Genomic DNA, 57,671 nt, shown 5'->3' on the forward strand with positions numbered 1-57,671 from the left:
GCCTGGGCCTGACCGACACCGCGGCCGTGCTGCGCTCCATCGACAAGCTGGAGAAGATTGGTCCCGAGCGCGTGGCTGAGGAGCTTCAGTCCGAGGCCGGTGCGAGCGCGGAGGCTGCCGCGGCCGCCCTGGAGCTGGCGCAGATTCGTACCGAGGATGCATCCTTCGTGGAGCAGGTACGTGCGCTTGCCGCTAAGTACTCGGTGGAGCACGAGCTGCTTGATCAGGGTCTTGCTGAGCTGGCTGAGGTCATTGAGGAGGCGTCCCGCCGCGCACCGGGTAAGGTGCTGGCCGACCTGTCGATTGCCCGCGGCCTGGACTACTACACCGGCACCGTGTACGAGACCGTGCTGGTTGGTCACGAGTCGCTGGGTTCGATCTGCTCGGGTGGCCGTTACGAGTCGCTGGCGTCGAACGGTAAGAAGACTTACCCGGGTGTTGGCCTGTCGATTGGCGTGACCCGCGTGGTGGCTCGCATCCTGTCGCAGGGCTTTGCGCAGGCAAGCCGTAAGGTGCCTTCGGCCGTGTTCGTGGCCCTGACTAATGATGAGGGCTGGTCCGCCGCGAATGATGTTGCGGATGCACTGCGCGCCCGCGGTATCGCCTGCGAGGTGTCTGCGAACGCGGCGAAGTTCGGCAAGCAGATTAAGTACGCTGAGAAGCGCGGCATTCCGTTCGTCTGGTTCATTTCTTCGGATGAGTCGGGTGCCCCGGTTCACGAGGTGAAGGATATCCGTTCGGGTGAGCAGGTTGCTGCCGATCCGAATTCGTGGATGCCGCCGGCTGAGGACCTGCACGTTCAGATTGTGCGTGCCGAGGGTCTGTAAATACCTGTCATACCGTAATATCTGGCTGCTGTAGTATTTGGCTACTGCAAGCCTGCATATGGATGTGTACCCGCCTGGTGGGGAGGATGTTGACCTCCCCGCCGGGCGGGTCTTTTTGTCGCACTTTCTGCCCTGTGAATTTGTGCCATGGTTTAGCGGCTTCTGTCGTAGTTAAAAACCATGGCAGAAAACGCTAAACTATGGCACAAAAATCTGGGGATACAACCTAAACCTGTGGATAACGGATATTTCCATAAAAACAGCGAAGTTATCCACAGATTTCACGAATAGGCCCCACAACTTCGCAGAGACTGCCAGGATAAAGCCTATGAACACCGCAAATATCCTGAACCCCCAAACCCAAGCCGCACAACCCCAAACCACACGCGCCGCCGAGCTGTATCCTCTCGTGCTCACCCCTCGCATCCTCAACTCACGAGGTATTGGAACCCGGCATATCCGCGCAATGGTAGCGGAAGGAACCCTACAACGTATCCAGCGAGGAGCCTATATTTATTCCCGCGATGCCCAGTCGCTCACTCCGGATGAGCGGCTTGCGGTACGGTGCATTGCTGCTCACCTCATGGGTCTTCAGGGGGTCTTTTCACACTCATCAGCCGCTGCACTTTGGGGGCTAGATGTACTCAATGCGCCCTCAATCGTGCACGTGTACAGTACTGCCACTAGTCCATCTGATAGGGGGCGCATCTGCAGGCACAGGCGAGGTTTTGACCCTAATGCGGTGACCGCAATACCCGGTACCCCCGTCATGGCGACAACGGTGACTCGCACGCTACAGGATTGTGCGCGCACTATGCCCTTTCGGGAGGCGGTAGTCCTCGCTGACTCCATCATGCGGCGGGGACTCTTGGAACCCCACGAGGTGACTGAGATTCTGCTGAACCTCACCGGGTACGGCGGTTCCTCCGGGCGTGCTCTGGCGCAGGCGGTGGATGCATCCAGCGAGTCGGCGGGTGAAAGCCTCACCCGGTGCCTACTCATGGAACACAGGCTACCCCTGCCCGTTACACAATACCCGATTTCGTGCGAGGGCCGTAACTACCGGGTGGACTTCGCCTGGCCCGAGGCGCGTGTGATTCTTGAGTTCGACGGTGAACAGAAGTACCTGGACCACCCAGGCAGGGACCGCTACGAGGCAGCTCGCGACCGTGCCCTAGCCCGCGCCGGGTGGACGGTCGTGCATCTAACCTGGGCTGATATTTTTCAGAAAGAGCGGGAAGTTATTGCCCATCTTCGGGGGCTGCTCATGCGGTAAAGCCAACGTTACAAATTTCGACCATAGGTTAGCGTCTTCTGCCATGGTTTTTAACTACGACAGAAGACGCTAAACCATGGCACAAATCCACACCCCGCCTCCTCAACTCATTTTCTGACCCTCGACCTGCCCGGAGGGGATACAATATATGAGGCGCACGCAGTGTGCGCATATCATCAACCGCGAGTACCCGGCTACTGTCTATAGTCGTGAGGTGCCCGCTATGAAAGGAATGTCTGTGCTTCGCACTCACACCAACGGCGAGCTGACCGCCGCAAATATTGGAGAGACTGTTACCCTGACCGGTTGGGTGGCTCGTCGCCGCGACCACGGTGGTGTCGCCTTCGTTGACCTGCGTGACCGTGAGGGTGTCACCCAGTGTGTTTTCCACAACGAGGCTGACTTCGAGCACCTGCGCAACGAGTACGTTCTGCGCGTGACCGGTCTGGTGACTAAGCGCCCGGAGGGTAACGAGAACCCGAACCTGGCGACCGGTGAGATTGAGGTTGAGGTGTCTGCCGTTGAGGTGCTGAACACCGCGGCTCCGCTGCCTTTCCAGATTGACGAGCACGTTGAGGTGGGTGAGGAGGCGCGCCTGCGCTACCGCTACCTGGATCTTCGCCGCCCGGAGCCGGCCCGCATCATGCGCCTGCGTTCGGAAGCGAACCGTGCGGCACGCAACCTGCTGGCCGAGGACGGCTACATTGAGGTTGAGACCCCGACCCTGACCCGTTCCACCCCTGAGGGTGCGCGTGACTTCCTGGTGCCGGCTCGTCTGGCTCCGGGTTCGTGGTACGCTCTGCCGCAGTCCCCGCAGCTGTTCAAGCAGCTGCTGCAGGTGGGCGGTATTGAGAAGTACTACCAGATTGCTCGCTGCTACCGTGACGAGGACTTCCGCGCCGACCGTCAGCCCGAGTTCACTCAGCTGGACATTGAGGCTTCGTTCGTTGACCAGGAAGACATTATCGACCTGGGCGAGCGCATCGTTGAGGCTGTGTGGAACCTGATTGACGTGAAGGTTCCCCGCCCGATTCAGCGCATGACCTACAAGGATGCGATGGAGAAGTACGGTTCGGACAAGCCTGACCTGCGCTTCGGCCTGGAGCTGACTGAGCTGACTGAGTACTTCAAGGACACCACTTTCCGCGTGTTCAAGGCTCCTTACGTGGGCGCCGTTGTGATGCCCGGTGGCGCATCCCAGCCCCGCCGTACCCTGGACGCTTGGCAGGAGTGGGCTAAGCAGCGCGGCGCTAAGGGCCTGGCTTACGTTCTCATTCAGGAGGATGGTGAGCTGACCGGCCCCGTGGCTAAGAACATTACTGACGCTGAGCGTGCTGGCCTGGCTGAGGCTACCGGCGCGAAGCCCGGCGACTGCATCTTCTTCGCTGCTGGTGAGGCTAAGGCTTCCCGTGCGCTGCTGGGTGCTGCTCGTGTTGAGATTGGTCACCGTACCGGCCTGATTAAGGACGGCGAGTGGTCCTTCGTGTGGGTTGTTGACGCTCCCATGTTCGAGTCTTCTGCTGAGGCTACTGAGTCCGGTGACGTGGCTCTGGGGCACTCCGCGTGGACCGCCGTGCACCACGCGTTCACCTCCCCGAAGCCCGAGTTCCTGGACACCTTCGACACCGACCCGGGTTCGGCTCTGGCGTACGCTTACGACATTGTCTGCAACGGCAACGAGATTGGTGGCGGCTCGATCCGTATTCACCGCCGTGACGTGCAGGAACGTGTGTTCGCTGTGATGGGCATTGGTGAGGAAGAGGCTCAGGAGAAGTTCGGCTTCCTGCTGGATGCGTTCAAGTACGGCGCACCGCCCATGGGTGGTATTGCGTTCGGTTGGGACCGTATTGTGTCCCTGCTGGCTGGTGTTGATTCGATTCGCGAGGTTATCGCGTTCCCGAAGACCGGTAACGGCTACGATCCGCTGACTGCCGCACCTGCACCGATTACTCCGGAGCAGCGTAAGGAAGCTGGCGTTGATTTCAAGCCGAAGAAGAAGGACGAGGAGTAATCTTCTCTCGTCTTTGGTCGTGCGCCCCGTGTGGGGTGTGAGGCTGTGCGGCGTGAACCCGGCGGGCGTTGAGTTGTGCCGGGGTCGCCGTTGAGGGTGGGCTGTGTATGCTGCTGGTGCAGGGTCGCAGCCCACCTTTTGTATTAACTGGCGTGCGTGCCGATTTGTGCACTAATCAAGGGGGAGGGGAGCATGCGCATCCTGATTGCGGGTCCGAGCGGTAGCGGCAAGACGACGTTTGCGGCGCGGTTGGGGCGCCTCCTGGGCATTCCGCATACGGAAATGGATTCGTTGCATTGGGGTCCGGACTGGACTCCGCGCCCTAGTTTTGAGGCGGATGTTCAGGCGCTCATTGAGCAGCCCGCGTGGATTACGGAGTGGCAGTATCCGCAGGTGCGTGGCCGCCTGCTGGAGCGCGCGGACGTGGTGATTTACCTGCGCTATAGTCGCGCGGTGGTCATGTGGCGTGTGGTTCGCCGGACGGTGCGCCGCGCGGTGACGGGGCAGAAGCTGTGGGCTGATAACGTGGAGCCGCCGCTGTGGAATATTCTGCGCGACCCGGACAACATGATTCGGTACACGTGGAGGAGCTACCCACACGTCGGTGAGCTACTGGCGGAGGCTCGCGGGCAGCATCTGCAGAAGCGTTTTATTGAGTTCCGCACCCCGCGGGCGGCGAACCAGTTTTTGCGTGCCGTGCAGCTACGCGGCGTACTCTGAGGCGGCTGCCTCTAGACCGGCCGCCGCGAATGGTGTCGAAAGAGATGTATGAGCCCGGTGAAATTCGGCTCCATGATGAAAGGTGAACGATGCGAGTAGTTATTCAGCGAGTGACCCACGCGGCAGTGCGCGTGAACGGTGAGACGGTCGGCGCGATTGACCGGCCCGGCTACCTGGTGCTGGTCGGCATCACCCACGGTGACGGTGCGGCGCAGATTGCGAAGCTTGCCGATAAGACCGCGAACCTGCGCCTGCTGGAGGGGGAGAAGTCCCTCCTCGATGAGGGTGCGCCCGTGCTGGCGGTCAGCCAGTTCACCTTGTACGGGGATGCGAAGAAGGGACGCCGCCCCTCCTGGTCTGCTGCGGCGCCGGGCCCGGTGAGTGAGCCGCTGTTTAATGATTACGTTCAGGCGCTGCGTGAGCGTGGCCTGCATGTGGAGACCGGCGTGTTCGGCGCGGATATGCAGGTGGAGCTCGTCAATGACGGCCCGGTGACCCTGATTCTCGACAGCGAGACCCTCTAGGACCGGCGCTTTCGATAGGTTAGTGGATTGCTCCTGGGTTTATAGCCTTGCCCAGGGGTTTAAAACCCACGGCGAAGACACTAACCTATCGAAACCCCATCGAAAACCCGTGTGGCTTCACGCCGCGAGCTAAATCCACACCCCGCGCCCACCTCAAGCCTGTGAAACGATAGAGTAAGACTATGGCTGATTCCCTCTTTGATCTTGAGCTGCCCGATGACGGGGACCGCGTGAGCCTGATTGGTGCGCCCGCCGAGGAGCCCACCTCCTCACGCCCCTCTGTGTCGCGTGCGCGCTCTGCACGTTCGGCATCCCGCGCACCCCTGGCGGTGCGCATGCGTCCGCGCACCATCGACGAGGTTCTCGGCCAGGAACACCTGCTGACCCCCGGCTCGCCCCTGCGCGTGCTGGCGGGGGAGAACGCCGGCCCGGCAGGCCCGTCCTCGGTGATTCTGTACGGCCCGCCGGGTACGGGTAAGACCACCCTGGCGCACGTGATTGCGCGCGCGCCGGGCCGCAAGTTCGTGGAGCTTTCGGCGATTACCGCGGGCGTGAAGGATGTTCGCGCGGTCATGGACCAGGCACTGCTCGACCGCGACATGTACGGCACGACCACCGTGCTCTTCCTCGATGAGATTCACCGTTTCACGAAGGCCCAGCAGGATGCGCTCCTGCCCGGCGTGGAGAACCGCTGGGTGATTCTGGTGGCGGCCACGACCGAGAACCCGTCGTTCAGCATTATTTCGCCGCTGCTTTCGCGCTCGCTGTTGTTGCGGGTTCATTCGCTGGAGCAGTCCGATATTGAGCGGCTGATTGACCGCGCCTTGGCCGACCCGCGCGGTTTTGGTGGCGCTGCCGTGATTGATGCGGATGCGCGCGCCCACCTCGCGGCGGTTTCTGGAGGCGACGCTCGCCGCTCCCTGACCTCGCTGGAGGCGGCGGCTGCGATTGCGTTTAGTGAGGCTGAAGCTGCGGGAAATACCACAGCAGAAACCAGCCCCGCAGAAACTGATGTAGCAGAACCCACCTCTGAAGAGGCTGACCTCGCTGACCCCGATACCGCCAACTCGTCCGAGGATTCAGTGCGCTCAGCAGACCCGGCGGGGGAGAAGGACCCCGAATCTGCCGCGCCCGTCCGCATCACTCTGGCGCACGCCACGGAGGCGGTGGACCGCGCCGCAATTCGTTACGACCGTTCGGGCGATCAGCATTATGACGTGGTGAGTGCGTTCATTAAGTCCATGCGCGGCTCCGATGCGGATGCCGCGGTGCACTACCTGGCGCGCATGCTGGAGGGTGGCGAGGATCCGCGTTTCGTGGCGCGTCGCATCATGATTCTGGCGAGCGAAGACATCGGTTTGGCTGATCCGCAGGCGTTGCAGATGGCGACGGCTGCGGCGCAGTCGGTGGCGCTGGTGGGCATGCCGGAGGCTCGTATTATCCTGTCGCAGGCGGTGATTTATTGTGCGCTCGCGCCGAAGTCGAATGCCGCGTATAACGCTATTAACCGCGCGATTGCGGATGTCCGTGCGGGCGCCTCGGGTCAGGTTCCGGTGCATCTGCGTGACGCCCATTATGCGGGGGCTAAGCAGTTTGGTCACGGTGACGGCTACATTTATGCGCATGATGCGCCGGGCCACGTGGCGGCGCAACAGTACCTGCCGGATACTCTGCGTGGCACGGTTTACTACGAGCCGACGCAGCACGGTTTTGAGCGTACGTTGACGGAGCGTCGTGAGCGTATCCGCAGGATTCTTGACGGCGGTAACTAGCCGCGCCGATTCACTGCACACAGTTGCGGTGAGAATTATCCTGATGAATTTGCTGTGTGGTTTGAATCGAACGCGCACAGACGCCTACGACACTTGTGGAATGAACGGATGAAGCTCTCTCTTTCCTCACCTCCCATGACTGCTGCCGAGCTGGTGCATGACTTCAGTGGGCTTAGTTCTCGAGGTGAACTTTATGCTGGGCGGAAGGCCTATTGTTTGGCGCGCCGGTCGGCACTTTACGTGAAGGGTGAGCCGGAGCTTCTGTCAGAGTCGGGTCTTCGCTTTACGGTAGGTGACGGTATCTATGAGGCGACCGTGTGCCTCGTGCATCAGGAGTATGTGGGTTGGCAAATTGTGAGTAATCCTTTGCGCCGTGGAGCTACCGGTCAGGGGTCTGCTGTAGAGGTAACTTTTGGCCCGCACACCCACGTTTTCACCCCGTATTCTCTACTCCATGCTGTGGCTCCGGAGGGGTGGACTACGTGGCGTGAGATGGTTGACGGGGAACTGCTCACTTATACGCTACTTTTCACAGAGGTGACAGATAATCTCGCGGGGGATATGCGTAGCCTACCGTCTGTTGTCGAGCTTTTTGACGTCCCTGCTGAGGAAGTTGTTCTTTTTGTGTTCGATATTGACTGGGATGATTCTGCTGTGCCGAACCCAGATTTACCAAACCCAGACGAGGTCATTGCTGAGCTTATTGCTCCCAATGAAGCTACGGCTGCTGCACTGTGTGGGTACAGTTTTACGGCGTAGATTTGTTTGAGCAATGAGAGCCCCGCATCAACTAGCCACCAAACTAGCCGCGCGGGAGGGTTCGCCGGGCAGCTTGCCGCGCCTCCTAAAAGACCCCACCACCTAAAAGAGGGCAAACAGAAAGCGGTGCGTAGTACCTCGGTAGTACTGCGCACCGCATCAGAGTTTTGAGTTGTGATAGACGTCTTGACTGTCGGCCAATCCCGGAAGGGCGGAGGTCAAGCTTGTTATGGTCTCTAGTCTAGGCGATATGGGAGTCTGATTCAAGCTATTCCCATAGATTCACAGGTTAAAAATAACGAAATGATTACAATCCAACATCTCGGCACCGCAATTTTTCGGGGAAGGTGCACCTAAATAGCGCTGACGGGTGCAAATATTTTCTGTTGGGGTCGTGTGGGTAACCATCAAAAACCCACATGCACCGTGATTTGAACCAAAGAATCCCCAAAAGGCTGGTAAAGCCGGGGCGCATCCGGTAAGCTTGACGGGTCTGGCAATTACTGTGCCCGCATCCGTGCGTGCGTCAGTAATGTAGCTGCGGGGTACTCTGCCCCGAGCTCTCCGCCCCACCGCCGTACAGCAACGACCGAACCGGTCGCGTACGGATCCCGGCGGGGTCAACCGAGGAGGCCAGTATTCAACAGACCGAGGCCCCACCCGTGAGGGTGCAGGAGCCTCACATAGAAAGGTAGATTGTGGCTAAGCACAACCGCACCCGCCGTACCGTGCGTCAGTCCCGTGCCCTGGGCATTGCACTGACCCCGAAGGCAGAAAAGTACCTCGAGCGTCGTCCTTACGGCCCCGGCCAGCACGGCCGTGCCCGCAAGAAGGCTGACTCTAACTACGCTACCCAGCTGAAGGAAAAGCAGCGTCTGCGCGCTCAGTACAACATCCGCGAGGCACAGATGCGCCGCGCATACCTCGAGGCAAAGCGTACCGAGGGCCAGACCGGTAAGAACATGGTCGAGCTGCTCGAGACCCGCCTCGATGCCCTGGTTCTGCGTGCAGGTTTCGCCCGCACCATTGCACAGGCACGTCAGATGGTTGTTCACCGTCACATCATGGTTGACGGTGTTCGCGTGGACCGCCCCTCGTTCCTCGTCAAGCCCGGCCAGCTGATCCACGTTCACCCCAAGGCTGAGAAGACTGCCCCCTTCCAGGCTGCGGCTGCTGGCGAGCACCAGGCAGTTCTGCCCGAGGTTCCCGCATACCTGAACGTTGAGATTGAGAAGCTGCACGCAAAGCTTGAGCGTAAGCCCAAGCGTGAAGAGATCCCCGTGATCTGCGACGAGCAGCAGGTCGTTGAGTACTACTCGCGTCTGGCATAATCTCGATTTTTCGAGAAGCAACCCGTCCTGCACCGTTTGGTGGGGGCGGGTTGTTCCCGTTTAACGCGCGGGTTTTGGGGCTTATACACCAGAGTGCAGTGGCGCTGTGGAACCTGTGAATCTTCCGTCGCTGGGAGTTTCATGAGAGTTTAAGGGGCGCTTGAAGGATTTATCGACTAAAATAAGGGATTGAGCTGTGTATACAGTCCTGAACTGTGTATGCAGTCCGGCTGCGCGCCACGGTGGCACGCGGTCCTGTACGACTATTGATAAGCATCATGCATTGAGCGGAATGGGGTTATAGATGACCGGCGGAGATATTGCGGGCCTGATTGCAGCGGGAGTTTTTGCGATTCTGGTGGCTCTGCTTGCGCTACCCATTATTCGCTTGACTAAGGTGTTTGATGAGCTGATCGTGACGATTCGTTCGCTGAACCAGAGCACCGGCCCCCTCATTGAAGAGGTGACCCGCACTGTGGTGACTACTAATGAGCAGCTGGAGAAGGTTGACGACATCACCTCGAACGTTTCGGATGCGTCCGCTAACGTTTCTGCACTGTCCTCGCTGGTGACCTCGACTGTGGGTCAGCCGCTGATTAAGGTTGCGTCCTTCTCGTACGGTGTGCGTCAGGCATTCCGTGGCGGTAAGTCCGGCGATGCGCACGGCGCCGGCAACACTGGCGGCCAGTACGGCTCGGCACAGGGCGGCTCTTACTCTGCAGGCGGTGAGAACTAATGGGTCTGCTTCGTTCAGCTCTTCTGCTCGGCGCCGGCGCGGCGGTTGGTTACTTCGCTTCCAGGCGTGCCGCCTCCGAACCTGCTCAGCGTACCCCCGGCAGCGCCCTGCTCATGCGTGAGCACGGTGAGCTCGCCCTCAACCCGGAGTCTCAGATGGGAAAGTTCTTCGATTCGCCGATTGGCAAGCCCCTGCAGCCGTATGCGTTGCGTGCTGTTGAGTTCGCCGCCCGCGTGCGTGAAGGCATGCAGGAGAAGGAGATGGAGCTCAACGCTAAGGTGGAGCGCCAGAAGCAGGATTTGCGTCCTGGCTCCCTGGACACCTGGGATTGTCAGATGAGCTCGGCTGAGATTGAGTCCACGAACCGTCGCCTGGCGGAGCGTGAGCTCATTGAGGTGGAGGCTGAGATTGCCTCCTTGGAAGAGGCTCAGAAGCGAGCGCGTGAGCAGCGTATTGCGCGTGACCGTCAGCTCGGCGACGGCTTCTTCAACTAGGTTTTAAAAAGTGGTGCCTTTGTCCATTAACCACGGTACGAGGGTGGCTCGATTAGCCATTTTGCTCTCGGACAGGCACCATAGGTCAGTAGACTAATTTAGAATTTCGCACAGATTACTCTAAGGAACGAGATGCTCTCACAGGAGATTTCCAAGCGCTGGATCGATTTCTTCGCTTCCCGCGGCCATACTGTGGTGCCTTCGGCATCGCTGATTTCGAACGAGCCCGGCGCTATGTTCACCATCGCCGGTATGGTGCCGTTCATTCCCTACTTCCTGGGCCGTGAGACCCCTCCGTTCTCCCGCGCGACCAGCGTGCAGAAGTGCATCCGCACCCTGGATATTGAAGAGGTCGGTAAGACTGCGCGTCACGGTACCTTCTTCCAGATGGCTGGTAACTTCTCCTTCGGTGATTACTTCAAGGAGCAGGCGATTCCTTTCGCTTACGAGCTGCTGACCACCCCTCAGGATAAGGGTGGTTTCGGTCTGGATCCGGAGCGCCTGTGGGTCACCATTTACGAGGGTGACGACGAGGCTTTCGATATTTGGCACAACAAGGTGGGTTTCCCTGCTGAGCGTATTCAGCGCATGGGCATGAAGGAAAACTACTGGTCGACCGGCCAGCCCGGCCCTGCAGGCCCCGACTCGGAGATCTTCTACGACCGTGGCCCCGCGTACGGTAAGGAAGGCGGCCCGGCGGCTGACGACGACCGTTACATTGAGATTTGGAACCTCGTGTTCATGCAGTACCAGCGTGGCGAGGGCATCGGCAAGGATGACTTCGAGATTCTGGGTGACCTGCCGAAGAAGAACATCGATACCGGCCTGGGCGTTGAGCGTCTGGCTATGCTGCTGCAGGGTGTTGAGAACTTCTACGAGACCGACCAGGTCCGCCCTGTTCTGGATGCTGCTTCTAAGCTGTCCGGTAAGAAGTACCACGGCTCTGAGTCCGCTGAGGATGAGGGCTACGAGGACGACGTGCGTATGCGCGTGGTGGCTGACCACATCCGCTCCTCGCTGATGCTGATTGCTGATGGCGTGACCCCTTCGAACGAGGGTCGCGGCTACATTCTGCGCCGCCTGATGCGCCGTGCGATTCGCGCTATGCGTCTGCTGGGCGTGACTGAGCCCTGCCTGCCCGTGCTGTTCCCGGCTTCGCGTGACGCGATGAAGGGTGCTTTCCCGTACGTTGCTGACGACTTCGAGCGTATTTCGCGTATTGCGTACGCTGAGGAGAAGGCGTTCCTGCACACCATTGAGACCGGTACTGAGCGTCTGGAAGAGGCTGTTGCAGCCGCTAAGAAGGATGGCTCGAACTCTGTTTCTGGTGCTGAGGCGTTTGCTCTGCACGACACCTACGGCTTCCCGATTGACCTGACCCTGGAGATGGCTGCTGAGGCTGGCGTGAAGGTGGATGAGAAGTCCTTCCGTGAGCTGATGGCTGAGCAGCGTCACCGTGCGCAGGCTGACGCTAAGGCGAAGAAGGGTGCGTTTGCCGACCTCTCCGAGCTGCGTAAGCTCGTGGACGAGCGCGGCTCCATCTTCACCGGCTACACCGAGCTGCGTACTGAGACTAAGCTGCGCGCAATTCTGGTGGACGGCGTGTCTGTTCCCGTTGCTAAGGCTGGCAACAAGATTGAGGTTGTCCTGGACGAGACCCCGTTCTACGCGGAGGCTGGTGGCCAGGCAGCTGATACCGGTGTGATTACCGGTAACGGCTTCATCATTGACGTTCAGGACGTTCAGCAGCCCGTGAAGGGTCTGAGCGTTCACCGCGCCGTTGTGCGTGAGGGCGAGGTTCACACCGGTGCCGATGTTGTGGCACAGGTTGACGTTCAGCGCCGCCGCGACGGCGAGAAGGCGCACTCGGGTACCCACATCATTCACGCTGCCCTGCACCAGGTGCTCGGCAACGAGGCTACCCAGCGTGGCTCCTTCAACAAGGAAGGCTACCTGCGCTTCGACTTCGCGTGGAACGAGGGTCTGTCCGAGTCCGCTAAGCGTGAGGTTGAAGAGGTCGCTAACCTCGCTATCCGCGACAACCACGAGGTGATTACCCGTGAGATGCCGCTGGCTGAGGCTAAGGCTCTGGGCGCTATGAGCCTCTTCGGTGAGAAGTACGGCGACGTGGTGCGTGTTGTTGAAATCGGCGGCGAGTTCTCCCGCGAGCTCTGCGGTGGTACCCACGTTGGTTCGTCCGCTGAGATTGGTTCGCTGACCCTGCTGACCGAGGGCTCTGTTGGCTCCGGTAACCGCCGTGTTGAGGCTCTGGTGGGTCTGGATTCCTTCAACCACCTGGCTGCTGAGCGTACCCTGGTGAACCAGCTGACCGGCCTGATGAAGGTTCAGTCCTCCGCTGATCTGCCGGAGAAGATTAACCAGACTCTGGCTAAGCTGAAGGCTGCTGAGAAGGAACTGGCTCAGCTGCGCCGCGAGAAGCTGCAGGCTGAGGCTGGCAAGCTGCTGGAAAACGCACAGACCATTGGTGCTGTTCGCGTTCTGGCACATGACGCTGGCGAACTGGACGCTAACGGCGTTCGTGAGCTGGCTCTGGATCTGCGTTCGCGCTTCGGCTCCGAGGCCGCTGTTGTCGCCGTGGTGGGTGTGGCTAATGGCCGCCCCGTCGTCCTGGTGGCAACCAATGAGGGCGCTCGTGAGGCTGGCGTGAAGGCTGGCGCTCTGGTCCGCGTTGCTGCCGGTGTTCTCGGCGGCGGTGGCGGCGGTAAGGACGACGTCGCTCAGGGTGGTGGCCAGGACGCATCCAAGATTGGTGCTGCACTGGACGCTGTCCGCGACGCTATCGCACAGGCTCAGGCCTAAACATGGCAGAATTCCAGCGCGGAGTGCGGATGGGTGTCGATGTGGGTAATGCCCGCGTCGGCACCGCCCTCAGCGACCCCGACGGCATTCTTGCCACCCCGCTCAAGACATTGCGCCGCGACGCGAAGAAGAACTCTGACCGCCGCGTCCTGCGTAAGCTGATTGAGGTGAACGAGGTGGTGGAGGTGTTCGTCGGCCTTCCGAAGACCATGCGTGGTGGGGATTCTCCCTCCACTGAGATGGCTCGGGAGTACGCTCAGGCTCTGCGCTCCGAGCTGGATTCCGAAGAGAAAACACACATTAACATTTGGCTGGTGGATGAGCGACTCACCACCGTGAGCGCTCACCGTGCACTGCACGAGGCTGGGGTTTCCAGCCGAGATTTCAAGACTATGGTTGACCAGGTGGCGGCTGTGAACATTCTGCAGTACAGCCTGGATGCCCTCAAGGCGGGGCAGTCCGTAGCCGGGTACAAGGTGAGCGATCCGGCCCACGAAGAAAACCGACCGTGCGAGTCAGAAGGGACCATGGCCGGTGCCGTCAACGAAACGGAGAACCTTCAGTGACCGAACAGAATAAACAGCCCGAAGAAAGCGGGCTCGACCTCTTTAGGCCGACGGCTGAGGATGAACGTAAGGGCATTACCGGCATCACGATGGAACAGGAAATCGTGTCGGTGGCTACGTTGCGTGCGCGTAAGCGCCGCCGCCGCGCCATCATGCTGAGCGCAATTTCCCTGTTTGTCGTGGCTCTGGTCATCATTTCTGGTGCCCTGATTACCCGCTACGACCCGTTCAAGAATCGTGACTACTCGGGTAACGGCAACGGCACGACCGTGACGTTCACGATTCGTTCTGGCCAGTCCACCGCGCAGGTGGCGCAGGAGCTTGAGGCGGCGGGCGTCATTGCTGATGCTGATAAGTTCGTTGAGGTGTACACCAAGGAGAGCAAGGGCAAGTACCTGCAGCCTGGCACCTACGAACTGCAGCAGCACATGAGCAGCTCGAGCGCTATTAGCACCATTATTGAGGCGAACAGCAACGTTCTGTACCTGGCAATTCCGCAGGGTAAGCGCGTGAGCGAGACCGTTGACCTGATTGTTTCTGGTTCGGACGGTGCGTTCACCCGCAAGCAGGTTGAGGACGCGATCAGCAACTACACCCAGTACGGTGTGCCGAGCAACTTCCCCTCGATTGAGGGTTGGCTGCACCCGGGTGAGTACCGCTTCCCGAAGGATACCGACATCAAGAAGGTCATTCAGACCATGGTTGATAAGACCAAGGCTGACCTGAAGGAAGCCGGCGTAAGCGGCGACCAGAAGATCTTCGAGGTTCTGACCATCGCATCCATCGTGGAGCTTGAGGCTCAGCCGAAGGACTACGTGGCGGTTGCAGGCATCATTGAGAACCGTCTGAACAACCCCGATGGTGAGACCTCGGGTCTGATTCAGTCGGATGCGACCGTGACCTACGGTCTGGGTGTCCGTTCGTACCACTTGACTGAAGAGCAGAAGGCCGATAAGAGCAATAAGTACAACACTTATGCGAATAAGGGTCTTCCGAAGGGTCCGATTGGTTCCCCGCAGCTGGCTTCGATTAAGGCAGCAGCGGCTCCTGAGAAGAACCCGTACTACTACTGGGTGACTGTGGACCTGGACTCCGGTGAGACTAAGTACTCCCGCACTTACGCTGAGCACCAGCGTTATGTTGAAGAGTACAACCAGTGGTGTTCTAAGCACCCGAACCGCTGTAGCTAAGCTGCAGCTGATTGGTTCAGCCGGTAGCTACGATTTGGTGGCTTCGGCGTGAAGGTTCCTTGCTGAGGCGGGTGCCGCCTCCACGAGAGTGGGGGAGGTGCCCGCCTTTGCTGTACCCGCTAAAATGGGAGGTGGCCCCCGCGGCCGTCCCTGTACCCAGCGTTGAGAACGATCCCCAGCGTGAGAGCGAAAGAGAGCCGATGAAGACTGAACCGTATCGCGAGGCCCCGTATCTTCGCCGTGCCTACGTGCTGGGGCACCCTATTGCGCATTCGCTGTCGCCTGCGCTGCATCGGGCGGCGTATGACTTTTTGGGTGAGGCGAATCTTGAGTATGATCGCCGCGATACTCTGCCCGATGATTTGCCGGAGATTATGCACGGCGTGCGTCACCCGAAGGGTACGGAGGACGCCCCGTATATTGCGGGTCTGTCGGTGACGATGCCGCTGAAGACCGCAGTTATCGAGTATTGCGATGAGCTGAGCGAGACTGCCCGCGTGACCGGTGCGGTTAATACGGTGTATCCGCGTGGTGAGAAGGTTCTGGGCGATAACACGGACGTGGTCGGCATTGTGAACGCGCTGCGTCATGCCGGCTTGGAACCGGAGCCACTCAAGGATTCTGCCGCGATTGTGGGTGGGGGAGCGACCGCTATTTCTGCCCTGACCGCCTTGCACGCGCTGGGTTACCGCTGCGTGAGCGTGTACGCCCGTTCCCTGCATAAGCTCGGTAGCGTGCAGGAGGCGGCGGACCGCCTGGGTGTTCAGCTGGAGCAGGTTTCCCTGGCTGAGCTGCCGCAGAATCTTGCGGAGCGCGGTCATCACCCGGTGGTGTCTACTCTTCCTGCCCATGCGGCGGATGAGTGGGCGAGCCAGCTGAGCGGGCTGAAGGGCGCCTCCGCAACGCACCGGCCGGTACTGCTCGATGTTGCGTATAACCCGTGGCCTTCGGTGCTAGCGAGCGCCTGGGAGGCGAACGGCGGCACGGTGGTGTCCGGCTTGGAGATGCTGCTGTACCAGGCGGTGGAGCAGGTGCTGCTCTTTACCGGCCGTGAACTGCAACCCGCCGAACTGCTGGGTCTAATCAACGCGATGTGCGCGGCGGTTGATCTTGCGCCTCGCGCTTCCGTTTCGTGAAAAAAGCGTGCTTCCACTCGCTCAGTAAACAGGCATTTTATACACTATTTATACACGTGAAGAATTATTATTCCTTCCTCCTGCGCTTCGGTGCGGGTGCGATGAAAAGAGGTTAACCTATGGCTCTGCGTTGGCTCACTGCCGGAGAATCCCACGGCGAGGCGCTCGTCGGCATTATTGAGGGCGTGCCCGCTGGTGTGGAACTCACCAGCGACATGGTGCGTGACGCCCTGGCTCGCCGCCGACTCGGCTACGGCCGCGGTGCCCGCATGAAGTTTGAGGAGGACCGCGTACGCATCCTGGGCGGTGTGCGCCACGGCCTGACTCAGGGCGGCCCGGTCGCGATTGAGATTGCGAACACCGAGTGGCCCAAGTGGACTGACGTGATGAGCTCTGACCCGGTGGATCCGAAGCTGATTGAGAACCGTGCGCGTAATGCGGCGCTGACTCGTCCGCGCCCCGGTCACGCTGACTTTACCGGCATGCAGAAGTACAACTTCTCTGAGGCTCGCCCGGTGCTGGAGCGCGCCTCCGCTCGTGAGACTGCGACCCGCGTGGCTCTTGGCGTGGTTGCCGCCCAGATTTTGAAGGCTCTGGGTGTTGAGCTGGTTTCTCACACTGTTGCTGTGGGTGGCGTGCACGCTCCCGAGGGCGCCCCGGTGCCTTCGCCTCGCAATGTTGATCAGCTGGACGCTGACCCGCTGCGATGCTTCGACAAGGCAACCTCCGACGCGATGGTTCAGCGCGTGGATGAGGCGCACAAGGACGGCGAGACTCTCGGCGGCGTGGTTGAGGTGCTCGCGTACGGTATGCCTCCCGGACTGGGTTCGTATGTGCACTGGGACCGCCGCCTGGACGCACGCCTTGCCGCAGCTCTGATGGGTATTCAGGCGATTAAGGGCGTTGAGGTTGGCGACGGTTTCGCGACCGCTGACCGCCCGGGCACTGCCGCTCACGATGAGATTTCCATTGGCGAGCACGGCGTTACCCGCGATACCAACCGCGCAGGCGGTATTGAGGGCGGCATGAGCATTGGCGACCTGCTGCGTGTGCGCGCGGCAATGAAGCCCATTGCGACCGTGCCGAAGGCTCTGAAGACCATTGACACTTCCACCGGTGAAGAGGCTCGCGCCCACCACCAGCGTTCGGACGTGTGTGCTGTTCCCGCCGCCGGCGTGGTGGCGGAGGCTATGGTCGCCCTGGTGCTCGCTGAGGCGGCACTGGAGAAGTTTGGCGGCGACTCGATTGGTGAGACTCGCCGCAACATGGATTCCTACCTGGACGCTATTCCGGCGTCTCTGGCGTGGGAGTCTAACGTTGCCGGTTGGGACGAGTAGTGCCTCTTCCGGTTGAGCCTGCGGGCGTTCACCCCGTCGCGTCGAGCCCCCTTGCACGTATTGCTGCGGCTGCGCAGCGTGCGCGAGGGGGCGCTTCGCCGCGCCCGGATTCTGGTCTATCGGAGTCCGGTGCCGCGGTGGAGGCCGAGCAGGCTGCATCCGCTGAGGTTACCGCGCGTGAGGCAGGCGCTTCTGGCTCTTCTGCAGCTTCTGAGGCAGGCTCCAAGGCTACTGCTTCGGTTTCTGCTGCCCGCGCGGCGTCTCGCGTGCCGACCCCGGCTGACCTGATGCGTTCGGGTGTTCGCCCCCTGCCCGCCGCTGCCGCGAGCACGCAGGGTGTGCGCCTGTACGCCTCCTCGGTGTCTGAGGACGCTGACCCGGCGCTGGGCCTGGACGAGGACCTGCGCCTGAAGTTGCTCAGCGCCCTGCAGGGCATGGGCACCGCTCAGGACGATCATCAGGAGGAACCCCGCGAGGAACCCGCGAAGGCGGAGGCTCCCAAGCCTGCCGCACCCAAACCAGCACCCCCGAAGCCCGCGGCACCCAATCTCACTGCCCCCAAGCCGGCACCCCCGAAGCCTTCTGTGCCTCAGCAGGATCAGCCTGTTGAGGTATCGGGGGAGAGCGCAACCTCTGCCCCCGCGCCTAAGCCGTTGCGCCCGACCCCGGCGCTGTTCGGCAAGGTGCAGGTTTCTGAGGCCGAGTCTGTGGCCGAGGAAATCGCGGCGGTGGACTCCGCCGAGGCCGCGGCCGAGATTGAGGCGCGCGCCGCATCCGAGGCGGAGCTGAACGCCGAGCTCGAGCCCGTTGAACTCGAGGCCGGCGAGCTTGAGGAGTCCGCCTGCGGCGCCCGCATCCACCCGCAGCAGGTGCGTGAAATGCACGAAAACTTCGCGGAACGCTCCCGCCCCATCGTGCTCATTGGCCCCATGGCGGCAGGTAAGACCTACATTGGTACGCACCTGGCGCGTTTCTACGGCTACGAGTTCCTCGACGCCGACCAGCTCATCGTGGAACGCTACGGCGAAGTCTCAGAAATCTTCGAGATTTTCGGTGAGGCGCACTTCCGCGAGCTCGAACGCAAGACTATCGAAGAGGTCCTCACCTCGCCCGTGTACCGCAACACGGTGTTCTCCCTCGGTGGCGGCGCACCCATGACCGACTCGGTCGCGGAGCTACTCAAGGACGAATGCGTGGTGTACATCCTCGTTGATGCTGAGACCGTCACCCCGCGTATTACCGGCAACAAGACCCGCCCGCTGTTGCAGCCGAACCCGGTTGAGCGGTGGACCGACATTTTTGAGCGCCGCCGCAGCCGCTACGAGGAGCTGGCGCACTTCACCCTGGACGCACGAGGCGGCCGCCCCATCACCGAGATGACCGCCGAAATCCAGGCGTACGTGACCGCAACCCGCGCCTCCCGCGCGCAGCGCCCCCAAGCATAACCCCTCACCTGTGAAAGGACACATGATGAGCACTCAGCCCACCCCCACTTTCGGTGCCTCCGGCGCGGAAGATATTACCCGCATTCCGGTGACCGGCAGCTCCCCGCGTGAGAACTATGAGGTTCTCATCGGCCACAACCTGCTCGGTAAAATTCCCGAAATTCTGGGCAACCGCACCAAGAAGGTGCTCGTGATTCACCCGCGTGCTCTGCGTTCCACCGGTGAGCTGGTCATGGAAGACCTGCGTGCCATGGGCTACGAATCGTTCAGCGCCGAAATTCCGGACGCTGAGGAGGCAAAGCACTACCAGGTGGCTGCGTTCTGCTGGCAGGTGCTCGGTCAGAACGACTTCACCCGCACCGACGCTATTATTTCCGTGGGTGGCGGCGCTATTACCGACGTTGCCGGCTTCGTGGCGGCAACCTGGCTGCGCGGCGTGCGCGTCATCCACATTCCGACCACCCTGCTCGGCATGGTGGACGCTGCTGTGGGCGGTAAGACCGGCATCAACACCGCCGAGGGTAAAAACCTGGTCGGCGCGTTCTGGCCGCCCGCCGCGGTGCTCTGCGAGATTGGCACCCTGCGCACTCTGCCCGAGCACGAGCTGCTGACCGGCATGGGTGAGGTCGTCAAGTGCGGCTTCATCGCAGACCCCGAAATTCTTGACCTGATCGAGGCAAACCCGGACGCCGTGCGCGACTCGCAGTCCGCCGTCATGCGCGAACTCATTGAGCGTAGCGTGCGCGTGAAGGCTGAGGTTGTCTCCGAGGATCTGCGCGAGTCCGGCCGCCGCGAAATTCTGAACTACGGCCACACCCTCGCCCACGCGATTGAGCGCAACGAGCGTTACCAGTGGCGTCACGGCGCGGCAGTGTCCGTCGGTATGGTCTACGCCGCCGAACTGGCGCTGGCAACCGGCCACGCCGACGAAGAACTCGTGGCACGCACCCGCCGCATCCTCGAATCTCTGGGACTGCCCACCTCCTACAAGGCGGACGCATGGCCCCAGCTGCTCGAAGCAATGCGCCGCGACAAGAAGGCGCGCGGTAACCTGCTGCGCTTCATCATCCTGGATGGTTTGGCTCGCCCGCGCGTGTACGAGGTGCCGGACGATTCGATTCTGTACATGACCTACCAGGAGATTACCGAGTAGGTGATGAGTCCCGTACATTCACCGGAAGCACACGCCACGCGACCGCCAGCATACGGCAGCCAGCATGCGCCAGCCGGGTGGGGTGCCACAGAAACTGTGGCACCCCTGCTAGGCAAATTCGTGCGCATCCTGTAGAATGTACGGGACATATTTTTGCTCATTGAAAACTTAGCGCCGCGCCGGGTACCACTACGGCGTGGGCGTCGATGACACGAAGGAGAGCCCCATGGCATCCACTACCGATATTAAGAACGGCGCCGTCCTGAAGATTGACGGCAACCTCTGGTCCGTCGTAGAGTTCCAGCACGTTAAGCCCGGTAAGGGTGGCGCGTTCGTCCGCACCAAGCTGCGCAACGTTACCTCCGGCAAGGTCGTCGACCGCACCTTCAACGCTGGCGCTAAGATCGAAACCGCAACCGTTGACCGCTCCGACTACCAGTACCTGTACCAGGACGGCGACGACTACGTCTTCATGGACATGAAGACCTACGACCAGATCAACGTTCCCGCAACCGTTGTCGGCGACGCAGCAAACTACATGCTCGAGTCCCAGACCGCAACCATCGCAATGCACGAGGGTAGCCCCCTGTACATCGAGCTGCCCGCATCCGTGGTCCTCGAAATCACCTACACCGAGCCCGGCCTGCAGGGTGACCGCTCCACCGGCGGCACCAAGCCCGCAACCGTTGAGACCGGCTACGAGATTCAGGTTCCCCTGTTCCTGGAGACCGGCACCAAGGTCAAGGTTGACACCCGCACCGGTGAGTACCTCGGTCGCGTGAACGACTAATGAATTCGCGTACGAAAGCCCGATTGCGCGCCCTCGAAGTGCTCTTCGAGGCGGATCAGCGCAACGAAGATTATATTGAGGTACTCCGCCGCCGCCGACTGTACACGGTAGCGCAGATTTCTGCTTACTCTGAAGAAATCATTCGTGGCGTCCGCGACCACGACGAAGAGATCCGCGAGTTTGTTGAGACTTACGCCCGTGACTGGTCCTTCGAGCGTATGCCCGCCGTGGACCGTGCCGTGCTGCGTATCGGCACTTGGGAACTTCTGTACAACGACGAAGTTCCGGATGCTGTCGCAATTTCTGAGGCTGTCGGTCTGGCGCGTGTGCTGTCCACGAATGAATCTCCGAAGTTCGTGAACGGTCTGCTGGATAAGCTCCGTCAGGTGAAGCCGACCCTGCTCGCGTAACACGTCCCGCCGCGGCATGACTGCTAGCTTTTATGGCTGGTTGGTTTGCTGCCGTTGAGGATGCGCCCGCAGGGGAGCGTACGTGAAACCCCCGCCGTACTGTAGTTCGCTACAGGACGGCGGGGGTTTTCTGTGCCTAGGCTTTGTCACCGAATGCGGAGGTGTAACGGATGTGCCGGGAGGCTTCACCGGACAACGCAGGCGGGGGAGTGCCCCCTCTGCGGCGCTGAGCGCCTTGAGGACGGAGCCCCCGCCCCGCGTGCCCGGTATGCGCCTCCTTCGGTATTAGCTACTCGCTTTGGGCGGCTGCGGATGCTTCGCGTGCCCGGTATGCGCCTCGTTCAGTATCAGCTACTCGCTTTGAGCGGATGCGGTCGCCTCGCTCGTAGCGTCTGCTTCGTCTCCGCAACCGTTATGAAGGGTTTCAGATTTGATAACAACAAACGCGTTATCTTCGGAACGGCGAACAACAAAGACCCGTCGCGTTAGCTGAGGGTCCTTAAATTTCTTGCCCTCAGCAGTGCGAACGTTGCTCCAGTCTTCACAGAATGTGATGGTTGCGCCAGTGTTGTATGAGAGAGAACCATCGTCGTTCATGGTTCCATAGGTGACTGGATCGATGTTAGAGAAGGTAATTTCGCCCTTGAGAGGACCACGGCCTTCTTCTTCTAAGAACTTTCGAATATTCTCCACCTCCTCCTTTGTTTCTTCAAGGAAGTGTTTACTCACGTGCCGGAGCAGCTCTTCATCACTCGTGTGCTCCAGGTTCCCATGCATCCATGCATTCCAAACGCGTCGGTACTGTTCCAACGCATCGTATGCAGCCTTGAGGGTCGCATCTGCTGCTTCCTTCGACGGGTTATCCAGATCAACGTTCGCACGAATCAGCACGGGCTCATAACCCGTCGGGGTAGGCGAAGGAGTGGGAGTTGCGGAAGCCTCAGCGCTCGCCGACTCAGTACTTGCGGAAGTAGAAGCACTAGATTCTGCGCTGACCTGCGCGCCGCCGGAACATGCGGACAGGGTGAGCATCATTGCCGCAGAGAGCACGGCAATAGAACTACGGTTAAACATCATTGTTGATTCTTTTCTGGTGTGTGGTTGTGTAAACCGCAGAATTATCCACGCAACAACGTGTGGAATTCAGCGGAATGTTATCGGTTGATGCCATTACCCTAACATACATCCGCAGAGCACACACCCCGGATTATTGTTTGTCCATTTAGAGACTTGGTGTGCGCTTCATTTCCGCAGCCACCTCACCGTGAGGGGTCTCTCGCCGAACCTGAACGTAGCCTGTGAACTGTGGTACCCTACTAGAAGCACAAAACCTTTAAATCCGTCCCGTGAGGCGGGGAAGGAGACGGCTATGCCTGGGTCAACTGTACCCACATCCGGCGCGAATCAGGGGCGAAATGTAACCGCAGCCCCCCATTCGGCAACCCCTCAAAACGCCTCCGAGGACGCGACCACCGTCGGCCGCACCATCCTCAGCGAGGACGAAATCCGCCGCGCCCTCACCCGCATCGCCTACGAAATCATCGAAACCAACAAAGGCGTAGAAAATCTCGTACTCATCGGCATCCGCTCCCGCGGCGTGCCCCTCGCCGTACGACTCGCCGCCCGCATCCAAGCCATCGAGCCGAACTTCAACGCAGAAACACGACTCGGCGCCCTGGACATCACCGCCTACCGCGACGACCAGCCCACCGGCGGCACCACCTCCCCAGAAAACGCGGGGGAGAGCATCATGCCCACCATCGGCATTGAAGGCAAAACCGTAGTCCTCGTTGACGACGTCCTCTACTCCGGCCGCACCGTACGCGCCGCCCTCGACGCGCTCAACGCCCACGGACGACCCGCCCTCGTACGCCTGGCAGTCCTCGTAGACCGCGGACACCGGCAACTACCCATCCGCGCCGACCACGTGGGCAAAAACCTGCCCACCAGCGCCAGCGAAACCGTGCGCGTCGTACTCACCGAAACCGACAACGCAACAGACCGAGTTGACATTATCCAGCTGGGAGGGCTCTCATGAAGCATCTGCTCGACACCCGCGAACTAACCCGCGAAGAAGCCATCGAAATCCTCGACGTCGCCGACTACATGGCGCAGGTCAAAGCCGAAAACCGCACCCTGAACGTGCTCAACGGCAAGACCGTCGTCAACCTCTTCTTCGAGGACTCCACCCGCACCCGCCTCTCCTTCGAAGCCGCTGAAAAGCGCCTGGGTGCAGCGGTCACCAACTTCTCCGCTTCCGGCTCCTCCGTGTCTAAGGGCGAGTCGCTCAAGGACACCGCGCAGACCCTCAAGGCAATTGCCGCGGATGCGTTCGTGATCCGCCACTCCGCATCCGGCGCGCCGCAGCGCCTCGCTGAGGCAGGCTGGACCGACATCCCCGTACTTAACGCGGGCGACGGCACCCACGCGCACCCCACCCAGGCCCTGCTCGACGCTGTCTCCCTGCGCCAGTACAAGGCAGAACGCGACGGCCTCGACAGCCCCCGCGGCACCGACCTGTCCGGCATGCGCGTGCTCATCGTCGGCGACATCCTGCACTCGCGCGTGGCACGCTCCAACCTCTGGCTGTTGCACACCCTCGGCGCGCAGGTCGTCTTCGTGGCACCGCCGACCCTGCTGCCGCTGAACACCGCCTCCTGGGTTGAAGAAGCCGGCGTAGAAATCTTCCACGACTTCGACGAAGCTATCGCCACCAACCCCGACGCCGTCATGCTGCTGCGCATCCAGAAGGAACGCATGAACGCCGCGTACTTCCCCTCCGCAGAGGAGTACACCGAGTTGTGGGGCCTGACCGCCGAGCGTTTCGCAACCCTGCAGGCGCAAACGCAGCCGGTCGCAATCCTGCACCCGGGCCCCATGAACCGCGGCCTGGAAATCTGCACCGAAGCCGCCGACGCCACCAACTCCTGGGTCCTGCGCCAGGTCAGCAACGGCGTGGCGCTGCGCATGGCGGTGCTCTACCTGCTTCTGACCGACGGCTCCAGCGCCAAGCTCTACGCCGGCGACGAATCCTAAACGACCTTCCTAACGAGAGGAACCAACACCATGAGCAAGTACCTGATCAAGGGCGCAAGCCTCTACGGCGAAAAGGTCGCCGACATCCTCATCGAGGACGGCGTGATTAGCCGCATCGCAGAGAACATTGACGCCGCAGACGCACAGGTCGTCGAGGCGGCAGGCCAGGTGGCGCTGCCCGGCCTGGTCGACATCCACACCCACCTGCGTCAGCCCGGCTACGAGGCATCCGAAACCGTTGAGACCGGCACCCGCGCCGCAGCCCTGGGCGGCTACACCGCAGTGTTCGCCATGGCAAACTCCATGCCCGTTGCCGACACCGCCGCAGTCGTTGAGCAGGTTGACCGCCTCGGCAAGGAATCCGCATGGTGCCGCGTGCAGCCCATCGGCGCCGTGACCGTGGGTCTGAAGGGCGAGCGCCTCTCCGACATCGGCGGCATGGCGAATTCCACCGCGAACGTGCGCGTGTTCTCTGACGACGGCATGTGCGTGTACGACCCCGCAGTGATGCGCCGCGCCCTCGAATACGTCAAGACCTTCGACGGTGTGATTGCGCAGCACGCGCAGGAGCCGCGCCTGACCGAGGGCGCCCAGATGAACGAGGGTAAGGTGTCCGCTGACCTGGGTCTGGCTGGTTGGCCCGCCGTCGCAGAGGAGGCAATTATTGCCCGCGACGTGCTGCTGGCTGAGCACCTGGACTCCAAGCTGCATATCTGCCACCTGTCCACCAAGGGCTCCATTGAGGTTGTGCGCTGGGCTAAGTCCCGCGGCGTGAAGGTGACCGCGGAGGCAACCCCGCACCACCTGCTGCTCACCGACGAGACCGCACGCACCTACGACCCGGTGTTCAAGGTGAACCCGCCGCTGCGCACCGAAGAGGACGTCATGGCGCTGCGCCAGGCAGTCGCCGACGGCATCATCGACGTGATTGGTACCGACCACGCACCGCACCCGGCAGAGACCAAGGAATGCGAGTGGGCGTGCGCCGCGAACGGTATGACCGGTCTGGAGCAGGCGCTGTCCATCATTCAGATGACCTTGGTTGACACCGGCATGATTACCTGGCGCGATGTGGCTCGTATCCTCTCCGAGGAGCCCGCGAAGATTGGTCGCCTGGACCACGAGCAGGGCCGCCCGCTTGCCGAAGGCGAACCGGCAAACATTGTGCTGGTCGACCCCAAGGCAACCCGCGTGATCAAGCCGGAGGAGCAGGCAACCAAGGGTAAGAACAACCCCTACCGCGACATGGAGGTGCCCGGCTCGGTCCGTGCAACCTTCTACGCCGGCCACCCGACCGTGCTGAACGGCGAGCTGGCAACCCCGCGCAAGTAAGCTCGCGCAGGTTTAGTTCGCGCCGCTGAGTTTGCACAACTGACCTGCGAGGCGAACCGCGTAGTGACCGTGCCTGGCGGTGGTGGGTTCCGCGCCTGCCACCGCCTCGCCGGGAGGTTCAACCGCGCCGGGAGCACCGCCCTCCAACCCCATCAACCCAGGCCGAGAGAATCGACCGAGACCCCAACCGAAAGAGAGAACCTTCGTGGGAAAGTTCCTGACCGCCGTCATCTGCATCGCCCTGGTCGCCCTGTGCATCTACGGCATGTGGCACGGGTGGCGCTCGCGCCTGGCACGCCAGGCGAACATGTTCGGTTCCCTCAAGGAAGTTCCCGAACGCTACGAAGGCATGACCGCTGACGCCGCTTTCGAGGGCGAGTACGTCAGCACCACCATTTTCGGTAACTGGCTGGACCGAGTGGGTTTCGATTCGCTCGGATTCAAGAGCAAGTCCACCCTGCTGATTTACCCGGACAGCATCATCTTCACCCGTAACGGCGCGAAGGACCTGTGGATTCCGGCGAAGAAGCTTGCGGTCATCACCACTGACCGCGGTATGGCGGGCAAGGTTGTGGAGAAGAACGGCCTGGTCGTGATTGGTTGGACCCTGGATGGTCACCGCGTGCAGACCGGCTTCCGCACCCGCTACGCAGAGGACAAGCAGGCGGTACTGCGAGAGCTGCGCCGCGTCGCCCCGAACGCTGTGGATGCACCCGAAAAGTGGGCGGCAGAACCGGAAGCCTAACCGGCATCGGGGACAACCCGGACCAACATCCCCGGCGCACCCGCACACCCATAGATTTAGCCTGACGGCAGGCGAACAACCCGCCGAAGGCACCATAGACTACCCCGGAACCTGCACGGTAGAGGCCGTACAGGAAGCGGGGGAGAACACCAGAGAAAAGGAAGAAGAGCATGACTGACATGACACGATCCGGCGCCCTGCGTACGGACCGCGCGCTGCTCGTCCTGGAGGACGGCACCGTCTACCGCGGCTACGGCTACGGCGCAACCGGCGCGTCCCTGGGCGAGGCGGTTTTCTCGACCGGTATGACCGGCTACCAGGAAACCCTGACCGACCCCTCCTACGCGGGTCAGATTGTGGTTCAGACCGCTCCGCATATTGGCAACACCGGCGTGAACAAGACCGACGCTGAGTCCCGCAAGATTTGGGTTGCCGGCTACGTGGTTCGCGACGCTGCACGCGTGGCATCCAACTGGCGTTCTGAGCGCACCCTCGACGAAGAGCTCATCGAGCAGGGCATCGTCGGTATTCAGGGCATTGACACTCGCGCCCTGACCCGCCGCCTGCGTTCGAGCGGTTCGATGCGTGCGGGCGTGTTCTCCGGTGAGCACGCAGAGCGCCCCGAGGCTGAGCTGCTGGAGGAGGTGCGCGCCTCCGAGCCGATGGCTGGCCGTAAGCTCGCTGACTCCGTTTCGGTTGACACCGCCTACACTGTTGAGCCGCACCAGTTCAACTGGTTCGCACCCCCGGTCGCGACCATTGTCGCCCTGGACCTGGGTATCAAGTCGATGACCCCGCAGCGCTTCGCTGAGCGCGGCGTGCGCGTGCACGTGCTGCCCGCAAGCGCAACCCTCGAGGACATCTACTCCCACAACCCCGACGGCGTGTTCTTCTCCAACGGTCCGGGTGACCCGGCAACCGCTGACGAGCAGGTTGAGCTGCTGCAGGGCGTGCTGCGTAAGGGCACCCCGTTCTTCGGTATCTGCTTCGGTAACCAGCTGCTCGGCCGCGCCCTGGGCTTCGGCACCTACAAGCTGCCCTTCGGCCACCGCGGCATCAACCAGCCGGTCATGGACAAGACCACCGGCAAGGTTGAAATCACCGCGCAGAACCACGGCTTCGCTGTGGACGCCCCCATTGGCGACTACGTGACCGCACCGAACGCCGAGTTCGGTCAGGTTATGGTCTCCCACGTGGGTCTGAACGACAACGTGGTTGAGGGCCTGACCTGTAAGGACATCCCCGCGTTCTCCGTGCAGTACCACCCCGAGGCTGCTGCGGGCCCGCACGATTCCGCCTACCTCTTTGACCGTTTCATCGACCTGATGGTCGCAACCAAGACTGCAAAGGAAGCATAAATGCCTCGTCGTACTGACCTTAATAGCGTCCTCGTCATCGGTTCCGGCCCCATCGTCATCGGTCAGGCTGCGGAATTCGACTACTCCGGTACTCAGGCGCTGCGCGTGCTGAAGGAGGAGGGCGTGCGCGTCATCCTCGTGAACTCGAACCCGGCAACCATCATGACCGACCCCGAGTTCGCGGACGCCACCTACATTGAACCCATCACCCCCGAGGTGATTGAGAAGATCATCGAGAAGGAAAAGCCGGACGCAATCCTGCCGACCCTGGGTGGTCAGACCGCACTGAACGCGGCAATCTCCCTGGATGAGCGCGGCGTGCTCTCCAAGTACAATGTTGAGCTGATCGGCGCGAACATTGAGGCGATTAACCTTGGTGAGGACCGTGAGGCATTCAAGGGCGTGGTGGAGCGCGCCGGCGGCGAGTCTGCACGCTCGGTGATTGTTCACTCCATGCCGGAGGCGCTGGAAGCCGCTAAGGAGCTGGGCTACCCGATGGTGGTCCGCCCCTCCTTCACCATGGGTGGTCTCGGCTCGGGTATGGCGTACAACGAGGAAGACCTCTACCGTATTGCCGGTGCCGGTATTCAGTACTCGCCGACCAGCGAGGTCCTGCTGGAGGAGTCCATCCTCGGCTGGAAGGAATACGAGCTGGAGATGATGCGTGACACCAACGACAACGTCGTGGTCGTCTGCTCCATCGAAAACTTCGACCCCGTGGGTGTGCACACCGGTGACTCCATCACCGTGGCACCCGCACTGACCCTGACCGACCGTGAGTTCCAGAAGCTGCGCGACATCGCGATCAACGTGATTCGTGAGGTTGGCGTGGACACCGGTGGTTGTAACATCCAGTTCGCGATTGACCCGAAGACCGGCCGCATCATCGTTATTGAGATGAACCCGCGCGTGTCTCGTTCTTCGGCGCTCGCATCGAAGGCTACCGGCTTCCCGATTGCGAAGATCGCAACCAAGCTGTCGCTGGGTTACACCCTGGACGAGATTCCGAACGATATCACCCAGAAGACCCCGGCGTCCTTCGAGCCGACTCTGGACTACGTGGTCGTGAAGGTTCCCCGCTTCGCGTTTGAGAAGTTCCCGGCTGCTGACCCGACTCTGACCACCACCATGAAGAGCGTGGGCGAGGCTATGGCTCTGGGCCGTAACTTCACTGAGGCTCTGCAGAAGGCTATGCGTTCGCTGGAGCAGAAGGGTGCGTCCTTCTCGTTCAAGCCGCTGTCCCTGTCTGAGGCTGAGCTGGCTGAGCTGATTGAGAAGACTAAGGTTCCGACCACTCAGCGTATCTACCAGGTTCAGCAGGCTCTGCTGGCTGGTGCTACCGTGGAGCAGTTGCACGAGGCCACCAAGATTGACCCGTGGTTCCTGGATCAGCTGGTGCTGCTGAACGAGGTTGCTGGTGTGGTGTACGAGAAGCGTGACCACCTTGACCCGGAGACCCTGAAGCTGGCCAAGCGTCACGGTTTCTCTGATGCTCAGATTGCTGAGATTATCGGCTCTTCTGAGGATGTTGTGCGCGGTGTTCGCCACGCTCTGGGTATCCGCCCGGTCTTCAAGACTGTTGACACCTGTGCTGCTGAGTTTGAGGCGTTCACTCCGTACCACTACTCCTCCTACGACCTGGAGGATGAGGTTGCGCACCACGAGAAGCCCTCGATTATGATTCTGGGTTCGGGCCCGAACCGTATCGGTCAGGGTATCGAGTTCGACTACTCGTGTGTGCACGCTTCGCTGGTGCTGCGTTCGCTCGGTTACGAGACTGTCATGGTCAACTGCAACCCCGAGACCGTTTCGACCGACTACGATATTTCGACTCGCCTGTACTTCGAGCCGCTGACCCTTGAGGATGTGCTGGAGATTGTTGAGTCGGAGCGTCGTACCGGCGGTCTGATGGGCGTGTTCGTGCAGCTGGGTGGTCAGACTCCGCTGAAGCTGGCTCGTGCCCTGAAGGATGCGGGCGTGCCGATTCTGGGCACCACCCCCGAGGCTATTGACCTGGCTGAGGACCGCGGCGAGTTCGCTCGCGTGCTGGAGGAGGGCGGCCTGATTTCGCCCAAGAACGGTACCGCGTTCACTTTCGAGGGTGCTAAGCGCATCGCTGACGAGATTGGTTACCCGGTTCTGGTGCGTCCTTCGTACGTGCTGGGCGGCCGTGGCATGGAGATCGTCTACGATGAGGCGAACCTGGCTCGCTACCTGGAGAACGCTACCGAGGTTTCGCCTTCGCAGCCTGCTCTGATTGATAAGTTCCTTGAGGACGCTATCGAGATTGACGTTGATGCCCTGTTCGACGGCGAGGAGCTGTACTTGGGCGGCGTCATGGAGCACATTGAGGAAGCCGGTATTCACTCGGGTGACTCCTCCTGTACTCTGCCCCCGATTACTCTCGGCCCGGACATCATCGCTAAGGTGAAGGATGCTACCGAGAAGATTGCTCGCGGCACCGGCGTGCGCGGCCTGATTAACATTCAGTTCGCGTACGTGTCTGAGAACCTGTACGTGATTGAGGCGAACCCGCGTGCATCCCGTACCGTTCCGTTCGTGTCGAAGGCTACCGGCGTGCAGATGGCTAAGGCTGCTGTGCTGATTGGTCTGGGTAAGACCATTGCTGAGCTGAAGGCTGAGGGCTACCTGCCGTCGAAGATGGATGGTGCATCCCTGCCGCAGGAGACCGCGATTGCTGTGAAGGCTGCAGTTCTGCCGTTCGCTCGTTTCCGCACTCCCGAGGGTGTCGTGGTGGATTCGCTGCTGAGCCCGGAGATGCGTTCGACCGGTGAGGTCATGGGTCTGGATAAGCACTATGACACCGCGTTCGCGAAGGCTCAGGCTGGTGCCGGTTCGCCGCTGCCGACCTCCGGTAAGGTGTTCATTTCGGTGGCTAACCACGATAAGCGTAACGTCATTATTTACGCGAAGATGCTGGAGTCGCTGGGCTTCGAGATCGTTTCGACCGGCGGTACCGCTGAGATTCTGCGCCGTAACGGCCTGAACTCGGTGATTGTGGCGTCGAAGTTCGCTGAGGCGAATGGCGACCACTCGATTGTGGACATGGTCCGCAACGGTGACATTGATCTGATTCTGAACACCCCTGCCGGTGGTGCTGCTCGTAGCGATGGTTACGAGATTCGTGCCGCTGCGGTTTCGGTGGGTTGCCCGGTCATGACCACTATTTCTGAGTTCGCTGCGGCTGTTCAGGCGATTAATGCTCTGCGTGAGCACAGCTGGGACATCATGAGCCTGCAGGAGCACGGCGTTCAGCTGGCTGCCGCTGTGGATGCTCGTTCCGAGGGTGGCGAGGCGTAATGTCCGCTGCTTTTGGTGATCGCCTGGCGAAGGCGATGGCGGAGCGCGGCCCGCTGTGTGTGGGTATTGACCCGCATCCGAACCTGCTGGAGCAGTGGGGTCTTGAGGATTCCGCTGCCGGTCTGGCGGCCTTCACCGAGGCTGTGTACGAGGGTTGCGCCCCGTTTGCGGCGGCGTTGAAGCCTCAGGTGGCGCTGTTTGAGCGTCACGGCTCTGCCGGTCTTGCCGTGCTGGAGGCGCTGGTCGCCCGCGCTGCCGCTGATGGTGTGCTGATTGTTGCTGACGCTAAGCGCGGCGATATCGGTTCGACCATGAAGGCGTACGCGGATGCGTGGCTCGGCTCCTCTTCGCCGCTGGGTACCGATTCGGTGACCCTGAGCCCGTACCTGGGTTTTGAGTCGCTGCGTCCGGCGCTAGATTTGGCTGATCAGAATGACCGCGGCACGTTCGTGCTGGCGCTGACTTCGAACCCGGAGGGTAAGAGCGTTCAGCACGTGGGCGCTTCGGAGTCCGAGGGCGCTGTGGCTAAGCGTATTATCGCTGCGGCTACCGCCGAGAATGCTTCCCGCGAGTGGGAGCAGATGGGCCCGTGCGGCCTGGTGGTTGGCGCAACCGTTGGTCAGGCGCTGGTTGATTTGGGTATTGACCTGAGCGTGTTCAACGGCCCGATTCTGTCGCCCGGTTACGGCGCGCAGGGCGCTTCGGCGGCTGACCTGTACCGCGTGTTTGCGGGCGTTGAGTCGCAGGTGCTGGTGAATTCCAGCCGTGGCGTGCTGGCTGCTGGCCCCTCGGTTGAGGGTCTGGCGAAGGCTGCGCAGGCGGCTCGTGATGACCTGTTGGCGGCTCGCGGCGCATAGTTCGCGTGTTGTGTGAGGGGCGTGTGCTCCGGTGGATTCTGTTGAGAGTCTGCCGGGGTGCGCGCCCCTTTTGCGTGCCCAGGTTCTGATATCCAGTTTCCGATACCCGATTTCCGCGCCCATTTCCCCCCGGGGAGCGTCGCTGTTTTGGCCGTTTTTGCCCCCGTTTTTGGGTACACCAGCATGCATAATTTTGTCCCCGCATACCCGCGCCGATGCGAGTTTGCTCACCTTGGCAGCAGGGGAGTGCGCCTGCTCTTCGAGGCGCGTGCGTGGCTCCGCTTTTGATAGGGCGAATACTCCGCTATGCTATAGGGGTACTCCCTGATATTTACGTGCTGACGTGCGTAGACGCATTGTTGGTGCGAGGGTGAGTGCCGCGGGTGGAACGAGGATTCTCGTGCTATCCGTGTTACATTAGTTGATAAGTAAAATTCTATAACTCGCAGAAATGGGGGACCCAACCATGCCGCTGACTCCGCTAACTGAGGATGCGCGCGCCTCCGCCCGCGAGAAGGCAGTACTTGCCCGAGCACACCGCCAGGAAATTAAGCGTGCACTGAGTGACCGTGAACTTTCCGTGCGTCAGGTGCTTGATATGGTCGATTCCGACCCTGCACTGGCTAAAATGCCGGTGGGGCAGATGTTGCGCGCACTTCCGGGCATTGGTGCCGTTCGAGCTGAACGCATCATTGAAGAACTTCATATTGCACCGACTCGCCGCCTTGGCGGCCTTGGTGTACACCAGCGTCGCAAGATGGTGGAGTACTTCAACCGTAATTCGCGGTATTTGAACCGTGCACGTCGCAGGACTAATACTCTGCCTCCTGAATCTTCTCAGCCCTAACACATCGTGCCTTCAGCCGATGAAGGCACAGTAAGGAAGCTATGTCTCAGCCGACTCTCACCGTACTGGCTGGCCCCACTGCTGTTGGCAAGGGTACGGTGTGCCAGTACATTCGTGAGAACTACCCGAATGTGTGGTTCTCTGTTTCCGCTACTACTCGTGATCCTCGCCCCGGTGAGGTTGACGGTACTCACTACTATTTCGTTTCGATGGAAGAGTTTGACCAGATGATTGCTGACGGTCAGATGCTTGAGTACGCTGTGGTGCACGGTAAGAACAAGTACGGTACTCCGCGCGCTAAGGTCCAGGAGGCTCTGGATGCTGGCCGCCCGGTGATTCTTGAGATTGACCTGCAGGGTGCTCGCCAGATTCGCGAGACCATGCCGGATGCTCGCCTGATTTTCTTGGCTCCTCCGAGCTGGGATGAGCTGGTGTCGCGTCTGGTCGGTCGAGGTACCGAGAGTGAGCAGGAGCAGGCTCGTCGCCTTGAAACCGCGAAGGTTGAGCTGGCTGCTGAGAAGGAATTTGACGTCACGGTCGTCAACGACACTGTTGAGCGTGCAGCGAAGGAGATTGCTGAGCTGATTGGCGCCGCCTAATCTGCATGCTTTGCGTTCGCGGTGGGGCTAGGGTTTCTTCCGACCTGTGGTTCTGCCGTGAGGCGTTGTGAAGGGTGGGGGTTCCGAAGAGTTTTCTTCGGCCCCCACCTTTTGTCTGCCCTGTGTCTGCTGGTTCAGGGTTTTATCTGGGCTGGTACGTGCGTTTTAGCCGTTGAGAGGGTAGAATAGTTCTTTAGTTTTGACCGTGCCCTCAGTCTGCCCGGTTTGCGCCATAGCGCGAACGGTGTGCGGGGGTGTTCGGTACGTACATTCCATCAAGCTATTTGGAGTTTTTAGTGGCAAACGAAATCAAGGAACACGAGGACTACAACTTCGTTGACGGTGTCGCTCCCGAGGGCATCGTGAGCCCCAGCGCTGACGCGCTGATTGAGAAGGCTGAGTCCAAGTACGGCCTGGTGATTTTCGGTGCCCGCCGTGCACGCCAGATTAACGCGTACTACGCTAACCTGCAGGACAATACTGCTGCGCACGTTGGCCCGCTGGTTGACGCTGAGTCGAATGAGAAGTCCCTGTCGGTGGCAATGCGTGAAATCATTGCTGACCGTGTTGTGGCGGAGCACCGCCCGGACGCAAAGTTCGACGAGGACGGCTACCCGATTCCCGAGGATCTGTCCGCTGTGATTGATTTCAGCGCGGCTGAGTTCCCCGGCGCTATCGAGGAGGAGTACATCCCCGCAGGTAGCGAAGAGGTTATTGCTATCGAAGAGGTTATCCTCGACGAGTCCGCTGAGTAATCTGCGTTCTTTCAGGTTAAGGATTCTTTAACGTACCATGCGCATTATCGTTGGTATTGGAGGGGGCATTGCTGCGTATAAGGCGGCGATGCTCCTTCGTCTTTTTGCGAAGAATGGCGACGAAGTGATTGCCATGCCCACCCCGAACGCGACGAAGTTCGTGGGTGTTCCCACTCTGGAGGCGCTGAGCGGCAACCCGGTGTCGACGGACGTGTTTGACCGCGTGCCGGAGGTGAACCATGTGCGTCAGGCTGAGCAGGCTGACGCTGTGGTGATTGCCCCGGCGACCGCTGATTTGCTGGCTCGTTTGGCGGCTGGTCGTGCGGACGATTTGCTGTCCTCTACGGTGTTGACCACGCACGCCCCGGTGATTTTGGCGCCCGCGATGCACACCCAGATGTGGGAGCATCCGGCGACTCAGGCGAATGTGCAGACCCTACGTTCGTGGGGTTATCACGTGATTGAGCCTGCGATTGGGCGTTTGACGGGCCCGGATTCTGGTCCGGGTCGCATGCCTGAGCCGGAGGATATTTTCGCGGTCGCGCTGGACGTGATTAAGCGCTTCCCGAAGGGGCAGGTGCACCCGGTGTACACGCCCGGTTACGCGCCGACTGAGCCCCTGTACACGGGTACGGAGCAGGAGCGTATGGCTGCGGCACGTCAGGCGACGCTGACCTCGGCGCTGCTCGGTCAGACTGAATCTGGTCAGGTTGAACCCAGCCAGGCTGGCGCATCCGGTCCGCTGCGTGGCCCGCTGGCCGGTCGCCTCGTGGTCATTACCGCCGGCGGTACCCGTGAGGCGCTGGACCCGGTACGCTTCCTCGGCAACCGCTCGACCGGCAAGCAGGGCGTGGCGCTCGCGGAGGCGGCACGCGATCTGGGCGCGACCGTGCACCTGATTGGTGCGAACCTTGAGGTTCCCGCGCCGGAGGGTGTGCAGGTGACCCGTGTGGTGAGTGCCCTGGAGTTGCGTGAGGCGACCCTGGAAGCGAGCGCGGTGGCGGATGTGCTGATTATGTCCGCGGCGGTGGCTGATTTTAGGCCCGCCGAGTTTGCCGAGTACAAGATTAAGAAGAGCGCCGATTCTGAGGATGCGCCGGTGATTCAGCTGGTGCGTAACCCGGATATTCTGCGTGAGGTCGTGGTGCGCCGCCAGCAGGCTCGCGAGGCGGGGGATAGCGTCCTCGGTCCGAAGCTCATTGTTGGTTTTGCGGCGGAGACCGGCTCGGCGGAGAAGACGCCGTTGGAGCTGGGCCGTGAGAAGCTACAGCGTAAGGGCACGGATTTCTTGGCGGTCAATACGGTGGGTGTGAATCGTGGTTTCGGCACGGACGATAACACGATTACGCTGCTGTCTACTCTGGTTGATGAGGCGCCGGTGTTCTCCGGTTCGAAGAAGGAGCTGTCGGTGCGCCTGCTGGAGCATGTGGCGGCGTTCCTGCCTGAGCTTTCTGCCTAAGAGTCCTGGCGCGCCCGCGTAGCTACTCAGCTAGTGCGCGCTCGCTTACATCTTTTCAAAGCCCGTGCGGTGCCTCCTGGGGGTGCCGTGCGGGCTTTGCCGTACCCACGCAGTATTACCGCGCGAGGTTCTTAGCCGGGTTCTTAGCGGGGGGCTGTACCCTCCCTAGCTCTGCCGCCCGCCTCCTTCTTGAGACCCCCGTATAGAGCATTATGCGCAAGCACTTGTGATGCCGCTTTCTTTCCTTCGGGGTTCCGTCGGGGGAGCGGCGCATATTTCTGTCATAGTGGTGAAATTTCTGACCGTACCCCTGAACCGTCAGATAAAGGTCTAGTATCATGGCATAGAGAGTATTTCGCGTCGAAGGGGAAGAAGCACCATGCCCGAGAATCAGAGCAAGCCCGCCACGGTACAGCCCGCCCAGAGTGAGGAGCGTCCTCAGATTCTGGTCATTACCGGTATTTCTGGTGCAGGCCGCAGCACTGTCGCAAATGTGCTGGAGGATGAAGGCTGGTACGTTATCGACAACATCCCGCCGCAGATGCTCGGTTCCCTGGCTGAACTGGTGACCCGCGACGGTGCACGAGTGCCGAAGGTGGCGCTCGGTATTGACGTTCGCGCCCGCGCACTGTTCTCCGATCTTCCCGCTGCGATTGAGACTCTGCGCAAGTCCGACATTGACTTCTCCATGCTCTTCCTTGATGCCAAGGACGAGACCATCATTGCCCGCTACGAGGCTCAGCGCCGCCCGCACCCGCTGCAGGGTGAGGGTCGCGTCCTCGACGGCATCCGCGCTGAGCGCACTCTCTTTGAAGGTCTGCGCCTCGCTTCTGACCGCACCATTGACACCACCGGCATGAACGTTCACGAGCTGGCTCGTACCGTGCGTGAAATGTTCGCTGAAGGTGCGGATAAGAAGCTGAACCTGACCGTGATGAGCTTCGGCTTCAAGTACGGTGCGCCGTCGGACGCTAACTACATGGCTGATATGCGTTTCATCCCGAACCCGCACTGGGTTCCGGAGCTGCGCCCCCTGACCGGTCAGGATGCCCCGGTGCGCGATTACGTGCTGGATCACCCCGGCACTGAGGAGTTCATCAGCAACTACCTTGCGGCTCTTCGCCCCGTGCTTGAGGGCTACCGCCGTGAGGGCAAGTACTACGCCACCATCGCAATTGGCTGCACCGGTGGTAAGCATCGTTCCGTGGCTGTGACGGAGGAACTGGCTCGTCGTCTCTCTGCTTTCGGTGAGCTGAACGTGAATGTTCAGCACCGTGACAAGGGCCGCGAGTAAGTTTTTCCCGGCGCGTCCCAACCACCGCGCCGTGTTTCATTAGCCGCCGTCCGGCCCCGCACACCGTGGGGCTGGCATACCATTCCTTCCGGGTATGTGAGGTATTACTATGTCCACCCATTCGACCAGTTATGACACTCAGGGTATTCCGCGCCTGCCGGCTCTGCCGACTCAGGCGTTGCGCCTGTTGAAGACCACGCACCGTTCGCCGAAGGTCACGGCGATGGGAGGTGGCCACGGTCTGTACGGTTCCCTGTCTGCGCTACGCCACGTCACGACTGATTTGACGGCTGTTGTGACGGTTGCTGACGATGGCGGTTCGTCGGGTCGTTTGCGTGAGGAGATGGGTATTCTCCCTCCGGGGGATTTGCGTATGGCGCTTTCTGCGCTGTGTGATGACACCGATTGGGGTCGCACGTGGCGTGATGTGATGCAGCATCGTTTTAGCGCGCCCGAGGGTTATGAGGGCGAGTTCCCGCTGGATTATCACGCGCTCGGTAACCTGCTGATTGCTACTCTCTGGCAGCTGCTGGATGACCCGGTTGCGGGTCTGGACTGGGCGGGTGCCCTGCTGAATGCACGCGGCCGCGTGCTACCGATGGCGCTGGATCCGATGGTCATTTACGGCACCGTGCTGCGTGAGCATAACGGCGGCGGTATTGAGCGCGTGAAGGTGACCGGTCAGGTGAACCTCTCTAAGGAGGAGCGCGTTCACGATATTGGTCTGACCCCTGAGAATGCTCGCCCCTGCCCGGAGGCGCTCTCCGCCATTGAGGAGTCCGACTGGATTGTTTTGGGCCCGGGTTCATGGCGTACGTCGGTTCTGCCGCATCTGCTGCTGGACGCTCAGCGTGAGGCGATTATCCGCACGGAGGCGCGCCGTTGCGTGGTCATGAACCTCTCCGACGATAAGGAGACGGTTGGCTTCACCCCGGCAACCCACCTGGACTTGTTGCGCCAGTACGCCCCGAAGCTGCACCTCGACGCCGTAATTGCTGACGCGGACATGCAGGCTGATCACCGTTCCGAGCTGGAGCGCGAGGCTTCTGCGATGGGTGCGAAGGTTGTGTGGGCGCATCTGCGTTCGTCCGCTCAGCCGAATGTGCACGACCCGCTGAAGCTCGCTGCTGCGTACAACGAAGCGTTTGAGCTGAGCGCATAGCGCTTCGGCTGGCGCATCCTAACGCTCAATCCTCACCGGCTTGCTTCACCGCGCGTGTGCGGTGTGAGTCCGGTTGTTGCGCGCGCCGTTCCCGCATTTCCCCGAATTTATAGACTCTTAGACACTACGCCCAGAAGGACCTGTTCATGGCATTAACCACGCTCGTCAAGGACGAACTTGCCAACTACGAGGCAACGAAAGTCTCTGCACGTAAGGCAGAAATCTCTACGATTCTGCGTTTTACCGGAGGCCTGCACATTGTCTCGGGGCGAATCGTGGTGGAGTCTGAGGTCGACCACGAGGCAACCGCCCACCGCATGCGCCGCACCATCGCCGAGATTTACGGCCACGACTCCGAGCTGACCAGCGTCAGCGGTGGTGGCCTGCGTCGAGGCGGCAGGTACATCGTGCGCGTGGATCAGGGCGGTGAGGCGCTGGCTCGCCAGACCGGTCTGCTGGATCTGCGCGGCCGCCCGGTGCGTGGCCTGCCGCCGGCCGTGGTGAACGGTTCCCTGCAGGACGCGGAGGCGGTCATGCGCGGCGCGTTCCTGGCGCACGGTTCGCTGACTGAGCCGGGTCGTTCCTCCTCCCTGGAGATTACCTGCCCCGGCCCGGAGGCGGCGCTCGCGCTGGTGGGTGCGGCTCGTCGCCTGGACATTATCGCGAAGGCGCGCGAGGTGCGCGGCACCGACCGCGTGGTGGTGCGTGACGGCGAGACGATTTCGCAGTTGCTGGAGCGTATGGGCGCGACCGGCACCCTGACCACCTGGCGTGAGGCGCGCACCCGCAAGGAGGTTCGTGCGACCGCGAACCGCCTGGCAAATTTTGATGACGCGAACCTGCGCCGTAGCGCCCAGGCAGCTGTTGCGGCGAGCGCCCGCGTGGAGCGTGCCCTGCAGATTCTCGGTCATGAGGCGCCGGATCACCTGCGCTATGCCGGTGAGCTGCGTGTGCTACATAAGCACGCTTCGCTGGATGAGCTGGGTCGTCTGGCTGATCCGCCGATGACGAAGGACGCTATTGCGGGCCGTATTCGCCGCCTGCTGGTGATGGCTGATAAGCGTGCTTCGGAGCTGGGCGTTCCGGGCACTGAGCTGCCGCGCGAGGACTAGGCGAGGACTAGATTCTGGTCTTAAACGGCGCGGACTGCGCGTGTGGCTAGGCATGTGTCCAGGCGTGTGGCTGAGGTGTTTGTGACGGTTTTATGACAAACCGAACCCCGCCGTTTTTGAACAAAAACCGCATATTTTTCAAAAATGAGCCTGTGGATGGCTTCTTTCTCGTTGCGAGAGGGGAGTTATCCACAGGTTCTTTGTTCGCGCTCGTGCGTTCGCGCGCGTGAGCCTAGGGTAGGGGTATGACGAGCATGACCCCCAACCACGAGCAGAACCACCTGCAGAACCCGAGCGCTGTACAGGACAACAGCGCTGTACCGAATAACGGTGCTGTGCAGGATAACGCACCCCAGCAGGGCGGCGCGCAGCGTAGCGCCCGCTCCCTGATGAACAGTCTCTACCGCAGCCCGCGCGCCCGCAAGAACGGTGCGCCGGATGCCGAGGACACCGTGCCGCTGGCAATCTCAACTGAGGTAACGCCCGAAGATACCGAGGCGCCGCAGGGCGAGTCCTCAGATGTTGATTTTGCGCAGCCTGAAGCTTCGCAATCTGAAACTTCTCAGCGCGGTACCGCTCAGCCTAAAGTTAGCCAGTCCGAGACTAGCCAGCCCGAGGCATCCCGCCCGGAGTCGAATGGTTGGGCTGACTGGGATCAGCAGCCCGATTGGAATGAGGTGGACGACTGGGCGGAGTGGGAGCAGGCTGATCAGCCCGGCACCACCCGCAGTACCCGTTGGGGCTTGTCGCCGCGCGTGCTGCTTCTGGTGGCGGTGTTGGCGTTGGTTGCCGTGGTGTGGGGTGTGACCCAGTTTTCGGCGGCGCCGCGTGCCGAGCAGGTCGTCTCCCCGGGCGCTTCCGCCGAGTCGGTGCAGGCGGTGGGCGCCCAGCAGAGCCCCGGTGCTCAGCCCGGCACCCAGTCCGCTGCCCAGCCGGGCGCTAACCCGAGTGAATCCGCGCCGGGTGGCGCCTCCGGTGAGGGTACCGTGCGGGTACACGTGGCGGGTGCCGTGAACAATCCCGGCGTGTACACGTTGCCCGCGCAGGGTCGTGCCGTGGATGCGATTGCCGCCGCCTCCGGTGCCGCAGCGGATGCTGACCTGGACCGCGTGAACCTTGCCGGCGCGCTCAGTGACGGGGTGCAGATTTATGTACCGCATCGTGGTGAGACGGCTGCTCCGGCGCAGATTCAGCCCAACGGTGGTACGGCGAATGCGGGTCAGGGTAACGCGGCGAATGGTGCATCTCAGGGTGGTGCCCAGCCCCAGCCTGCACGCACGCTAACTCCTGCAGGCAGCGCGCAGAAGGGCTCAACCCCGGTGAACATTAACACCGCCACCGCTGAGGAGCTGCAGACCCTGCCGCGTATTGGTCCGGCGATGGCTCAGCGCATTATTGCTTGGCGTGAGGCGCACGGCGGTTTCCGTAGCGTAGATGAGCTGGATGCGGTGCCCGGCATTGGTCCGTCGATGCTGGAGAATCTGCGTCCGCTGGTGACGGTCTAATGCCCCGGCAGAACCGCAGGCCGAACCGCCAGCAGGCAGGGGAGCGGGAGCTATTTCCCGGTAGCTTGCGCCTCACCGGGCGCTTCACCCGTTCCGCGGCTACGGCGTATGGCCGTGCCCGCTACCGCTGGAGCATCGGCGCTGAACGGTGGCGTACCCGCCGTGATGAGCAGGAGCTGCGCACCCAGGGAAGCCTCATTCACCTGGACCTTCGCCTGAGTTTTACGGTGCTGGTGCTGTGGGCTTTTACCGCGGCATCGCTGACTGTGGGCACGTGGCGGGTGGTGCATCCGCTGGCGTGTGTGCTCATTGCTCTGCTGGGGTGCCTGGCGATTCTGCTGTTCTTTCCGCCGCGTGCGGTGATGCCCTACAGCCTGCTCTTTCGCACGACCGGTCAGCTGGTTTTCCTGGCGTGTATTGTCACGGTTCAGGCGGTGCTTTTGTGCGCTACGGGGGTGGATGCATCCCGCGCCACGCTACAGCAGGCGCAGGGTGCTTCGCTTCGTCTGAATGGCACGGTGGAGCAGGTTCGCCGCGTGGATCCGCGCACTACTCTGGTGGTTATTAAGCTGGAGGAAATTCAGGGTCGGAGCGTGCGTGCGCTGGTGAATGAGCGGGTGCGCGTGTACCGGCGTGACGGTTCGGCAAAGAGCGCCGCGCAGCGCCCGGAGGCACGTTCGGCGGCTCAGCACCAGGGGAGCAGCACCGCGCGCTCGCAGGCGATCTATCCTGGCATGAAGGTGACCGCCCTCGGCACAGTGGAATTCAACGGTTCCACGGCAAAGCTGAGCGGCGCGACTATCTTTCCAGTCTCCACCTACGGTGCCGGGTCAAACACTATCACCCGGACTGCGGAGGAGCCGTACCTGTCCACGCTCAAGGAGCAGCTGCGCACCCGCGCCCTAGACACCCTCGGCACGGAGTCGGCGGCACTGGTTTTGGGCACCGCCTACGGGGACGATTCGCTGATGAGTTCCACCGCGCGGGAGGAGTATAAGCTCAGCGGGCTCAGCCATATTACGGCGGTGTCCGGGGCGAATATTGCCATTGTGTTTTTGGGCGCGTACCGGCTGGTGTTGGCGATTCGCCCGTACCGTTTCGCCAGCGCATACCTGCTGTTCCGTTCCTGCAAGCAGTGGTTGCGGGGGAGAGGCACGGCTCGTTCTCGCCGCCCTGGATACCTTCAACAACCTACCCCGCCAAATGACCACACCCTGCCGCCGCTCGTGCACCGGCTGAGCACCCTCGCCATTCCGCACCGCGTCATGGTGCTGTGCGGGGTTGCGGCGGTGCTCGCCTACGCCATGCTACTGGACTCTGAGGGTTCCGTGATTCGTTCCCTCGCCATGGGTCTGCTCGGTGCTTACGCGATGCTGCGCGGTTCGGGTCGCCAGTCCTTGGCGGCGCTGCAAACAACGGTGCTGATCTGTCTGCTTGCCGCCCCGCACCTCGCCGTGGATATGGGGTTCGCCCTGTCGGTGACGGCAACCTCCGCGCTGATTCTGCTGGGCCCGCCGCTGATTCGTCTGCTCATGCGCGTCATGCCGGTGTTCTGCGCGGAAATGCTCGCCGCGCCCATCGTGGCATCCCTGTGGTGCACCCCGCTGATTTTGGCGATGAGCGGTAAAGTACCGCTCTATTCGGTTCCGGCGAACCTGATTGCCGCTCCTTTGGCGTCGCTGAGTATGCTCGCCGGGCTGGCGGCACTCGGATTCATGCTCCTGGGTCTGCCCACTGCGGCGGATCTGTGCCTGCGTGCCGGTGGTCTTGCCGGGCAGGGCATCGAGTGGGCGGCACACACTGCCGCGCACGCGCCGGGTAACCCGTGGGAGCCCGGTTCGAGCGTCCCGGCGGTGGTCTGTAGCGCCTTCTGCGTGCTGGCGTTGAGCGTTGCCCTGTGGTGGGTGGATGCGCGCCGCTACCGTGCGGTCACGCACCGGCAGTATTTGCGGGTGGTACCGCGCACCGCGCCCGCCCATCAGCCCGCCCGTTCCTGACCGACTACCCCTAACCACCGCTAGGAGGCATCTGAGAAGAAAACGCTATGATGGATACTCGAGACTCTACCCGCGCAGCACCCCCGTGCGCAGCGGGGCCGAGTTCAGCCCGTACCCTGCAGATAAAGGCGAGTGATAAGCGTGTCCGAGCGTAAGCGTTCAACCCAGCGTGGTGGTTCCCGAGGCTACGCCCGCCGAGGCGGCCCCGCCCTCGACACCGCGTGGCGTACCGTCACCCCGGCGCCCGCCGTCATGCTCTACGGCCCCGAAGAGTACTTTGCTTCCCGCGCTGCGGCACGCCTGCGTGAGCTGTTCCGCAGCATCCACCCGGAGGTGGACCGCGTTCAGATTAACGCCGCCACCTACACGGCGGGGGAGCTGATCCTGCACGCTTCGCCCTCTCTGTTCGGTTCGGCGAAGATCATTGAGGTTGAGAACGTCGCCTCCATGAGTGATGAGTTTTTGACCGATACGCTCGCCTACCTGAACGCCCCCGAGCCGGACATCATGCTGATTTTGAACCACTCGGGCGGTAACCGCGGCAAGAAGCTCATCGACCTGGTGCGTTCCCAGTTCGTGCTCATTAACTGCAAGGCGCTCAAGACTGACCGTGAGAAGAGCGAGTTCTTGGCGGGGGAGTTCGCTACCGCTCAGCGCCCCATTACCGGCGGGGCTCTGGCGTTGCTGACGGCTGCCGCCTCCGACACCGCGGAGCTTGCCGCCGCATGCCAGCAGCTGCTCTCAGACGTACCCGGCGACATCACCGAGGAGGCGGTGAACCGCTACTACGGCGGCCGCACCGAAGTCACCGCGTTCCGCGTCAGTGATGCGGCGATTTCCGGTAACGCCCCGGAGGCTCTGCGTCTGCTCCGCCACTCCCTCGCCACCGGCACGGAGCCGATTCCGATGCTGGGTGCGCTCGCCATGCGTATCCGCAATATTGCGCGTGTGCACCACGTGCGTTTGAGCGCTAACGAGCTGGCGCGTGAGGTGGGTATGTCACCGTGGCAGGTTGAGCAGGCTCAGCGTGACGGCCGCCGTTTTACCGGCGCCCAGTTGGCGCATATTGTGCAGCTTTTGGCTGATGCGGACGCGCAGCTGAAGGGCGAGTCGCAGGACGCGGTGTATGCGGTGGAGCAGGCTGTTTTGGCGATTGCTCTACCTCCGCGCCTGTAGTGCATAATAGAGCCCATGCTCGAAATTCTGAAGAAAATTTTCTTTGCCCTGCTGCCCTTCCTGCAGAAGGCGGCAGAGGATGCCCTCAACGACGCTACTGCGTCTAAGGGCGGCTCCGAGTCCTCCCAGAAGAGTGAATCCCGCAAGGATGAATCTCGTCAGCGTGAATCTCGTCAGGGTGAGGCTCGTACCTCCAGCTCTTCGGCGCCCAAGCCGAGCGCCCCGAAGCCTTCCTCGGCAAAATCCTCGGCACCTAAGCCTTCCGCACCGGCTTCGACCGGCGCATCCGACGGTTCGGATTACCCGGGCGATTACCGCGACATGATTAACTTTGAGTACTCGCCCTCCCTGGATGGCGACGCTGACCCGGGTGAAATCGTGTGGACGTGGGTTCCCTTCGAGGAGGACCACTCGCAGGGTAAGGACCGCCCGGTGCTTCTGGTGGGTCGTGACGGTGAGTACCTGCTGGCGCTGATGATGACCAGCAAGGATCACAATAACCGTGAGCACGCTGATCCGAACTACCTTGATATTGGTTCGGGTCCGTGGGATCCGCAGGGCCGCGCTTCTGAGGTGAAGCTGAACCGTGTGATTCGTGTTCGCCCGGATTCGATGCGCCGTGAGGGCGCGATTATGCCGGAGGATACGTTCCGCCTGATTGAGCGTGCGTGGACTCGCCATAACGGCTAACACCCTGTGCCGGTAGTTTCACCGGCGACCGGCGCCGATTATCTGCGCCGGATGTGGAGGCTGCGTGTAGCGGTTTTCACAGTATTTTTCTCTCCGCGGGGGTCTGTCGTGGAGGCTGTTCATCTGGTATTATGTGTGGTTGAGTGTCCGATGGTCATCGGGCACTGCTGGCCGGTTGCCATAGGCATCCCCACGCCGCTCAGTCGATGATCGGCCAGCGTCGCCCTCACCGACCAATAAGACAAAACAGAAAGTTTAATTGTGGCTAACATTAAGTCTCAGAAGAAGCGTATCCTCACCAACGAGAAGGCTCGCCTGCGCAACAACATTGTAAAGTCCGAGCTGAAGACCGCGACCCGCAAGGTCAAGGCTGCTGTTGAGGCACAGAACCAGGAAGCTGCTGTTGAGGCTCTGCGTTTTGTGAATCGTAAGCTGGACAAGGCTGTTTCCAAGGGTGTTCTGCACAAGAAGACCGCTGCAAACAAGAAGTCCGGTCTTGCTACGCTGGTAAACAAGGCTTTCTAAAACTTGCGGGGTACCTAAGTACCTCTCTGGTTTAAGGGCAGAGACCCCCTGTGTTCCCCCTCCTCTAAGGGGAACGCAGGGGGTCTCTTTATGCCCAATTCTTGGTACGGATTCCCTGCCCAGATTCGGGGAGGCGCCCGCCCGGTGACGAAACCGCTTGCGGGTCGCGCGGGAGCCCGTATAGTGGGAACTATCGGCGGTACCGCACACCGCCCGCACCCTAAGCAATAACGCCGTACACAGCGCTACGAACGGAACCGGGGGAGCGAGCACCGCCGATACACACCACACAACCACCGATGGTTTACCGGGAACTTTCCATACACCCCATGTACCCGGTGAACCGACCACGAGCTAAGGACAATGATGAGCCAGCCGAACTTCCCTCCCGCCCGACTTTTTGACGCTTTCGCCAAGCCCGCCTCCACAGAACAGCCCGCGAAGAAGGGCCTGCTCGGCAAGCTGGGCCTGGGCGAATCCTCCGAGGAGGACAACTACACGACCGTCATGCTGGTCGGTTTCAACTCCGCGAAGGAACCCCCGGGCAACGGTGAGGACGCCCTCGACGTGATTCACCGCGCGTTCGACCCGTGCGACGAGAGCCCCGGCTTCGACATGGACGACTTCTACGACTATGCTTCCGTCGCCCCGCAGCTGCAGAACAGCGACGACTCCGAATCCACGGTTCTGGTGTGGCCCAAGATGTTCTACAACATGGTCACCATCCCGGAGCGCCGCCTGCGCCTGCTCGTGGTGACCGGCCCCGCCCCCAGCCTGTGCCTGCGGCGGTTCATGACCCGCTTCTTCAAGTACGTGAAGAAGCTCCACGTGGACCACGCAATCTTCGTTGAAACCTTTGAGGATCAGGTGGCGCACACCCGCCCGTACCCGTACACGTTGACCACTCACGACGAGAAGCTGGCGGCTATCCCCGGTATTCTGCACGAGTATTTCACCGGTTCTACCTCGGTGACGATGGCAATGTCTGCGCTCGCCGCTGAGCACGGCCTGTCCTCCTCGGTCATGCTGCGTATGAGCATCCCGGGGTATCTGAGCTTTGACCAGCAGAACCCGCGCGCGGTCGTGAGCCTGATCGAGGCGCTGGAAGTCATCCTCGGCATCAAGGTCGACTCTGAGGAGTACGACCGCCTGCGCACCCACGCTGATGAGTGGGAGGCGGAACTCGCCGAAGAAATGGCGAAGGACTACGAGAAGGTCGAGCTGGTGCGTGAGATTGAGCAGAAGATGGATTCGACTCTGCGCACTGTCTCCGGTGAGGTGATTGCCGAGGATATTGAAGGCTACCTGGATTCCCTCAGCGGCGCCTCCGAGGGCGTAAACCCTGCCGATGATGGTGCGGATTCCGCGGAGGATTCTTCGGAGCGCTAGGTCCGTTCGCACATATGGCGCGGGTATGGGAAAATGATAGGTAACTATGCCCATACCCGCAGCCAGCATCTCGAAAGGATGATGTGATTGGCACCCATGTCGAAGAACCCGCCCGTTCCGGCGGCGACCGACCCCGCGATTATTCGCAATTTCTGCATTATCGCCCACATTGACCACGGTAAGTCCACCCTCGCAGACCGTATGCTGCAGGCCACCGGCGTGGTTGCCCCGCGCGATATGAAGGCGCAGTACCTGGACCGCATGGACATTGAACGTGAACGCGGCATCACCATTAAGTCTCAGGCCGTGCGCATGCCCTGGGATGTTGACGGCACCTCCTACGCGCTGAACATGATTGACACCCCCGGCCACGTGGACTTCACCTATGAGGTGTCCCGCTCCCTGGCCGCGTGTGAGGGTGCGCTTCTGCTCGTGGACGCCGCCCAGGGTATTGAGGCTCAGACCCTGGCGAACCTGTACCTGGCGATGGAGAACGACCTGACCATCATCCCGGTGCTGAACAAGATTGACCTTCCCGCGGCTCAGCCTGATAAGTACGCTGAAGAGCTGGCGAACCTGATTGGTTGCGAGCCGGACGAGGTTCTGCGCGTATCGGGTAAGACCGGTGAGGGTGTTGAGGCTCTACTGGACCGTATTGTGGAGGCGATTCCCGCCCCCCAGGGTGACGCATCCGCCCCGGCGCGTGCCATGATTTTTGACTCGGTGTACGACTCGTACCGCGGCGTGGTCACCTATGTGCGTGTTGTGGACGGTAGCCTGCAGCCGCGTCAGAAGATTAAGATGATGTCCACCGGCGCTGAGCATGACCTGCTCGAAATCGGCGTGATTTCCCCTGAGCCTGTCCCGTCGAAGGGCCTGGGCGTGGGCGAAGTGGGTTACCTCATTACCGGCGTGAAGGACGTCCGTCAGTCCCGTGTGGGTGATACCGTCACCTCCGCCGCGAAGCCTGCGCAGGAGTCCCTGGGTGGTTACGAGGACCCCAAGCCGATGGTGTTCTCTGGCCTGTTCCCGATTGACGGTTCGGACTACCCGGCGCTGCGTGACGCGCTGGATAAACTGAAGCTTAACGATGCCGCGCTGATTTACGAGCCGGAGACTTCTGCCGCTCTGGGCTTCGGTTTCCGCTGTGGCTTCCTGGGTCTGCTGCACCTGGAGATTGTGCGTGAGCGCCTGGAACGCGAGTTCAACCTGGACCTGATTTCGACCGCGCCGAACGTTATTTACGACGTGGTGGATGAGGCCGGTAACGCTAAGCGTGTGACCAACCCGAGCGAATTCCCCGAGGGTAAGGTCGCGACGATTCGCGAGCCCATGGTGGCGTGTACGATTATTGCCCCGAGCGAGTACATTGGCGCGATTATGGAGCTGTGCCAGGCTCGCCGCGGCCAGATTGGCGGCATGGATTACCTGTCCGAGGATCGTGTGGAGATGCGTTACCGCCTGCCCCTGGCGGAGATCGTGTTCGACTTCTTCGATCAGTTGAAGTCCCGTACCCGCGGTTACGCGTCACTGGACTGGAAGTTCGACGGTGAGGAAGAGGCTGACCTGGTGAAGGTCGACATCCTGCTGCAGGGTGAGAAGGTGGATGCGTTCAGCGCCATTACTCACCGCGATAAGGCGTACTCGTACGGCCTGATGATGACTTCTAAGCTGCGTGAGCTGATTCCTCGTCAGCAGTTTGAGGTGCCGATTCAGGCGGCTATCGGTTCGCGTATTATTGCCCGCGAGAATATTCGTGCGATGCGTAAGGACGTTCTTTCGAAGTGTTACGGTGGCGATATTTCGCGTAAGCGTAAGCTGCTGGAGAAGCAGAAGGAAGGCAAGAAGCGCATGAAGATGGTTGGTCGTGTGGAGGTTCCTCAGGAAGCCTTCATTGCGGCACTGTCTTCGAGCGAGGAGAAGGAAAAGAAGAAGTAGCCTTTCGCTGCTGTAGCTTTTCCGGCTGTGTGCTGACCTGTTGATTGTGGAGAACCCGGCTGGTGCCTCGTGTACCGCCGGGTTCTCTGCACGCTGTCTGTTGATGCCACCCGCCATATTATTGATTCACGACCCGTACACCCACTTCCAGGAGGCAGAATGCCCGCCCAGCCCACCGGCGACCCCGCACCCCGCGACGGGCGCATCCCCGCCACCAGCGCGGCAGGATGCGAAACCCGCGACTTCAGCCTCTACGTACACATCCCCTTCTGCTCCGTACGCTGCGGCTACTGCGACTTCAACACCTACGCCACCGAAGACTTCGGCGACGGCATCGGCCTCGGCACCTATGCCGACGACGCCATCGCAGAAATCCTCTTCGCCGCCCGCACCCTCGAGGCATCCGGCGTCGCAAAACGCCCCATGCACACCGTCTTCTTCGGCGGCGGCACCCCCACCAAACTGCCCGCCCGCGACCTCGTACGCATCCTGCAGGCAGCCATCGACGTATTCGGCCTCGTCGAGGGCGCAGAAGTCACCACCGAAGCGAACCCCGACTCCGTCACCCGCGAAGACCTGCAGACCCTCAAGGATGGCGGCTTCACCCGCGTTTCCTTCGGTATGCAGTCCGTCGTGCCCGAGGTGCTGCAGGTGCTCGACCGCACCCACACCCCCTCGAACGTGCCGAAGGTCGTTGCTTGGGCTAAGGAGGTCGGCCTGCAGGTTTCCGTGGACCTGATTTACGGTTCGCCGGGGGAGACCCTGCAGCAGTGGGAGCAGAGCGTGCGCGCCGCGATTTCCTACGAGCCGGACCACATTTCTGCGTACTCGCTCATTGTGGAGGACGGCACGAAGCTTGCCGCGCAGATTCGCCGCGGCGAGTACACCATGCCCGACGAGGACCTCATGGCAGACATGTACCTGCTCGCCGAGGAGCTGCTCACCGAAGCCGGCTACCAGTGGTACGAGGTGTCCAACTACTCGCGCAGCGAGGACACCCGTAGTGACCACAACCTCGCCTACTGGCGCAACCAGGACTGGTGGGGCATCGGCCCCGGTGCGCATTCGCACGTGAACGGCACCCGCTGGTGGAACGTGAAGCACCCGGTGCCATACGCGCAGAAGGTGCGTGCGGGGGAGTCCCCGGCGGCGGCACGTGAGGTGCTGGACACCGCCACCCGTGCTTTTGAGACGATTATGCTCATGATCCGTGTGCGTGAGGGTTTGGCGATGCGCGAGCTACTCGCCGTACACGACGAGACGCAGCTGGGTGCCTCCCTACGCTGGCTGGTTTCTCAAGCTCTGATTGAACCTGATGCTTTGAATTCTCAAGCTGAACCTGACCCTGAATCCCACGTGCGACTAACCCTCAAGGGTTGCCTGCTGGGCGATGCGGTCACCCGTGAGCTGCTCCCGGAGGTCTCGGAAGAGCACGAGGAGCACTAAGAAGCATTGGTCTGACAAGGGGCTTTTCAATCTGAGTGGCATGCTGGCGCAGGTCTGTCGCAGCTCCACTTGGGCGCCGTCCCTGCCGCCGCCTGCACGCGGCGTACACCCCGGGATTGCCGTAATATTTCGGTGATTTCGGGGTGTTTTCGTGGGTTCAGAAAAACTTTTAAAAAAATTTTTCGGGGCTGTTTGGGGGAGCTTCAGGGGAGCGCCAGACCTTACACCGGCGTGCTAATTGTTCGCATTTGTGCTGGACTAGCTGAAAGAATTTTCCACTCTTTCGTACTACTTTTAGAGTTCGTATTTTTCGAATACTTTCCTGAGAAAAAATTTTCCAAAACACCCAATTTCAAGTTGTGGTTGAAGGTTACGCTGTGCCATAATAGGTCATGGCAGGACGGTATATGTCTAACAGCGTGTTCTCGTCTTTGCTGAAGTTGAGTGAATACGGTTGTGGGCTCCTGGTAACAGGGGCCCACGATCGTTTAACAACGATTATCTACAGCACCATTCGGTAGAGTTTGCGGCAATTCACGCGCACTGGGCAAAGAAGCCCCACTTAAACGTAGAACGCCCCGCACACAACGTGCGGGGCGTTCATCGTAAAAGCTATCAGCGCGATTCTTAGGAATCAGCGTTATCGGTGGAGTAGAAGCGGTCCAGCAGACGCGGGTTAATGCGGTAGCTGTACGGCTCGCCGCGGTTCACCTCAATGCCGGCGCGCAGCGACGCAACAGCCATGAACAGCCACACGAGCGCGCCCAGAACCATGGCAATGTTGCCCATGCCGGGCAGGAACGACACAACCCACAGCGCCACCAGAGCAATGGAGGGCAGGAGGGTGAAGTTCATTGCCTCGCGAGCTTCCTGCTCTGCGAAGGGCGCGTTATTGCGGCTGACGTAGAAAACCGCTGCGGAGGGGATGATGCCGAGAATACCGCCGAAATGCGCGAGAGTCGCACGGTTGCGGTCCTGAATCACGCTAATCTTACGGGTTTTCTGAGGCCCGGTTGCCGGGCGAACATCGTTAGTCACGAAAATCCTGGTTCGATAGAAGTTTCTTGTGGTGATCACCTAAGCCGGTGGAAATACCCTCCGAAGAGGCAAATCGTTTGAGCGGTGGTGACCTAAGAGTGTAGTGAGGGTGCAACATAAACCCACAGGGGCAATGCCACACGCTCAACTATTGTACCGCTTTAGGGAACAAAACCCACAGGATAATGCCCTCGCGGGAAAGGTTCTGAGCAAACTCACACCTGCGCCCGCAGACGGGGGCGCAATAGCGGATTTCGGGCGCGGTTAGACGCCCGGCTCGGTGAGAAAATCGATGAGCGATTCGACCGGACCGAGCAGCGTCGGATCCAGGTCAGCGTAGGAGTCAACGCGGGAGAGAATATGCTTCCACGCCTGCGCCACATCCGCTTGCGTTTCGTGCGGCTGACCCAGGCGACGCAGCGTGCCCTTCTTGAAGTCCTCGCCGCGCGGCACCTGCGGCCACGCCTTCAAACCCAGCACCGAGGGCTTGACCGCCTGCCAAATATCAATAAACGGGTGGCCCACGATCTTCACGTGCCCGGCGGCACCCGGCACGGCAAGCGCCTCCGCGACGATGCGCTGCTCTTTCGTGCCCTCAATCAGATGGTCGACCAGAATACCCAGGCGGCGGCCCGGGCCCGGCGCGAACTCACGAATGGCACCGGCAAGGTCATCTACGCCGTGCAGCGGTTCCACGACAATGCCCTCAACGCGCAGATCGTGGCCCCAGACCTTCTCCACGAGCTCGGCGTCGTGCAGACCCTCAACCCAGATGCGGGAGGCGCGCGCCACCCGAGCCGGGGCGTTCTTCACCGCAATAGAACCAGAACGAGAAATCGTGCGCTTGGGCTCCTTCGCCGCCACCGGGGCAACAATCTCGACGGGCTCACCCTCAATCAGGTAGCCCGGACCCAGCGGAAAATTCTTCACGCGGCCCTTCGCGTCCTCCAGGCCGAAGAAGAGTGCACCGCCGATGCGTTCAGCCTTCACGACCTCGCCCACCCAGCCGTTAATATCCTCAATCAGCAGGCCGCGCTGCAGCGGAACCTTACGCGGAGGCGGCGCCTGGCGGCTCATGCGGGCGGCGTTTAGATCCTGGGCACCCCAGCCGTAGGGGGAGTGGTGGGTACTCAACGTATTCTCCTTCGGGGCAATCTTCGCAGGCGGTAGGGGCACAGATACGGTAGGTCTACGGAGCCGATTTCAGGGGCGCGCGCCGCAGATTAAGCGGATAGCGGGAGCGAGCCCCTTTCAGCCTAGCCATTGTATCGGGTCGGGGGTAGTATCCCCTAGAATTGATACGACCATTGTTGGCGGTGCACTCATCGAGCACCGCCATCGTCTCGAGAGGAAGGAAACGCATGAGCCACTACGATACTCTCGGCGTATCGAAAGACGCCAGCCCCGAAGAGATCAAGAAGGCGTACCGAAAGAAGGCACGCCAGCTGCACCCCGACGTGAACCCCTCCGAGGACGCAGCCGAAGAATTCAAGCGCGTCACTCTCGCCTACGAGGTGCTCTCCGACCCTGAAAAGCGCCGCAACTACGACACCACCGGCGACGAACAGGGTCGCGCAGGCTACCCCGGAGGCGGTGGCTACCCGGGCGGCGGATTCAGCGGCTTCGGCGGTTTTGAGGACCTGCTGAACATGTTCACCGGCGGCGCGGCAGGTGCCCGCGGTCCCGCATCCCGCACCCGCCAGGGCCAGGACGACCTGATTACCGTCTCCATCACCCTGGAAGAAGCCGTTTTCGGTGTTGAGAAGACCATTGAGCGTCGCTCCGCCGTGACCTGTAAGTCCTGTAACGGTGAAGGCACCGCAGAAGGCACCCAGCCCGAAACCTGCACCACCTGCTCCGGCCACGGCTTCATGCAGCGCCGCGTGCAGTCCATCCTCGGTACCGTCATGCAGCAGGTTGAATGCCCCGACTGCCACGGCTACGGCACCGTCATCAAGACCCCCTGCGCCGAATGCCACGGTCAGGGCCGCGTGCGCGAAGACGTTCCGCTGACCTTTAACGTCCCCGCCGGCGTGCACGACCAGGCGCGTATCCGCCTGCGCGGCAAGGGCGAGGCAGGCCTGTACGGTGGCCCCAACGGCGACCTGTACATTGACCTGAACGTCAAGCGCGACAAGTACTTCAGCCGCGAGGGCGACAACCTGGTCACCACCGTCAACATCCCCATGGCTGCGGCGGCACTGGGCACCACCATTCCGCTGAAGACATTCGACGGCGACCAGGAAGTCAACATTCCCGCCGGCACTCAGAGCGGTGACGTGATCACCCTCAACGGCCTGGGCGCAACCGTGCTCGGCACCGAACGACGCGGCGACCTGCTCGTACGCGTTCAGGTGGTCACCCCCACCGACATGACCGAAGAACAGCGTGAACTGCTGCGCCAGTTCGCGGCACTGCGCAACGAGCCGCTGAACGAAGGCGCGCAGGTTAAGCAGCGCGGCGGTCTCTTCTCCCGCCTGAAGGACCAGTTCAAGTAGGATCCCTACACCAAGCTCAGGATGCGGCGGGTGCGGTACTCAACCCGCACCCGCCGCTTTCCTGTCAGTACCACGCACCCACACACTACCCGAGCTTTCAAACCGCACCCTCAAGGAGAACCATGAGCGCCCCCATCTTCTACATCAGCACGGAAGAATACGACGCACTCACCCCCGGCGCCGTCCACGCGCTCGGCGGCTCCGAAGGCAAGCACGCCCTCGTCAAGCGCCTTGAGCTCGGCGAACGCATCGACCTGGGTGACGGCACCGGCCGCCGCGCACTCGGTACGGTCGCCTCCATCAACACGGACGGCGTGAGCGTGCAGGTGCAGGAACTGAGCGAGGAACGTAGCGTGCCCTCCATCTACCTGGTGCAGGCGCTCGCAAAGGACGGCCGCGACCTGCTCGCCATCGAGACGGCGACCGAGCTGGGCGTGTACGGCGTGCTGCCGTGGAGTGCGGACCGTTCGATTGTGCGGTGGAAGGGGGAGCGCGCCTCCAAGGCACACACCAAGTGGCAGAACACGGTGACCGCCGCGGCGAAGCAGTCGCGCCGCGCGCTTATTCCCGAGGTGTACGACCTGTACAGCACTACCGACCTGGTGGAACTCATCGAAGAAGTTGCCGGTGATGAGCAGTCCGCCGCCGTGTTCATCCTGCATGAGCAAGCGACCGAACGCCTCAGCGCCCTGGCACGCAAGCTCGTCGAGGCAGAGAACCTGCCCGAAGAAATCTACCTGCTCGTCGGACCCGAAGGCGGCATTAGCGACCGCGAAGTGCAGCTCTTCACCGACGCCGGCGCGCAGCTGGCACTGCTCGGTGACGAGGTGCTACGTTCCTCCACCGCCGGATCTGCCGCCATGTGCACCCTGAACGTGGTGCTGGGCCGCTGGTAGAGCGCTGCCGCTAAACCCGGCCGGTAAAACCCAACTGCTGGAACCCGGCCGGGGCGTGACGCATCACACCCATCTATACTTGTAAATACATCACTAGCCAAGGAGCCCATATGACTACCTCCCGACCTCTGTCGACCGCGCGCACCGTATCTTTCAAGAGCGCCGCAGAGATGATTGCCGTGCTCGGCCCGCAGGACGCGCACCTGAGCATCATCGAGGATTACTTCGAGCAGATTAGCCTGCGTCCCAAGGACCTGGACGTGCTCATCACCGGCCCCTCCGAGGCCGTCAACACCGCCGCTAAGCTGCTGAACGAGCTGCGCGTGCTCTCCAGCCACGACACGCAGATTACTGTGCAGGTCATTCACCGCCTCATGGGCATGCTCGGTGACGAACTGAGCAACCCGGCGCACTCGCTGTCCACCAGCATTCTGTCTACCCGCGGCACCACGATTCGCCCCAAGACCATTAACCAGAAGAAGTACGTGGACGCTATCGACGCGAACACCGTGATCTTCGGTATCGGCCCGGCGGGTACCGGTAAGACCTACCTCGCCATGGCGAAGGCTGTGCAGGCACTGCAGAGCCACGAGGTGAACCGCATTATCCTCACCCGCCCCGCCGTGGAAGCTGGCGAGCGTCTGGGCTTCCTGCCCGGCACCCTCAACGAGAAGATCGACCCGTACCTGCGCCCGCTCTACGACGCACTGCACGACATGCTCGAGCCCGAAACCATCCCCAAGCTCATGGAGGCGGGCACCATTGAGGTCGCACCGCTGGCGTACATGCGCGGCCGTACCCTCAACGACGCGTTCATCATCCTCGACGAGGCACAGAACACCACCGCCGAGCAGATGAAGATGTTCCTGACCCGCCTGGGCTTCGGCTCGAAGATGGTCATCACCGGTGACATTACGCAGGTTGACCTGCCCGGTGGTGCCGCATCCGGTCTGAAGCAGGTGCGCAACATTCTGCAGGGTGTGGAGGATATTCATTTCAGCATCCTGGAATCCTCTGACGTGGTGCGCCATACCCTGGTGTCGAACATTGTGTCCGCCTACGATCAGTGGGGCGAGGACCAGAAGGCAATGGAACGCAAGCGCAACCGCAAGGTCAAGCGCGCCACCATCGAGGCGGCAGCCGAGAAGCTCCTGGACCGCGCCGGCATTAACGGCGGCTCCGAAAAGAACGCTGAAAAGAACGCCGCGCAGAACCAGGCAAACTCCGACAACGCACAGACCACCCCGGAAGGACGCTAAACGGTGGCAGAGATCGAATTCGACTGTGAAGAACCCGCAACCGGTGCCGATCCGGCAACCGATGCCTTCGTCCGTGAATCTTTCGAAGCGGTAGATACCGAGGTGCTGACCCGCCTCGTCGAGCACGCCTTCAAGCGCATGCACCTTGCCGATGACACCTACCTGTCCATCGCGATTGTGAACGAAGACGAGATGGAACGCGTGCACATCGAGTGGATGGACTTGCCCGGCGCCACTGACGTGATGAGCTTCCCCATGGACGAGCTGGAACCGGGAACCCCCGAAAACCCCTCCAGCGGCATGCTCGGCGACATCATCCTCTGCCCGCCCGTTGCCGCACGTCAGGGCGCAGACGCGGGCCACAGCACCCTCGATGAGCTGTGCCTACTCACCACCCACGGCATTCTGCACTGCCTCGGCTACGATCACGGCACCGCCGAAGAGGAAGCCGAAATGTTCGGCATTCAGCGTTCCATCCTCGAAGAGTTCCTGGGCCGACCCGCACCGGTCGAAACCCGACACTAGGGGAGCGGCGTGGATATTCTACTTACAGCCCTCCTCGCCGTTCTTGCGCTCTGTCTGACCGTGGTCGCGGCAATCGCCGAAACCGCGTTCACCTACCTGCCACACAACGAGGCGGAAGAAGCCGTGGAGGCACACCCGGACACCCTCGGCGCACGCGTCCTGCAGCGCACCCTCGACGGTGACTCCGAGGCGTACACGCACCCGCTGCGCCTGACCCGCCTCATTGCGGCAGCCGCCGCGGTGCTCGCCACCATGACCTGCCTGCTGAACCTGGTCGAGGTGCACGCGCTCGCCGCCGTGCTGACCCTCGTAATCGTTGCGCTGGTGGGTTACCCGATTCTGCACGTGCTGGCACGCGCTCTGGGACGTAACCGCCCGGTCGCGTCGATTCGTGTGCTGGCTCGCCCGGTGCACTACCTGTCGGTTCTGCTGAGCCCGGCGACCGGTCTGCTCGATAAGTTCAGTGTGCGCCTGGCGCCGGAGCGTTCGGCTGAAGCCCCGGTCGGTGTGTTCGATGAGGAGGAACTGCGCGAGTTCCTGGACCGCGCCTCCGACGCTGAGACCATTGAGGATGACGAGGCGCAGATGGTGCAGTCCGTCTTTGAGATGGACGATACCCGCATCCGTTCGCTCATGGTTCCGCGTACCGACATGCTGACCGCCAGCCGCGACACCACTCTGCGTGAGGCGCTGAGCCTGTTCCTGCGTTCGGGTTATTCGCGTATGCCGGTGATTGGTGATTCGAGCGATGAGATTCTGGGCGTGCTCTACCTGAAGGACGCGATGCGCGCCTTCATCCTGCACGGTGAGGCCCCCGCGGGTACCGCCCTGCCGACCGTGGTTGAGCTGATGCGTCCGGCTCGTTTTGAGCCTGAGTCGAAGCGCGCCATGGACCTGCTTCGTGAGATGCAACGCGAGTCCACGCACGTGGCAATCGTGGTTGATGAGTACGGCGGAACCGCCGGTCTGATTACTCTTGAGGACCTCATTGAGGAGCTGGTCGGCGACATCTCTGACGAGTACGACCACGAGCGCCCCGAGTACACGCTGAACGATGACGGCACGTTCCGTCTGTCGGCTCGTCTGGGCATTGATGAGCTGGGTGAGATTTTCGGTCGTGAACTCGAGGATGAAGATGTTGATACGGTGGGCGGTCTGCTCGCTAAGCATCTGGGTATGGTGCCGATTGTTGGTTCTGAGATTGAGATTGACGGCATTCATATTCGTGCGATTGGTTCGTCGGGCCGCCGCCACCAGGTGGATATGCTGCAGGCGTGGTACGAGCCGCCTTGTGATGAGCAGGAGGGCACTGAGGGTTCCCCGGAGGATGAAACCGCCGATGCTCTCGCCCTGGACACTGAGCCGCCGGCGGTGGCGGACCCGCACCCGCATCCGGGTCTTCCGGGAGATACCGCAGAGGCTGAACCTGCCACCGATAAGCACGGCAACCGCTAAATATCGAACATAGACGCCGCATCATCCCATACACACTTTGAGCCAGCCGCCCCGCCCCGAAGGCGCACGGTAGATGAGTCTGGCACCCCACACACCCCGCACGGGGTTTGATAAGGAGAAACACAATGGACCAGGAGTACACCCCGCTCGATTTGAGCAC

At 61.4% G+C, this 57,671-nt stretch carries 50 protein-coding genes (2 of these 50 cut by a window edge); 47 read left to right on the forward strand and 3 right to left on the reverse strand.

Annotated elements, in window-relative coordinates:
* The 19 genes from hisS to nusB form a co-directional block, all read left to right on the forward strand.
* Positions 1-827 carry the 3' portion of a histidine--tRNA ligase gene (gene hisS, locus RWL87_RS03260; RefSeq protein WP_070847768.1) on the forward strand. Its footprint begins 535 nt before the window's first position, so only the last 827 of its 1,362 coding nucleotides appear in the window; the start codon falls outside the window, past its left edge; it ends in the stop codon at positions 825-827.
* Positions 828-1,710: 883 nt separating this feature from the next.
* The gene (locus RWL87_RS03265; RefSeq protein WP_313968896.1) at positions 1,711-2,103 is read left to right on the forward strand and encodes a DUF559 domain-containing protein; all 393 of its coding nucleotides are present in this window, start codon (positions 1,711-1,713) and stop codon (positions 2,101-2,103) included.
* Between the two features lie 238 nt (positions 2,104-2,341).
* On the forward strand, positions 2,342-4,114 hold the full coding sequence (aspS, locus tag RWL87_RS03270) for an aspartate--tRNA ligase (RefSeq protein ID WP_313968897.1): 1,773 nt from the start codon (positions 2,342-2,344) through the stop codon (positions 4,112-4,114).
* A gap of 192 nt (positions 4,115-4,306) precedes the next feature.
* On the forward strand, positions 4,307-4,834 hold the full coding sequence (locus RWL87_RS03275; RefSeq protein ID WP_313968898.1) for an adenylate kinase: 528 nt from the start codon (positions 4,307-4,309) through the stop codon (positions 4,832-4,834).
* Positions 4,835-4,923: 89 nt separating this feature from the next.
* Positions 4,924-5,358 (forward strand): D-aminoacyl-tRNA deacylase, encoded by a 435-nt coding sequence (gene dtd, locus RWL87_RS03280; RefSeq protein ID WP_313968899.1) that lies wholly within the window; start codon positions 4,924-4,926, stop codon positions 5,356-5,358.
* A 182-nt stretch (positions 5,359-5,540) separates the two neighbouring features.
* Positions 5,541-7,130, forward strand: a complete 1,590-nt coding sequence (locus RWL87_RS03285; protein ID WP_313968900.1) for a replication-associated recombination protein A — start codon at positions 5,541-5,543, stop codon at positions 7,128-7,130.
* Positions 7,131-7,238: 108 nt separating this feature from the next.
* Entirely contained in the window at positions 7,239-7,889 is a 651-nt protein-coding gene (locus RWL87_RS03290) for a hypothetical protein (protein ID WP_313968901.1), read from the forward strand.
* A 698-nt stretch (positions 7,890-8,587) separates the two neighbouring features.
* On the forward strand, positions 8,588-9,220 hold the full coding sequence (rpsD, locus tag RWL87_RS03295) for a 30S ribosomal protein S4 (protein ID WP_296546074.1): 633 nt from the start codon (positions 8,588-8,590) through the stop codon (positions 9,218-9,220).
* 304 nt (positions 9,221-9,524) lie between these two features.
* Positions 9,525-9,956, forward strand: coding sequence for a DUF948 domain-containing protein (locus RWL87_RS03300; RefSeq protein WP_313968902.1), 432 nt, complete (start codon positions 9,525-9,527; stop codon positions 9,954-9,956).
* The gene (locus RWL87_RS03305; RefSeq protein ID WP_313968903.1) at positions 9,956-10,450 is read left to right on the forward strand and encodes a peptide chain release factor 4; all 495 of its coding nucleotides are present in this window, start codon (positions 9,956-9,958) and stop codon (positions 10,448-10,450) included. Before RWL87_RS03300 ends, RWL87_RS03305 begins: the two co-directional genes overlap by 1 nt.
* A gap of 132 nt (positions 10,451-10,582) precedes the next feature.
* Positions 10,583-13,270, forward strand: coding sequence for an alanine--tRNA ligase (alaS, locus tag RWL87_RS03310; RefSeq protein ID WP_313968904.1), 2,688 nt, complete (start codon positions 10,583-10,585; stop codon positions 13,268-13,270).
* 2 nt (positions 13,271-13,272) lie between these two features.
* Positions 13,273-13,836, forward strand: a complete 564-nt coding sequence (gene ruvX / locus RWL87_RS03315) for a Holliday junction resolvase RuvX (RefSeq protein ID WP_313968905.1) — start codon at positions 13,273-13,275, stop codon at positions 13,834-13,836.
* Positions 13,833-15,026, forward strand: a complete 1,194-nt coding sequence (gene mltG / locus RWL87_RS03320; RefSeq protein WP_313968906.1) for an endolytic transglycosylase MltG — start codon at positions 13,833-13,835, stop codon at positions 15,024-15,026. The genes ruvX and mltG overlap by 4 nt, the downstream gene beginning before the upstream one ends.
* A gap of 200 nt (positions 15,027-15,226) precedes the next feature.
* Complete coding sequence (locus RWL87_RS03325; RefSeq protein ID WP_313968907.1) at positions 15,227-16,162, forward strand: shikimate dehydrogenase; 936 nt, start codon at positions 15,227-15,229, stop codon at positions 16,160-16,162.
* Between the two features lie 119 nt (positions 16,163-16,281).
* The gene (aroC, locus tag RWL87_RS03330; protein ID WP_313968908.1) at positions 16,282-17,499 is read left to right on the forward strand and encodes a chorismate synthase; all 1,218 of its coding nucleotides are present in this window, start codon (positions 16,282-16,284) and stop codon (positions 17,497-17,499) included.
* Complete coding sequence (locus RWL87_RS03335; protein ID WP_313968909.1) at positions 17,499-18,944, forward strand: shikimate kinase; 1,446 nt, start codon at positions 17,499-17,501, stop codon at positions 18,942-18,944. Before aroC ends, RWL87_RS03335 begins: the two co-directional genes overlap by 1 nt.
* A 25-nt stretch (positions 18,945-18,969) precedes the next feature.
* Positions 18,970-20,097: a 3-dehydroquinate synthase gene (gene aroB / locus RWL87_RS03340; RefSeq protein ID WP_070629805.1), complete on the forward strand. Its 1,128-nt coding sequence runs from the start codon at positions 18,970-18,972 to the stop codon at positions 20,095-20,097.
* A gap of 226 nt (positions 20,098-20,323) precedes the next feature.
* Positions 20,324-20,887, forward strand: coding sequence for an elongation factor P (gene efp / locus RWL87_RS03345; protein ID WP_005505932.1), 564 nt, complete (start codon positions 20,324-20,326; stop codon positions 20,885-20,887).
* Entirely contained in the window at positions 20,887-21,297 is a 411-nt protein-coding gene (gene nusB / locus RWL87_RS03350; protein ID WP_005505934.1) for a transcription antitermination factor NusB, read from the forward strand. Before efp ends, nusB begins: the two co-directional genes overlap by 1 nt.
* A 351-nt stretch (positions 21,298-21,648) precedes the next feature.
* On the opposite strand, the gene RWL87_RS03355 is transcribed toward nusB, so the two are convergent.
* Positions 21,649-22,374 carry a methyl coenzyme M reductase subunit gamma gene (locus RWL87_RS03355; protein ID WP_313968910.1) on the reverse strand — a complete coding sequence of 242 codons (726 nt, stop codon included), beginning with the start codon at positions 22,372-22,374 and terminating at the stop codon, positions 21,649-21,651.
* Between the two features lie 292 nt (positions 22,375-22,666).
* Here RWL87_RS03355 and pyrR point away from each other — a divergent pair, with 292 nt between their 5' ends.
* From pyrR to hemW, 22 genes are all read left to right on the forward strand, one after another.
* Complete coding sequence (gene pyrR, locus RWL87_RS03360; protein ID WP_313968911.1) at positions 22,667-23,335, forward strand: bifunctional pyr operon transcriptional regulator/uracil phosphoribosyltransferase PyrR; 669 nt, start codon at positions 22,667-22,669, stop codon at positions 23,333-23,335.
* Positions 23,332-24,333, forward strand: coding sequence for an aspartate carbamoyltransferase catalytic subunit (locus RWL87_RS03365; RefSeq protein WP_313968912.1), 1,002 nt, complete (start codon positions 23,332-23,334; stop codon positions 24,331-24,333). The genes pyrR and RWL87_RS03365 overlap by 4 nt, the downstream gene beginning before the upstream one ends.
* 30 nt (positions 24,334-24,363) lie before the next feature.
* Positions 24,364-25,665, forward strand: coding sequence for a dihydroorotase (locus RWL87_RS03370; protein WP_313968913.1), 1,302 nt, complete (start codon positions 24,364-24,366; stop codon positions 25,663-25,665).
* A 205-nt stretch (positions 25,666-25,870) separates the two neighbouring features.
* Positions 25,871-26,410: a hypothetical protein gene (locus RWL87_RS03375; protein ID WP_313968914.1), complete on the forward strand. Its 540-nt coding sequence runs from the start codon at positions 25,871-25,873 to the stop codon at positions 26,408-26,410.
* A 170-nt stretch (positions 26,411-26,580) separates the two neighbouring features.
* Positions 26,581-27,768 (forward strand): glutamine-hydrolyzing carbamoyl-phosphate synthase small subunit, encoded by a 1,188-nt coding sequence (gene carA, locus RWL87_RS03380; RefSeq protein WP_070676498.1) that lies wholly within the window; start codon positions 26,581-26,583, stop codon positions 27,766-27,768.
* A complete protein-coding gene (carB, locus tag RWL87_RS03385) occupies positions 27,769-31,089 on the forward strand; it encodes a carbamoyl-phosphate synthase large subunit (RefSeq protein WP_313968915.1) in 3,321 nt (1,106 codons plus the stop codon).
* The gene (gene pyrF, locus RWL87_RS03390; protein WP_313968916.1) at positions 31,089-31,946 is read left to right on the forward strand and encodes an orotidine-5'-phosphate decarboxylase; all 858 of its coding nucleotides are present in this window, start codon (positions 31,089-31,091) and stop codon (positions 31,944-31,946) included. Before carB ends, pyrF begins: the two co-directional genes overlap by 1 nt.
* A 466-nt stretch (positions 31,947-32,412) precedes the next feature.
* Positions 32,413-32,793, forward strand: a complete 381-nt coding sequence (mihF, locus tag RWL87_RS03395) for an integration host factor, actinobacterial type (protein WP_070666537.1) — start codon at positions 32,413-32,415, stop codon at positions 32,791-32,793.
* 41 nt (positions 32,794-32,834) lie between these two features.
* Complete coding sequence (gmk, locus tag RWL87_RS03400) at positions 32,835-33,392, forward strand: guanylate kinase (protein WP_012903499.1); 558 nt, start codon at positions 32,835-32,837, stop codon at positions 33,390-33,392.
* A 296-nt stretch (positions 33,393-33,688) separates the two neighbouring features.
* Positions 33,689-34,147 (forward strand): DNA-directed RNA polymerase subunit omega, encoded by a 459-nt coding sequence (gene rpoZ, locus RWL87_RS03405; protein ID WP_005505953.1) that lies wholly within the window; start codon positions 33,689-33,691, stop codon positions 34,145-34,147.
* Positions 34,148-34,184: 37 nt separating this feature from the next.
* A complete protein-coding gene (locus RWL87_RS03410) occupies positions 34,185-35,606 on the forward strand; it encodes a bifunctional phosphopantothenoylcysteine decarboxylase/phosphopantothenate synthase (protein WP_313968917.1) in 1,422 nt (473 codons plus the stop codon).
* 379 nt (positions 35,607-35,985) lie between these two features.
* Complete coding sequence (gene rapZ / locus RWL87_RS03415) at positions 35,986-36,900, forward strand: RNase adapter RapZ (RefSeq protein WP_313968918.1); 915 nt, start codon at positions 35,986-35,988, stop codon at positions 36,898-36,900.
* A 109-nt stretch (positions 36,901-37,009) separates the two neighbouring features.
* The gene (yvcK, locus tag RWL87_RS03420) at positions 37,010-38,062 is read left to right on the forward strand and encodes a uridine diphosphate-N-acetylglucosamine-binding protein YvcK (protein ID WP_313968919.1); all 1,053 of its coding nucleotides are present in this window, start codon (positions 37,010-37,012) and stop codon (positions 38,060-38,062) included.
* 146 nt (positions 38,063-38,208) lie between these two features.
* Positions 38,209-39,174, forward strand: coding sequence for a DNA-binding protein WhiA (whiA, locus tag RWL87_RS03425; RefSeq protein ID WP_298458649.1), 966 nt, complete (start codon positions 38,209-38,211; stop codon positions 39,172-39,174).
* 245 nt (positions 39,175-39,419) lie between these two features.
* Positions 39,420-40,679 carry a ComEA family DNA-binding protein gene (locus RWL87_RS03430; protein ID WP_313968920.1) on the forward strand — a complete coding sequence of 420 codons (1,260 nt, stop codon included), beginning with the start codon at positions 39,420-39,422 and terminating at the stop codon, positions 40,677-40,679.
* 65 nt (positions 40,680-40,744) lie between these two features.
* A complete protein-coding gene (locus tag RWL87_RS03435) occupies positions 40,745-42,676 on the forward strand; it encodes a ComEC/Rec2 family competence protein (RefSeq protein WP_313968921.1) in 1,932 nt (643 codons plus the stop codon).
* A gap of 141 nt (positions 42,677-42,817) precedes the next feature.
* The gene (gene holA, locus RWL87_RS03440) at positions 42,818-43,852 is read left to right on the forward strand and encodes a DNA polymerase III subunit delta (protein WP_313968922.1); all 1,035 of its coding nucleotides are present in this window, start codon (positions 42,818-42,820) and stop codon (positions 43,850-43,852) included.
* A gap of 15 nt (positions 43,853-43,867) precedes the next feature.
* Positions 43,868-44,542 carry a type II toxin-antitoxin system PemK/MazF family toxin gene (locus RWL87_RS03445; protein ID WP_313968923.1) on the forward strand — a complete coding sequence of 225 codons (675 nt, stop codon included), beginning with the start codon at positions 43,868-43,870 and terminating at the stop codon, positions 44,540-44,542.
* A 261-nt stretch (positions 44,543-44,803) separates the two neighbouring features.
* Positions 44,804-45,067, forward strand: a complete 264-nt coding sequence (gene rpsT, locus RWL87_RS03450) for a 30S ribosomal protein S20 (RefSeq protein ID WP_049337420.1) — start codon at positions 44,804-44,806, stop codon at positions 45,065-45,067.
* Between the two features lie 366 nt (positions 45,068-45,433).
* Positions 45,434-46,456 (forward strand): PAC2 family protein, encoded by a 1,023-nt coding sequence (locus RWL87_RS03455; RefSeq protein ID WP_313968924.1) that lies wholly within the window; start codon positions 45,434-45,436, stop codon positions 46,454-46,456.
* 96 nt (positions 46,457-46,552) lie between these two features.
* A complete protein-coding gene (gene lepA, locus RWL87_RS03460; protein ID WP_371260001.1) occupies positions 46,553-48,394 on the forward strand; it encodes a translation elongation factor 4 in 1,842 nt (613 codons plus the stop codon).
* 159 nt (positions 48,395-48,553) lie between these two features.
* Positions 48,554-49,840: a radical SAM family heme chaperone HemW gene (hemW, locus tag RWL87_RS03465; protein WP_313968925.1), complete on the forward strand. Its 1,287-nt coding sequence runs from the start codon at positions 48,554-48,556 to the stop codon at positions 49,838-49,840.
* A gap of 627 nt (positions 49,841-50,467) precedes the next feature.
* Here hemW and RWL87_RS03470 read toward each other — a convergent pair.
* A complete protein-coding gene (locus RWL87_RS03470; RefSeq protein WP_313968926.1) occupies positions 50,468-50,878 on the reverse strand; it encodes a DUF4870 domain-containing protein in 411 nt (136 codons plus the stop codon).
* Positions 50,879-51,142: 264 nt separating this feature from the next.
* A complete protein-coding gene (locus RWL87_RS03475) occupies positions 51,143-52,012 on the reverse strand; it encodes a DUF3097 domain-containing protein (RefSeq protein ID WP_313968927.1) in 870 nt (289 codons plus the stop codon).
* 227 nt (positions 52,013-52,239) lie between these two features.
* On the opposite strand from RWL87_RS03475, the gene dnaJ reads away from it, so the two are divergent.
* The 6 genes from dnaJ to RWL87_RS03505 all read left to right on the forward strand — a co-directional run.
* Positions 52,240-53,376, forward strand: coding sequence for a molecular chaperone DnaJ (gene dnaJ / locus RWL87_RS03480; protein WP_313968928.1), 1,137 nt, complete (start codon positions 52,240-52,242; stop codon positions 53,374-53,376).
* Between the two features lie 122 nt (positions 53,377-53,498).
* Complete coding sequence (locus RWL87_RS03485; RefSeq protein WP_313968929.1) at positions 53,499-54,272, forward strand: 16S rRNA (uracil(1498)-N(3))-methyltransferase; 774 nt, start codon at positions 53,499-53,501, stop codon at positions 54,270-54,272.
* Between the two features lie 110 nt (positions 54,273-54,382).
* Positions 54,383-55,531, forward strand: a complete 1,149-nt coding sequence (locus RWL87_RS03490) for a PhoH family protein (protein WP_313968930.1) — start codon at positions 54,383-54,385, stop codon at positions 55,529-55,531.
* A 3-nt stretch (positions 55,532-55,534) separates the two neighbouring features.
* On the forward strand, positions 55,535-56,056 hold the full coding sequence (gene ybeY, locus RWL87_RS03495; protein ID WP_296704032.1) for an rRNA maturation RNase YbeY: 522 nt from the start codon (positions 55,535-55,537) through the stop codon (positions 56,054-56,056).
* Positions 56,057-56,065: 9 nt separating this feature from the next.
* On the forward strand, positions 56,066-57,511 hold the full coding sequence (locus tag RWL87_RS03500) for a hemolysin family protein (RefSeq protein ID WP_313968931.1): 1,446 nt from the start codon (positions 56,066-56,068) through the stop codon (positions 57,509-57,511).
* A gap of 125 nt (positions 57,512-57,636) precedes the next feature.
* A protein-coding gene (locus RWL87_RS03505) for a GTPase Era (RefSeq protein WP_313968932.1) crosses the window boundary here: on the forward strand, positions 57,637-57,671 show its 5' end (the start). It continues 1,123 nt past the right edge of the window; only the first 35 of its 1,158 coding nucleotides appear in the window; it begins with the start codon at positions 57,637-57,639; the stop codon falls past the right edge of the window.

Source organism: uncultured Rothia sp. (assembly GCF_963555405.1).
GTDB lineage: Bacteria > Actinomycetota > Actinomycetes > Actinomycetales > Micrococcaceae > Rothia.

What these genes read in the sequence shown, in the direction of transcription:
- RWL87_RS03275 (WP_313968898.1), top strand. Translation starts at nt 4,307, where the DNA reads ATGCGCATCCTGATTGCGGGTCCGAGCGGTAGCGGCAAGACGACGTTT.
- dtd (WP_313968899.1), top strand. Translation starts at nt 4,924, where the DNA reads ATGCGAGTAGTTATTCAGCGAGTGACCCACGCGGCAGTGCGCGTGAAC.
- RWL87_RS03285 (WP_313968900.1), top strand. Translation starts at nt 5,541, where the DNA reads ATGGCTGATTCCCTCTTTGATCTTGAGCTGCCCGATGACGGGGACCGC.
- RWL87_RS03290 (WP_313968901.1), top strand. Translation starts at nt 7,239, where the DNA reads ATGAAGCTCTCTCTTTCCTCACCTCCCATGACTGCTGCCGAGCTGGTG.
- RWL87_RS03300 (WP_313968902.1), top strand. Translation starts at nt 9,525, where the DNA reads ATGACCGGCGGAGATATTGCGGGCCTGATTGCAGCGGGAGTTTTTGCG.
- RWL87_RS03305 (WP_313968903.1), top strand. Translation starts at nt 9,956, where the DNA reads ATGGGTCTGCTTCGTTCAGCTCTTCTGCTCGGCGCCGGCGCGGCGGTT.
- alaS (WP_313968904.1), top strand. Translation starts at nt 10,583, where the DNA reads ATGCTCTCACAGGAGATTTCCAAGCGCTGGATCGATTTCTTCGCTTCC.
- ruvX (WP_313968905.1), top strand. Translation starts at nt 13,273, where the DNA reads ATGGCAGAATTCCAGCGCGGAGTGCGGATGGGTGTCGATGTGGGTAAT.
- RWL87_RS03325 (WP_313968907.1), top strand. Translation starts at nt 15,227, where the DNA reads ATGAAGACTGAACCGTATCGCGAGGCCCCGTATCTTCGCCGTGCCTAC.
- aroC (WP_313968908.1), top strand. Translation starts at nt 16,282, where the DNA reads ATGGCTCTGCGTTGGCTCACTGCCGGAGAATCCCACGGCGAGGCGCTC.
- aroB (WP_070629805.1), top strand. Translation starts at nt 18,970, where the DNA reads ATGAGCACTCAGCCCACCCCCACTTTCGGTGCCTCCGGCGCGGAAGAT.
- efp (WP_005505932.1), top strand. Translation starts at nt 20,324, where the DNA reads ATGGCATCCACTACCGATATTAAGAACGGCGCCGTCCTGAAGATTGAC.
- nusB (WP_005505934.1), top strand. Translation starts at nt 20,887, where the DNA reads ATGAATTCGCGTACGAAAGCCCGATTGCGCGCCCTCGAAGTGCTCTTC.
- RWL87_RS03355 (WP_313968910.1), bottom strand. Translation starts at nt 22,374, where the DNA reads ATGATGTTTAACCGTAGTTCTATTGCCGTGCTCTCTGCGGCAATGATG.
- pyrR (WP_313968911.1), top strand. Translation starts at nt 22,667, where the DNA reads ATGCCTGGGTCAACTGTACCCACATCCGGCGCGAATCAGGGGCGAAAT.
- RWL87_RS03365 (WP_313968912.1), top strand. Translation starts at nt 23,332, where the DNA reads ATGAAGCATCTGCTCGACACCCGCGAACTAACCCGCGAAGAAGCCATC.
- RWL87_RS03370 (WP_313968913.1), top strand. Translation starts at nt 24,364, where the DNA reads ATGAGCAAGTACCTGATCAAGGGCGCAAGCCTCTACGGCGAAAAGGTC.
- carA (WP_070676498.1), top strand. Translation starts at nt 26,581, where the DNA reads ATGACTGACATGACACGATCCGGCGCCCTGCGTACGGACCGCGCGCTG.
- carB (WP_313968915.1), top strand. Translation starts at nt 27,769, where the DNA reads ATGCCTCGTCGTACTGACCTTAATAGCGTCCTCGTCATCGGTTCCGGC.
- pyrF (WP_313968916.1), top strand. Translation starts at nt 31,089, where the DNA reads ATGTCCGCTGCTTTTGGTGATCGCCTGGCGAAGGCGATGGCGGAGCGC.
- mihF (WP_070666537.1), top strand. Translation starts at nt 32,413, where the DNA reads ATGCCGCTGACTCCGCTAACTGAGGATGCGCGCGCCTCCGCCCGCGAG.
- gmk (WP_012903499.1), top strand. Translation starts at nt 32,835, where the DNA reads ATGTCTCAGCCGACTCTCACCGTACTGGCTGGCCCCACTGCTGTTGGC.
- RWL87_RS03410 (WP_313968917.1), top strand. Translation starts at nt 34,185, where the DNA reads ATGCGCATTATCGTTGGTATTGGAGGGGGCATTGCTGCGTATAAGGCG.
- rapZ (WP_313968918.1), top strand. Translation starts at nt 35,986, where the DNA reads ATGCCCGAGAATCAGAGCAAGCCCGCCACGGTACAGCCCGCCCAGAGT.
- yvcK (WP_313968919.1), top strand. Translation starts at nt 37,010, where the DNA reads ATGTCCACCCATTCGACCAGTTATGACACTCAGGGTATTCCGCGCCTG.
- whiA (WP_298458649.1), top strand. Translation starts at nt 38,209, where the DNA reads ATGGCATTAACCACGCTCGTCAAGGACGAACTTGCCAACTACGAGGCA.
- RWL87_RS03430 (WP_313968920.1), top strand. Translation starts at nt 39,420, where the DNA reads ATGACGAGCATGACCCCCAACCACGAGCAGAACCACCTGCAGAACCCG.
- RWL87_RS03445 (WP_313968923.1), top strand. Translation starts at nt 43,868, where the DNA reads ATGCTCGAAATTCTGAAGAAAATTTTCTTTGCCCTGCTGCCCTTCCTG.
- RWL87_RS03455 (WP_313968924.1), top strand. Translation starts at nt 45,434, where the DNA reads ATGAGCCAGCCGAACTTCCCTCCCGCCCGACTTTTTGACGCTTTCGCC.
- lepA (WP_371260001.1), top strand. Translation starts at nt 46,553, where the DNA reads ATGTCGAAGAACCCGCCCGTTCCGGCGGCGACCGACCCCGCGATTATT.
- hemW (WP_313968925.1), top strand. Translation starts at nt 48,554, where the DNA reads ATGCCCGCCCAGCCCACCGGCGACCCCGCACCCCGCGACGGGCGCATC.
- dnaJ (WP_313968928.1), top strand. Translation starts at nt 52,240, where the DNA reads ATGAGCCACTACGATACTCTCGGCGTATCGAAAGACGCCAGCCCCGAA.
- RWL87_RS03485 (WP_313968929.1), top strand. Translation starts at nt 53,499, where the DNA reads ATGAGCGCCCCCATCTTCTACATCAGCACGGAAGAATACGACGCACTC.
- RWL87_RS03490 (WP_313968930.1), top strand. Translation starts at nt 54,383, where the DNA reads ATGACTACCTCCCGACCTCTGTCGACCGCGCGCACCGTATCTTTCAAG.